Source organism: Pseudomonas sp. MS646 (assembly GCF_036693845.1).
Lineage (GTDB): Bacteria > Pseudomonadota > Gammaproteobacteria > Pseudomonadales > Pseudomonadaceae > Aquipseudomonas > Aquipseudomonas chlororaphis_E.
On the sequence record NZ_CP144763.1, the window covers coordinates 6175021 to 6232350 of the forward strand.

General features: G+C 61.9%; 50 protein-coding genes (1 of these 50 only partly in view). 15 read left to right on the plus strand and 35 right to left on the minus strand.

Annotation, left to right across the window (positions count from 1 at the left end):
* Nucleotides 1–124: 124 nt before the first annotated feature.
* Genes V3H56_RS27440 through V3H56_RS27455 form a run of 4 tightly spaced genes read right to left on the minus strand, consistent with a single transcriptional unit; the run spans nt 125 to nt 6079 of the window.
* On the minus strand, nt 125–2032 hold the full coding sequence (locus tag V3H56_RS27440; RefSeq protein ID WP_047735377.1) for a cation-translocating P-type ATPase: 1908 nt from the start codon (nt 2030–2032) through the stop codon (nt 125–127).
* Nucleotides 2029–3081 (minus strand): protease modulator HflK, encoded by a 1053-nt coding sequence (locus V3H56_RS27445; protein ID WP_047735376.1) that lies wholly within the window; start codon nt 3079–3081, stop codon nt 2029–2031. The genes V3H56_RS27440 and V3H56_RS27445 overlap by 4 nt, the downstream gene beginning before the upstream one ends.
* On the minus strand, nt 3078–4118 hold the full coding sequence (locus V3H56_RS27450; RefSeq protein ID WP_047735374.1) for a protease modulator HflC: 1041 nt from the start codon (nt 4116–4118) through the stop codon (nt 3078–3080). The genes V3H56_RS27445 and V3H56_RS27450 overlap by 4 nt, the downstream gene beginning before the upstream one ends.
* A complete protein-coding gene (locus V3H56_RS27455) occupies nt 4115–6079 on the minus strand; it encodes a protease modulator HflK (protein ID WP_338474058.1) in 1965 nt (654 codons plus the stop codon). The genes V3H56_RS27450 and V3H56_RS27455 overlap by 4 nt, the downstream gene beginning before the upstream one ends.
* Before the next feature lie 221 nt (nt 6080–6300).
* Here V3H56_RS27455 and lpdA point away from each other — a divergent pair, with 221 nt between their 5' ends.
* Complete coding sequence (gene lpdA / locus V3H56_RS27460; RefSeq protein ID WP_047735371.1) at nt 6301–7701, plus strand: dihydrolipoyl dehydrogenase; 1401 nt, start codon at nt 6301–6303, stop codon at nt 7699–7701.
* A gap of 124 nt (nt 7702–7825) precedes the next feature.
* Here the strand turns inward: lpdA and V3H56_RS27465 are convergent, their stop codons facing one another.
* The 7 genes from V3H56_RS27465 to V3H56_RS27495 all read right to left on the minus strand — a co-directional run bounded on the left by V3H56_RS27465 (nt 7826) and on the right by V3H56_RS27495 (nt 16993).
* A complete protein-coding gene (locus V3H56_RS27465) occupies nt 7826–9970 on the minus strand; it encodes a hypothetical protein (protein ID WP_123579274.1) in 2145 nt (714 codons plus the stop codon).
* Nucleotides 9957–11150 carry a DUF3142 domain-containing protein gene (locus tag V3H56_RS27470; protein ID WP_123579275.1) on the minus strand — a complete coding sequence of 398 codons (1194 nt, stop codon included), beginning with the start codon at nt 11148–11150 and terminating at the stop codon, nt 9957–9959. Before V3H56_RS27470 ends, V3H56_RS27465 begins: the two co-directional genes overlap by 14 nt.
* Nucleotides 11151–11225: 75 nt before the next feature.
* Nucleotides 11226–12068, minus strand: coding sequence for a class I SAM-dependent methyltransferase (locus tag V3H56_RS27475; RefSeq protein ID WP_338474059.1), 843 nt, complete (start codon nt 12066–12068; stop codon nt 11226–11228).
* A complete protein-coding gene (locus V3H56_RS27480; protein ID WP_338474060.1) occupies nt 12062–13216 on the minus strand; it encodes an acyltransferase in 1155 nt (384 codons plus the stop codon). Before V3H56_RS27480 ends, V3H56_RS27475 begins: the two co-directional genes overlap by 7 nt.
* Complete coding sequence (locus V3H56_RS27485) at nt 13213–14085, minus strand: class I SAM-dependent methyltransferase (RefSeq protein WP_123579277.1); 873 nt, start codon at nt 14083–14085, stop codon at nt 13213–13215. The genes V3H56_RS27480 and V3H56_RS27485 overlap by 4 nt, the downstream gene beginning before the upstream one ends.
* Nucleotides 14082–15374 carry a glycosyltransferase gene (locus V3H56_RS27490; protein ID WP_212803189.1) on the minus strand — a complete coding sequence of 431 codons (1293 nt, stop codon included), beginning with the start codon at nt 15372–15374 and terminating at the stop codon, nt 14082–14084. The genes V3H56_RS27485 and V3H56_RS27490 overlap by 4 nt, the downstream gene beginning before the upstream one ends.
* Entirely contained in the window at nt 15368–16993 is a 1626-nt protein-coding gene (locus V3H56_RS27495) for a glycosyltransferase (protein ID WP_123579278.1), read from the minus strand. The genes V3H56_RS27490 and V3H56_RS27495 overlap by 7 nt, the downstream gene beginning before the upstream one ends.
* A gap of 422 nt (nt 16994–17415) precedes the next feature.
* Here V3H56_RS27495 and V3H56_RS27500 point away from each other — a divergent pair, with 422 nt between their 5' ends.
* Genes V3H56_RS27500 through V3H56_RS27535 form a run of 8 tightly spaced genes read left to right on the plus strand, consistent with a single transcriptional unit; the run spans nt 17416 to nt 26419 of the window.
* Complete coding sequence (locus V3H56_RS27500) at nt 17416–18330, plus strand: GDP-mannose 4,6-dehydratase (protein ID WP_123579279.1); 915 nt, start codon at nt 17416–17418, stop codon at nt 18328–18330.
* Nucleotides 18327–19295 carry a GDP-mannose 4,6-dehydratase gene (gmd, locus tag V3H56_RS27505; RefSeq protein WP_042731396.1) on the plus strand — a complete coding sequence of 323 codons (969 nt, stop codon included), beginning with the start codon at nt 18327–18329 and terminating at the stop codon, nt 19293–19295. The genes V3H56_RS27500 and gmd overlap by 4 nt, the downstream gene beginning before the upstream one ends.
* Nucleotides 19296–19298: 3 nt before the next feature.
* Nucleotides 19299–20741 (plus strand): mannose-1-phosphate guanylyltransferase/mannose-6-phosphate isomerase, encoded by a 1443-nt coding sequence (locus V3H56_RS27510; protein WP_042731397.1) that lies wholly within the window; start codon nt 19299–19301, stop codon nt 20739–20741.
* Nucleotides 20741–21538, plus strand: coding sequence for an ABC transporter permease (locus V3H56_RS27515; RefSeq protein WP_047739389.1), 798 nt, complete (start codon nt 20741–20743; stop codon nt 21536–21538). Before V3H56_RS27510 ends, V3H56_RS27515 begins: the two co-directional genes overlap by 1 nt.
* Nucleotides 21538–22803, plus strand: coding sequence for an ABC transporter ATP-binding protein (locus tag V3H56_RS27520; protein WP_338474061.1), 1266 nt, complete (start codon nt 21538–21540; stop codon nt 22801–22803). Before V3H56_RS27515 ends, V3H56_RS27520 begins: the two co-directional genes overlap by 1 nt.
* Nucleotides 22800–24167 (plus strand): glycosyltransferase family 1 protein, encoded by a 1368-nt coding sequence (locus V3H56_RS27525; RefSeq protein WP_338474062.1) that lies wholly within the window; start codon nt 22800–22802, stop codon nt 24165–24167. The genes V3H56_RS27520 and V3H56_RS27525 overlap by 4 nt, the downstream gene beginning before the upstream one ends.
* A complete protein-coding gene (locus V3H56_RS27530) occupies nt 24158–25288 on the plus strand; it encodes a glycosyltransferase family 1 protein (RefSeq protein WP_338474063.1) in 1131 nt (376 codons plus the stop codon). The genes V3H56_RS27525 and V3H56_RS27530 overlap by 10 nt, the downstream gene beginning before the upstream one ends.
* Nucleotides 25289–26419 (plus strand): glycosyltransferase family 4 protein, encoded by a 1131-nt coding sequence (locus V3H56_RS27535; RefSeq protein ID WP_042731402.1) that lies wholly within the window; start codon nt 25289–25291, stop codon nt 26417–26419. It abuts the gene before it with no gap.
* Nucleotides 26420–26470: 51 nt separating this feature from the next.
* Here V3H56_RS27535 and V3H56_RS27540 read toward each other — a convergent pair whose 3' ends face one another.
* Both V3H56_RS27540 and V3H56_RS27545 read right to left on the minus strand, forming a co-directional pair.
* Entirely contained in the window at nt 26471–27097 is a 627-nt protein-coding gene (locus tag V3H56_RS27540; RefSeq protein WP_042731404.1) for a glutathione S-transferase, read from the minus strand.
* 125 nt (nt 27098–27222) lie between these two features.
* On the minus strand, nt 27223–28125 hold the full coding sequence (locus tag V3H56_RS27545; RefSeq protein WP_047739386.1) for a LysR family transcriptional regulator: 903 nt from the start codon (nt 28123–28125) through the stop codon (nt 27223–27225).
* A gap of 404 nt (nt 28126–28529) precedes the next feature.
* On the opposite strand from V3H56_RS27545, the gene V3H56_RS27550 reads away from it, so the two are divergent.
* Nucleotides 28530–30677 carry a sulfatase-like hydrolase/transferase gene (locus V3H56_RS27550; protein WP_338474795.1) on the plus strand — a complete coding sequence of 716 codons (2148 nt, stop codon included), beginning with the start codon at nt 28530–28532 and terminating at the stop codon, nt 30675–30677.
* A gap of 79 nt (nt 30678–30756) precedes the next feature.
* On the opposite strand, the gene nudK is transcribed toward V3H56_RS27550, so the two are convergent.
* Genes nudK through V3H56_RS27570 form a run of 4 tightly spaced genes read right to left on the minus strand, consistent with a single transcriptional unit; the run spans nt 30757 to nt 34134 of the window.
* Nucleotides 30757–31353, minus strand: coding sequence for a GDP-mannose pyrophosphatase NudK (nudK, locus tag V3H56_RS27555; protein WP_047739385.1), 597 nt, complete (start codon nt 31351–31353; stop codon nt 30757–30759).
* A gap of 41 nt (nt 31354–31394) precedes the next feature.
* Complete coding sequence (nadE, locus tag V3H56_RS27560) at nt 31395–32246, minus strand: ammonia-dependent NAD(+) synthetase (protein WP_047739384.1); 852 nt, start codon at nt 32244–32246, stop codon at nt 31395–31397.
* 1 nt (nt 32247) lies between these two features.
* Nucleotides 32248–33477, minus strand: coding sequence for a nicotinate phosphoribosyltransferase (pncB, locus tag V3H56_RS27565; protein ID WP_047739383.1), 1230 nt, complete (start codon nt 33475–33477; stop codon nt 32248–32250).
* Between the two features lie 9 nt (nt 33478–33486).
* Nucleotides 33487–34134, minus strand: coding sequence for an isochorismatase family protein (locus V3H56_RS27570; protein ID WP_047739382.1), 648 nt, complete (start codon nt 34132–34134; stop codon nt 33487–33489).
* 169 nt (nt 34135–34303) lie between these two features.
* Here V3H56_RS27570 and V3H56_RS27575 point away from each other — a divergent pair, with 169 nt between their 5' ends.
* Both V3H56_RS27575 and V3H56_RS27580 read left to right on the plus strand, forming a co-directional pair.
* Nucleotides 34304–34861 carry an adenylyltransferase/cytidyltransferase family protein gene (locus V3H56_RS27575; RefSeq protein ID WP_047739381.1) on the plus strand — a complete coding sequence of 186 codons (558 nt, stop codon included), beginning with the start codon at nt 34304–34306 and terminating at the stop codon, nt 34859–34861.
* Nucleotides 34851–35558 carry an NUDIX hydrolase gene (locus V3H56_RS27580; protein ID WP_123579287.1) on the plus strand — a complete coding sequence of 236 codons (708 nt, stop codon included), beginning with the start codon at nt 34851–34853 and terminating at the stop codon, nt 35556–35558. The genes V3H56_RS27575 and V3H56_RS27580 overlap by 11 nt, the downstream gene beginning before the upstream one ends.
* Nucleotides 35559–35561: 3 nt before the next feature.
* On the opposite strand, the gene V3H56_RS27585 is transcribed toward V3H56_RS27580, so the two are convergent.
* The 18 genes from V3H56_RS27585 to mnmG form a co-directional block, all read right to left on the minus strand.
* Nucleotides 35562–36818 (minus strand): HipA domain-containing protein, encoded by a 1257-nt coding sequence (locus V3H56_RS27585; RefSeq protein ID WP_042727800.1) that lies wholly within the window; start codon nt 36816–36818, stop codon nt 35562–35564.
* On the minus strand, nt 36811–37269 hold the full coding sequence (locus V3H56_RS27590; protein ID WP_042727801.1) for a helix-turn-helix transcriptional regulator: 459 nt from the start codon (nt 37267–37269) through the stop codon (nt 36811–36813). Before V3H56_RS27590 ends, V3H56_RS27585 begins: the two co-directional genes overlap by 8 nt.
* A 313-nt stretch (nt 37270–37582) precedes the next feature.
* Nucleotides 37583–39418: a glutamine--fructose-6-phosphate transaminase (isomerizing) gene (glmS, locus tag V3H56_RS27595; protein WP_053150624.1), complete on the minus strand. Its 1836-nt coding sequence runs from the start codon at nt 39416–39418 to the stop codon at nt 37583–37585.
* Nucleotide 39419: 1 nt separating this feature from the next.
* Nucleotides 39420–40196: a DeoR family transcriptional regulator gene (locus V3H56_RS27600; RefSeq protein WP_042727803.1), complete on the minus strand. Its 777-nt coding sequence runs from the start codon at nt 40194–40196 to the stop codon at nt 39420–39422.
* A 206-nt stretch (nt 40197–40402) separates the two neighbouring features.
* Complete coding sequence (gene glmU / locus V3H56_RS27605) at nt 40403–41770, minus strand: bifunctional UDP-N-acetylglucosamine diphosphorylase/glucosamine-1-phosphate N-acetyltransferase GlmU (RefSeq protein ID WP_123579289.1); 1368 nt, start codon at nt 41768–41770, stop codon at nt 40403–40405.
* A 114-nt stretch (nt 41771–41884) separates the two neighbouring features.
* Nucleotides 41885–42310 carry a F0F1 ATP synthase subunit epsilon gene (locus tag V3H56_RS27610; RefSeq protein WP_024777790.1) on the minus strand — a complete coding sequence of 142 codons (426 nt, stop codon included), beginning with the start codon at nt 42308–42310 and terminating at the stop codon, nt 41885–41887.
* 45 nt (nt 42311–42355) lie between these two features.
* The gene (gene atpD / locus V3H56_RS27615; protein ID WP_042727805.1) at nt 42356–43732 is read right to left on the minus strand and encodes a F0F1 ATP synthase subunit beta; all 1377 of its coding nucleotides are present in this window, start codon (nt 43730–43732) and stop codon (nt 42356–42358) included.
* A 27-nt stretch (nt 43733–43759) separates the two neighbouring features.
* A complete protein-coding gene (atpG, locus tag V3H56_RS27620; protein ID WP_030139034.1) occupies nt 43760–44620 on the minus strand; it encodes a F0F1 ATP synthase subunit gamma in 861 nt (286 codons plus the stop codon).
* Between the two features lie 50 nt (nt 44621–44670).
* Complete coding sequence (atpA, locus tag V3H56_RS27625; RefSeq protein ID WP_042727806.1) at nt 44671–46215, minus strand: F0F1 ATP synthase subunit alpha; 1545 nt, start codon at nt 46213–46215, stop codon at nt 44671–44673.
* A 21-nt stretch (nt 46216–46236) separates the two neighbouring features.
* Nucleotides 46237–46773 (minus strand): F0F1 ATP synthase subunit delta, encoded by a 537-nt coding sequence (locus V3H56_RS27630; protein WP_003187192.1) that lies wholly within the window; start codon nt 46771–46773, stop codon nt 46237–46239.
* A gap of 12 nt (nt 46774–46785) precedes the next feature.
* Nucleotides 46786–47256 (minus strand): F0F1 ATP synthase subunit B, encoded by a 471-nt coding sequence (locus V3H56_RS27635; protein WP_338474064.1) that lies wholly within the window; start codon nt 47254–47256, stop codon nt 46786–46788.
* Between the two features lie 58 nt (nt 47257–47314).
* Nucleotides 47315–47572 carry a F0F1 ATP synthase subunit C gene (gene atpE, locus V3H56_RS27640; RefSeq protein WP_003097235.1) on the minus strand — a complete coding sequence of 86 codons (258 nt, stop codon included), beginning with the start codon at nt 47570–47572 and terminating at the stop codon, nt 47315–47317.
* Between the two features lie 134 nt (nt 47573–47706).
* Entirely contained in the window at nt 47707–48576 is an 870-nt protein-coding gene (atpB, locus tag V3H56_RS27645) for a F0F1 ATP synthase subunit A (RefSeq protein ID WP_024777786.1), read from the minus strand.
* Nucleotides 48577–48592: 16 nt separating this feature from the next.
* Nucleotides 48593–49000: a F0F1 ATP synthase subunit I gene (locus V3H56_RS27650; RefSeq protein WP_042727807.1), complete on the minus strand. Its 408-nt coding sequence runs from the start codon at nt 48998–49000 to the stop codon at nt 48593–48595.
* Nucleotides 49001–49148: 148 nt separating this feature from the next.
* Nucleotides 49149–50021 (minus strand): ParB/RepB/Spo0J family partition protein, encoded by an 873-nt coding sequence (locus V3H56_RS27655; RefSeq protein ID WP_042727808.1) that lies wholly within the window; start codon nt 50019–50021, stop codon nt 49149–49151.
* 9 nt (nt 50022–50030) lie between these two features.
* Nucleotides 50031–50828 carry a ParA family protein gene (locus tag V3H56_RS27660; protein ID WP_003187199.1) on the minus strand — a complete coding sequence of 266 codons (798 nt, stop codon included), beginning with the start codon at nt 50826–50828 and terminating at the stop codon, nt 50031–50033.
* An 18-nt stretch (nt 50829–50846) separates the two neighbouring features.
* Nucleotides 50847–51482, minus strand: a complete 636-nt coding sequence (rsmG, locus tag V3H56_RS27665; RefSeq protein ID WP_199925106.1) for a 16S rRNA (guanine(527)-N(7))-methyltransferase RsmG — start codon at nt 51480–51482, stop codon at nt 50847–50849.
* A gap of 5 nt (nt 51483–51487) precedes the next feature.
* On the minus strand, nt 51488–53386 hold the full coding sequence (gene mnmG, locus V3H56_RS27670) for a tRNA uridine-5-carboxymethylaminomethyl(34) synthesis enzyme MnmG (RefSeq protein ID WP_047739375.1): 1899 nt from the start codon (nt 53384–53386) through the stop codon (nt 51488–51490).
* Between the two features lie 560 nt (nt 53387–53946).
* Here mnmG and V3H56_RS27675 point away from each other — a divergent pair.
* The 3 genes from V3H56_RS27675 to V3H56_RS27685 form a co-directional block, all read left to right on the plus strand.
* On the plus strand, nt 53947–54453 hold the full coding sequence (locus V3H56_RS27675) for a sigma-70 family RNA polymerase sigma factor (RefSeq protein WP_042727811.1): 507 nt from the start codon (nt 53947–53949) through the stop codon (nt 54451–54453).
* Nucleotides 54453–55400: a FecR domain-containing protein gene (locus V3H56_RS27680; protein WP_047739374.1), complete on the plus strand. Its 948-nt coding sequence runs from the start codon at nt 54453–54455 to the stop codon at nt 55398–55400. The genes V3H56_RS27675 and V3H56_RS27680 overlap by 1 nt, the downstream gene beginning before the upstream one ends.
* Before the next feature lie 102 nt (nt 55401–55502).
* Nucleotides 55503–57330, plus strand: the 5' portion of a protein-coding gene (locus tag V3H56_RS27685) for a TonB-dependent siderophore receptor (RefSeq protein WP_047739373.1). Its footprint extends 608 nt past the window's final position; the window shows 1828 of its 2436 coding nt (coding positions 1–1828); its start codon is at nt 55503–55505; its stop codon lies off the right edge, out of view.

The following is a 57330-nucleotide window of genomic DNA, read 5'->3' on the forward strand; positions in this document are numbered from 1 at the left end:
GCAGGCTATCGAATTTATAGCCTTTTTCTATTGCTGTCCCATATTCACTCCCTGTAACGGGTACTCCCAGCGTGGCGCGCCCTCTCAATAGCAGACTGCAATGTCGCTAGACAGTTCGCCTGGGTCAGCCTTCGCTGATTTTCAGCAACGGCTCCTGGAACCGCAGCAGACGCCCGGCATTGCCCAGCACCAGCAGCGTGCTCAGATTGTGCAACAACGCAGCGATCATCGCCCCCGCCGCGCCGAGCCAACCGAACGCGGCAAAGGCGACGATGGCCAGGGTCCAGCCCAGGCCGATGATCACGTTGACCTGCAAAGTACGTCGACATTGGCGACTGAGCCGCACGCACGTGCCGAGGCGGCGCAGGTCGCTGCCGATCAGCACGATGTCCGACGACGCGAGGGCAATGTCCGCGCCACCGGCCCCCATCGCTACGCCGACCACACCGGCCTTGAGCGCCAGGGAATCGTTGATGCCATCGCCCACCACCATCGGGCGGAAGCCATGGTCGATTTCGGTCATGACCCGGTTGAGTTTGTCTTCCGGCAACGCTTGGGCTTGCACCTCGCGGATACCGACATCCTGTGCCAAGGCGTTGGCCACGCTGTGCCGGTCACCGGTCAGCAGCAACTGACGGCCCAAGCCCAGCTCGCGCAACTCCGCCAGGGCCATCCGGGCTTCCGGCTTGACGCTGTCGGCCAACAACAGCCAGGCGAGAAACTTGCCGTCCAGGGCCAGGCCGGCGATCGGACCGTCGTGGACAGGAACCGCGCAGGTCTCGATCCCCAGCTGGGAGAACAGCTCCGGCCGACCCAGCGCCGCCACGCCCTGCCCGGTCATCGCGACCACACCGAGCCCCTGGCGCTCATGGACCTGCGTCAGAGGCAGGCAGTGTTCCGGCTCGACCAACCCGGCCAATGCGCGGCTGACCGGGTGGCTGCTGGCCGACCCCAAGCTCGCCGCCAACGGCAGCAATACATCGGCAGGGTCATCCTGGGAGCCTTCGATGGATTGCAAACGCAGGGCGCCGTACGTCAGGGTGCCGGTCTTGTCGACCACCAGCGAAGTGAGGTCGGCCAACTCTTCCAGAAAGGCCGAGCTGCGAATCAGGATCCCGTGACGCGCCGCCACGGCGATTCCTGCGATGGCCGTCGCCGGCGCCGACAGCACCAACGCGCAAGGGCAAGCCGCTACCAGCACCGCGAGCATGGCCTGGGCGTCATGGGTCACGAACCAGGTCACCGCCGCCAGCAGCAACACCAACACCAGATAGCGAGCGGCGTAGCGCTCCAGCAAACGGGTGATGGGCGGTTTCGAACGCTCGGCGTTCTGCATCAGGGCGATGACCTTGCCGAGCGTTGACTCATCACCGGTGCGGGTCACTTCCAGGCGCAGCAAACCATCCAAATTGATTGCGCCACCAAAAACCTCGGTGCCCACCCCCGCCTCCAGGGGCACCGATTCGCCGGTGATCGGCGCAGTGTCGAGGCTCGCCTGGCCGGACAGCACACGGCCGTCCGCAGGCACCCGGTCACCAGCACGCACCTCCACTACATCACCGGGGCGCAACGTGCCGTTGTCGACCTCGATGATCGAGCCGTCGGCCTGCACTTTGCGGCCCAGACTGCGGGTGAGCTGGCCGAGGGCATGGATCGCTTCCTGGGAGCCGATGACGCTGCGCTCCTCCAGCACGTGCCCGAAAATCATGATGATGGGCAACAACGCAGCCGTCAGCAGATCGCCTGTAGCCCAGGCCCCGAGCATCGCCAAGGCGATCAACTGATCGGTGATCCCGTGCAGGCTGGGATAACGCAAGCTGTACCAGGCCGAACGCATGACTGGAACCGCCACCAGCAGCGAGGCGACACCCAGCAGCAATTGGCTGACCCCTGTTTGCTCTGGCAACCAGCCGCGCCATACCAACCCCAAGGCGAGCAGCCCGAGCGCAAGCATCGCCAGGGTCAGTTGGCGCGCGGCGGTGCGCTGTTCCGCCGAAGACAGCATCGGCAGCGCGTTGGCTTGAGCAGTCATTGTTCAGCTCCCTGGATGATCAGACGGGAATCGTCTTTCGGATCGACCGTGGTCACGGAACCGGCTTGGCGAAGGATCGCCGGCACACGTTCGCGATAAAGGCGCAGCAGGATCTGTGGATCAGTGCCTTGAGTTTTTGCCAGCCCCAGTACCGTGGCCGTGTCGGCCGACGCCTTGGCGAGCCGTTCGCTGGCTTGGGCGTGGGCGACCTGGAGCGCGCGATCAGCGTCCTGGCGGGCCGTCTGGGTGAGCTTTTCCGCGTCGGTGCGGGCGTTGGCCACGGCTTTGTCAGCCTGCTGGCTGGCGGTCAATACCGCGTTGAAGGCACTCACCGCAGGGCCCGGCAGGCTCGATTGCACATCCACCCGTGCCACCTCGATACCCAGCCCCTGCCCTGTCGCCGCCAGATCGGCCAGGCGCCGGTTGATGCCCTGGACCAGATCGCCGCGCAGCCGTTCACGACGCTCGGCGGCCTGGCTGTCACTGCCCATCAATTCCGGCCGCGCCACCAGAATCGTGTCCAGGTCCCGCGCCGCCGTCAGGGCCACGGCACTGCGGGTCGCCAGTCGATCGAGCGCCGGCAGCACGTGTTCGCCTTGAAGCACAAAGGCGTAGGGGTCGGTGACTTTGTAGAACACCCGCACATCCAGTTGCACCACACCGGCATCGCCGGTCAATAAATAACCAGAACCCGCCAGCGCATCACTGATCGGCGTGGCGAAGCTGGCCACCCTGTCAGCCTGCAAAGCGGGATCCGAGCGCAGCAGGTTTTCCACCCGTCGCTCCAGTACCCGATCCGCCGCGGGCAACAGGATCACTTGTTCCACGGGACTGGGCCACGCCAATAGCAGCCCGGCATTCTGGATTCGATCCAAGGCCCCAAAGTGCAACACCACGGCGCGGTTCTGTGGATCGATCTGCCGCACATTGGAGCAAGCCCAGGCCAACGCGGCCAATACCGTCACCGCGTAAAGCCCGAGAAACGCCAAACGTCCGGCCTGGACCCACGGGCTGGATAACGGATTTGTTCCACGTGGAACCATGCTCATGGTTGTGTTCCACTTTTGCCGTCCATCGCTGGCGGGCCGTCCACCAGTACGCGGAACGGCGCCGCATCGGTGCGCAAAATCAATTTGGTAGCGGGGCTGACCACGGTGCCAAGGGTATCCAATGAGCGCAGCAGGTTGTAGAGCTGCGGCGAGCCGGCGTAGGCCTTGCCATAGATTTCGGCGGCTTCTACTCGGGATTGCGCCTCGATCTCGGCCGCTTTCACCGTGGCATCGGCCTGCATGACCCGCGCATCCCGCTCGGCGGCAGAACGAATTTGCGCCGCTTCGCGCTTGCCGATGGCGGTGCGTTCGGTGGCAATGGTTTCACGCTCGGCACGCATGCGATCCACCGTCGCGGTCAGTGTCACCGAAGGCAAGGTCAGGCGCTCGACACCGACCTGCAACACGCGCACGCCGTAGGTGGTGAGCAACTGTTGATCAATTTGCTGGCGCAGCTGCGCTTCGAAATCGGCGATGTGCACTTGGCTGGCATCGGTGTTGACCAGGTTCGCCAGGTCGAAACTGGCGGCGGTGGTTTCCAGGGCCGAACCGACGAACGTGCGGATCTGCCGCGCGGCTTCGTCCGGCTGGTTCTGCACTGCCCGCATGAAACGTTGCACGTTGTCCGGGTCACCCTGGACCTGCCACGCCACGTACGCCTGGACAATGATCCGCAGGCCATCGCGCGTACCGACATCCTGTAAACCGCTGGACGTGGTGCGCAGACGCAGGTCCACCGGAATAGCCGCTTCGAACGGCGCCGGCCACCGCCACCCCAACCCTGGTTGCAGCAGGACCCGCGCCGGGTTGCCGAAACGCGTGATCACGGTGGCTTCTCCCGAACGCACTTGCACCAGGCTCGCGGCGGCGACCGCGAACGCGACCAGCAGCGCCGCCCAGGCCATGCGCCGCCAAGGAAACGGCCCGGCTTCCTGTGGCTCACCGTGATGGTGGTGATGATGCCCATGGTGGTGGCCGCCATGAGCGTGAGCGTGGCCGGCGTGGTCGTGGTGACCGTGTGAAGAGGACTGGCTCAATGGGCAGCTCCTGGCAGGACAGGGTTACGCGGCGACGCGGGGTCTGCCGGCAGCGTGAAAGTACGCAGGTCGAGGGTGGGCGCGTTGCCGCCGCCGCCCAGGCGATGATCGAGAATCAGCAGCTTGGCGTTGCCCAGGCCTTGGCTTAGTTGGCTCAGGTAGCGCTCCAGCACAAAGGCGTGCCCGGCGGTGGCATAGGCTTGGCGGTCTGCGTTAAAGCGCAGATCGGCGGCCTGGGCAGCCGCGTGGGTTTCCCGGGCTCCGGCTTGGGCCTGGTCGCGGGCAACACTGGCTTGCAGCTGTGCCTGGTTAGTCTGCTCCGCCGCCGCCCCTCGTTCGCGCGAAATCAGCGCCTGGGCACCTATCTGCGCCGCTTGCACACCGTGGTAGGCGTTGGCTGCTCCGGCCGGTGGATGAATTGCTTCTACCACCGTCGCCAGGATTTCCACCCCGCTGTCCAGCGCCTGCAAATCCGCCTGGACCGCGCGACCGATCTCGTCGGCCAGGCTGACGCGGTCCGCGCCCAACAAGCCATCCAGGGTGCGCGAAGCAAACTCATGCACCAGAACACGGCTGGCGGTGCTGCGGATCAGCGTGGGAATGTCGGCGCTGTTGTAGGTGGCTGCCAACGCGGCGGCGTCGCTCAGGCCAATGCGGTAGACGAAGCGCACGTCCATGTTGACGATCTGGAAGCTCTCCTGATCCGCCCGCCGACTGGCGATGACTTGGGACTTGTCGTTGACATGGCTGGCGTCCCATAACCGGTTGGCAACCGCCGGCGCCGGCCCCTCGGCCGGTTCGACATCCGCGGCCGCCGCAGTGTCGGCGACACTGCTCGCCAACTCGTGCACGACCCCATTCTCGACAGCCAGCACCCTGCCCCACGGCCAGGGCAGCCCTGCGTGCAAGCCAGGGCCGAAGACCTCCACGGGCTTACCGAAGCGCTCATAGATTCCGCGTGCTTGCAGCGGCACTTCATGCACGCCCGTCAGCAACCAACCCACCAAGGCCACCAAGGCCAACACCGGCAGGAAAGCACGACGCATGTAGCTGAACGCCCAAATCTGGCGCAGGTCGATGCCGAAGCGGTTGTGCAGTTCGTGCTGCAACGCCTGCAAGGGTTGCGGCGGCCAGCACAGCAGATCGGCAATGACACTACGCCCCAACAGGGTCGGCTCCACCGCATCCCGACGGGGGCTGAACAGCGACAACACGGCACGCAGCAGCAACTCCAGCGCCACAAGCCCTGGCAGCACACCCATCAACACCGCCAGGCGCACAGGCCAGACCGATGTTTCGCCGGCGAACAACAGGCACATGGCGCCGAGGACCAGCACGATGATCGGCACCCGAGCCAATTGCGCCAGAGGCTGCGCTTCCGGCCACTCCACGGCAGGTTGCTGGGCCAATTGGCGCTCGAACACCAGCAACCTGAATGCCAGCAGCAACGACAGCGCCGCCCCGACACTGGCCGACGTCCCAAGGGGGGCAGCGGGCAACGTCAGGTTCCAGACTTGCGCCAGGCTCAACAACACCAGCGTTGCCCAGCCGGCCAGCCACAACGCCGGTGCGCCGATGTGCGCGAGCAGACCGGCCCAGCGCACGCCGAGCCGTTCGAGCAATCGTTCATACCACCCACCCAGCTCATCCACCGGCGGTTGCGGCGAAGTCGGGTTATCCAGCGGCGGCGCTAACGCCTTGCCGCGCCATTGCGCGATCCACCCGGCCGATTGCACACCGGCCAGCAACACCAGCACGCTTGCGCCCTGGCTCACCAGCAGGGCTGGCCACAGCGACAGCGGCGAGAACAGCCCGATAAAAAACGCCAGCACCCCGGCCAGGCCTGCCGCCCCACCCAGCATCAGGACCATTCGCCTCATACGACGCCCATGCACTATCGCACGCTGAAAGCGCGGCCATTCGGCCACCTGGCCTCCCTCGACATCAAGATCGACTTGCATACCACCCCAACGCTTGTGGCGATCAGAACCCGGGCTTGTGGACAGAAGCCACCGCCGCTTCGTTACATCTCGTTACCTTATAACGATTACTGTGAAATTTCCGTTTTGAATTCTTCATGCCGCAAGCCATGCCAGCCCCTTGACTTAAGCCTTGACCGTAATCCGTGGAAACGCTCATATTACGAGCATAATTTTTTATCAGGCCAAGTGGGAGAAGCGCGATGAGCAATTACGACGTAGTCATTCTGGGCGGCGGCCCTGGCGGGTACAACGCGGCGATCCGGGCTGGACAGTTGGGCTTGCGGGCCGCCTGTGTCGAAGGCCGCGCGACCCTGGGCGGCACCTGCCTGAACGTCGGTTGCATGCCTTCCAAAGCCTTGCTTCACGCCTCCGAACTGTACGAGGCGGCCACGGGGTCGGCGTTCGCCAACCTGGGGATCGAGGTCAGCCCTACCCTCAATCTGGCGCAAATGATGAAACAAAAAGACGAAAGCGTGGCGGGCCTGACCAAAGGCATCGAGTTCCTGTTTCGCAAGAACAAGGTCGACTGGATCAAGGGCTGGGGCCACATCGACGGACCCGGCAAGGTCACGGTCACCGCCGAAGACGGCAGCAAGACCGAACTCAGCGCCAAGGACATCGTCATCGCCACGGGCTCCGAGCCGATGCCGCTGCCCGGCGTGACCATTGATAATCAACGTATCCTCGACTCCACCGGAGCGCTGTCGCTGAATGAAGTGCCGCGCCACCTGGTGGTGATCGGCGCGGGCGTCATCGGCCTCGAACTGGGGTCGGTCTGGCGGCGGTTGGGCGCCCAAGTGACCGTGGTCGAATACCTCGATCGCATCTGCCCGGGCGTGGACGCAGAAGCCGGCAAGACCTTGCAACGGGCCCTGGCCAAGCAAGGCATTGCATTCATGTTGAGCAGCAAAGTCACCGGCGCCATCCCCTCGGCCAGCGGCGTGCAAGTGCAAGTTGAGCCCGCCGCCGGCGGCGAGGCCCAGAACCTGGACGCCGATTACGTGCTGGTTGCCATCGGTCGTCGGCCGTATACCCAGGGGTTAGGGCTGGTCAACGTCGGGCTGGAACCTGACTCGCGCGGCATGCTTGCCAACCGGCATCACCGTACCGAAGCACCCGGGGTCTGGGTGATCGGTGACGTGACGTCCGGACCGATGCTGGCCCACAAGGCCGAAGACGAAGCCATGGCCTGCATCGAACAGATCGCCGGCAAGGCCGCCGAGGTCAACTACGCGCTGATCCCCAGCGTCATCTACACCCGCCCGGAACTGGCCAGCGTCGGCCAGACCGAGGAGCAGCTCAAGGCCGAAGGCCGCGCCTACAAGGTCGGGAAGTTTCCGTTCACGGCCAATAGCCGGGCGAAAATCAATCACGAAACCGAAGGGTTCGCCAAGGTCCTGGCCGACGAGCGCACCGATGAGATCCTCGGCGTACACCTGGTGGGCCCAAGTGTCAGTGAAATGATCGGCGAATACTGCGTGGCGATGGAGTTCAGTGCCTCGGCCGAGGACATCGCCCTCACCTGCCATCCACACCCCACGCGCTCCGAGGCATTGCGCCAGGCGGCCATGAATGTCGAGGGGATGGCGACGCAGATGTAACCCCTCCCCTGCAGCCTTGCTTTTTTGTGGGAGCTAGCTTGCCCGCGAAGAACGATAACGCGACCTGTCCATAGCCGCGATGTCCGCTTCGCGAGCAAGCTCGCTCCCACAAGGGAGTGGTGACTCAGGCTGGCCGGGCTTTGCGCCGACGCCGGTTGACCAGCCCCAGCACCGCTGCCGCCACCAGCACCAGACCGCCCACCAGCAGCCAATGTTTATACGGTCGCAGTGCCGAGCGGATCGGGTCCAGCGCCTGGGTAACATAGCGCTTGTTGGCGTTGTGGAATTCCGGCTCCGGGCATTGGTAGCCGAAATTTGCGGCCCACTCCACGTACGGTCCTTCCTTCACGTACCGCTGGTACAACGCGCTCTGCTCTTCGAGGCTCGAGTTGTAGCCGACCGCCTTGCACAACACGGCCGCAAACGCCTGGCTGGTATGGGGCAGGTGATCCGCCGCCTGGCTCGCCAACGCCGTGGCGACAAAACGATAGTGGTAACGCACGTCTGGTTGCGCGGCGCTGGCCTGCTGACGTTGCACCTCACCCTCGGCCACCAGGGGCCCGACTTTCAACTCCACCGGCTCCAGGGCATAGCTGCCGCCGAGGCTGGCGTAGTCCGGCGCCATCTCATACCCCAGCAGTTCCATGCCCCATTGGCGCGCGATCCGGGACGCACGGTAGTAAGCCTCGGCCTGCCGGGTGGGCCACCATTTGGACTCCGCGTCCTGGCGCGCCTGCCCGTAGGCCCGTGCCTTGTCCTGCAGATCGGCATTGTCGAAATAGGCCGGGGCTTCGTCGTAACGCCCTTCGCGCAACAAACGTCGTCCCAGCAGGTTGCGCAGGCTCGCGGCGACGGGCAAGGGCACGTAGTTGTCGCGATCCTGTTGGCTCAACGCCGGCGGCGCCGGCACTTGCGTGTCTACGTACTGCTTGAGTTCCTCCACCGTCAGTACCCGCTCGGCGACTGCGGCGGCGTCGTACCAGTAATTGCTCTGGCCCCGGTAGAGCTGATCGAAAGCTTGCAGGTAATCCCCGCGCTGCAAGGCGAGAATCGCGCTTTCACCGTCGACCCGGCACTTGGGCTGCACCGTCTCGTAGTCCCAATCCGGCGTACGGCGGTTGCCCCACGATTCGTCTTTCGGGAAGGCCTGGGCCGCTTTGGCATAGGCCGCCGCCGCGGCGACTTTATCGCCATCGCGCAACGCCAGCTTGGCCCGCACCCACCAGGCCAATCCGGTGTCGGCGGCTTTATCTACAAAGGCCTTGGCACTGGCGTAATCGCCGTGCTGGTAACTCACCGCCGCCAAGCGATCGGCATCCTCAAGATTGTCCCGGGCGTTGGCTTGCAACAGTTTGACCAGCCGTTTCTCGCCCGAGGGCTCCTCGCCGTCCCACCAACCGATGCGGCTGAGCAAGTAGGCGGCCGCCAGGCGCTGCACCGAACGGCTCTTGAGCAAAACCGCCAATGGCTCATCCGGCTGCACGTAGAGATCGCCGGCCAACTGCAACAAGGAGCTGTAGCCGACCGGCGATCCTTGCGCGGACTGGCTCGCATACAGCCCGATGGCACTGTCCCAGTCGCCCGAGGTGTAGGCCACCCTGGCCTCTTCGCCCAGGCTGGCGATGCCCAATTCCAACGGGTCGCTGAAACCGGACACGCTCATCTCCCGGGCCTGGCGGAACGCCGCGCGGGCCTGGTCCTGCAACGCCGCCGGCTCGCCACTGCCCGCCTCGGTGCTCATGGCGAACAAGGCGCGTCCCAGGGAATACGCCGCCCAGGTGCTGCGCAACGGGCGCTGGTCGGCCGGCAACGCCAGCAATTGCTGGAAGGCTTCGGCAGCGCGCTGATGCTCGCCAGCGCTGAAGGCCGCCGCGCCAATGGCGTACAACCGCAACTCGGGCGGCAGGTTCGCGGCCTCGGTGGCAATCTGCTCGACATCGTTGAGGGCCCGCAGACGCTCGACCACCGCTTGTTGCGGGGGCGTCAGGCCCATCCGTTCGGCCTGATTGCGCTGTTCAACGTAGGACGACACGTCGTCGTAGCTGTAATCGGGGTTGCGGGTCGCCTCGGTGGCCGGCTTGAGCCCGGCAATCGCCTGGCCGAGACGACTGACCTCGAAGCGAAAGCTGCCTTCAGGCAATTCAGCCAGTGACTGGGCGCGGTTATCCAGCAGGCGCATCGGGAACTCCGGCCCGCAAGCCAGCGCTTGACCCAGCGGCAGGCTGAGGCTCAGGCACAGCAGGCGACGGGGCCACTTACGGGTCAACATTGAAGCCTCCTTGATCAATTTTCGTACAGCGCGCCCAGCCGATCGCGCGCTGGGCACCGGCGGCCAAGCGGCCTTCCCGAATGCGGGTGAAGGTAAGCAGTCCGGGAGTTTGTTGCAACGTGTAACCGGCCAAGGCATCGACGCCGTCACACCCGCCCACCGCCAACGTCAGGCGCTGGGGCCAGGGGCTGTCGAGATTGCCCTGGTTGACCAGCGCGATATCGTACAAGCCGTCCCGCTCCGCCAACTGCACGACCAGTCGACGGGTCAGGGCATCGCCCCGGGCGACGGCCGCGAGCGTGGTCAGGCTCCAGGCCCGGCGATCGCCGGCCAGCGGCAGGCGGAACCAGATCAACCCGGCCAGGTGTTTCGGTGGGTCGGCGCGCAGGCTCGCCGCCAGCCCGGCCACTTGTTGTGGATCAGCCAGCAGCTCGCGCCGCTCGCCACCCAGATCGATCGGCACCTCGCTTTCCACCACGGGTGCGCCGCTTTCCTGGGTCAGCAACGCCACACCGTAGGCCGGCAGGGCCAGGTAGAACGGGCGCGTGGTGACCGCACTCCAGCGTTCAGCCCAACGCCGGGCCTGGTCCGGGTCGAACAACCCTAGTCGCGGATCGCTCACCGCATGAACCTGCAGCACGCTGCTCTGCACCGTCGCCAACACCTCCGGCAACGCGGGGCTGTCGAGCCAGGCCGGCAGCGCGGTGATGCTCAGCCGCAGGCTGGCCGGCAAACGCTGCCGTAACTGGCGAAGGAATTGCCCGTAGGCCGGCAAGCGCGCATTGCCGGCGTCGTGGTCGATCTCCACCCCCACGGGCGCCAGGCCTTGAGCTTGCCAGTCGTTGAGCACCTGCTGGATCTGCGCGATCACCTCGTCCTGGTCCAGGGATTTGAGCTGCCCGTCCAGGCGAATCACCGCGATCAGCGGACGCCCGTCCGCCTTGAGCAAGAGCGGATCGATCCGTGCCCGGTTCCAGCCGGCGCCGGGGAACGCTTGCAGCGCCAGCACCCGCAGGCTGGAGAAATCGGTATGGCTTTGCCGCAGCGCCGGCGCGTGGGCCGGGGTCCATTGGCGTTGCCAGATGTAGAGTTGTTGGTCGAGGGGCGGGGCTGGCGGTCGTTCACAGCCGCCCATGAGCAGCGTGGCGAAGGCCAGCGACAGCCGGAAAAGAACACCCATGGAACCTCACCACCCCAGCAAAAGGTCGGCAGATTAACGCCACCCGGACCCGCGGCAAACCGGTTTCGCCAAGGCCTATGGCAGCACGCCAGGCTTGCGCGCAATGATCACCTGACTCTTGGCCACTACCGCATCCAGCGCTTGCTTGATCTGCGCGCCCCGAGGGGAATTGAGCACAGCCTGCCAGGTGTCGGCCCAGTGGTTGAGCAAGGGGTGGTCGGCGTTGCTGAAGTCGACCTTGGCCTCCCAGAACAACAGCATCCACAAAGACCAATAGAAACCGTACTGGCTGTGGCTCAACACCTCCAGCCCGGCCTCGCTGACCATGGCCTTGAACTGCTCTTCGCTGATGATGCGAATGTGGTTGGGCTTCTGGAAGTACTCCGGCGCGGCGATGTCTTTCTGCAATTCTTCGGAGCTGGGGTGCGGCACGCTCAGCAGGTACAGCGCGCCGGGCTGGCCGACCCGCACCAGTTCGGCGAGAAACTGCGCCGGGTCGTCGACATGCTCGATGACCTCGGTGGAAACCACCCGGGTGGCCGTGGCGTCGGCGATGGGCAAGGGGTTGCAGTCGGTCACGTGGCACTCGATACCGCGCGCGGGGGTGTCGCTCAGGCGCTGGCGGGTAGCCTCGACCTTGGCGGCATCGATGTCAGCGATGATGATCTTCGCCCCACGCATCGCGCAGAAATGCACGTTGCCGCCATCGCCACAGCCGACATCCAGCAATGTGTCTTGTGCGGTCACCGGGAAGCCGCTGAACAACTCCCCCGTCTGCTGGTTGAACCAGCCACTGAGCATCGCATCGTGCAGCCCGAGCATATACGGGTCGACCTTGTCGGCCTTGTCGGCCTTGGCGGCCACGGGCGCTGCGGGCGCAGGGGTGCCCGTGGTGAGTTTCTTCAAAAGGCTCAGCATGACGGGGCTCCAGGAACAGGAAGGACGGTTCGGGCGGTGGACAGGCGTTCAACCAGGCGGACGCCGCGCTTGCGCATCGGCATTTCCACCAGCCGGTAGTTGAGTTCGCTCAGCAGTCCGATCAGCAGCAAGGCGCACGCCAGGGCCAGCCACGGATGGCTGGCCGGGTCCGGCGAGCCCAACGGGGCCAAGCGAAACCACAGCTCGCGCAGCAGGAAGAACACCGGGATATGGATCAGGTAGATCCCATAGGAGCGGCTGCCCACCCAGGTCAGCGCGGTTTTCAGCCGGCTGCGCGGTAGTAGGTAATCCCGATCATAGGAGGCCACCCAGACCAGCACCGCACTGCACAGCGCAATGACCCCCAGCCGGTAGAACGACAAATTGAAGTGTTCGGTCGCGACCCAGGCCATCACGCCGCCCAGGCCCACGATCAGCAACACACCCAGCCCGGGCCAGCGCAACCCTTTAGGCTCCAAGCGCCAATAGCTCGGTTGCAGGCTCCAGATCGACAACAGCACGCCAAGGGCCAGGGCATCGGTACGGATCACCGACAGCCACAGCGCACGCCAGGTGAAGAACTGCACCACCACCACCGCCAGCAACACCCAGACCAGGTAACGGCGCGAGACAAACACCAGCAGCGGCAGGACCAGATAGAACTGCTCTTCCAGCGAGAGGGTCCAGTACACGAAACTCGCCCCGTATTCGTAACGCATGAACGCGTCGGCGAAGCGCAGGTTGGCAAACTGCAGAAAACCGGCCAGGGTCGCTTGCAGGTTGGCCTGCACGCTGCCGAACGCACCGGAACGGTTCAGGAAAAACGTCGCGAAGAGAATCAGCAGCAGCCAGAGCCAGGCTGACGGCAACAGGCGAAAGGCCCGGCGAAGCCAGAAATCGCGGGTGGTGGTCCAGAATTGCCGGGGCCCGTCGCAGCGGCGCAATTGGGGGATCAGGCTACGCCCGATGACAAATCCCGATATCGCAAAGAACAGGTCCACCCCCCACCACAGCTGGAAACTGTCGGCCAGGGCTGCCAGGCGTGGCCAGCCGCCGGGGAATGGCATGCCTTGCAGGTGATGGAACAGCACGCCCATCACCGCGACGGCGCGCAGCAACTCGATGTCCATGATTCGCTTGCTGCTCATGTGGCACTCCCGGGCAAAAGATCAGGCTTGCGGGCGATGATGACCTGGCTCTTGGGCATGAAGCGGTCCAGCACCTGCTTGATCGCCAGGCCATCGGGTTGCGTCAGCAAGTCTTGCCAGACGCCCGCCCAACGCTCCATCAGCGGCGGGTACGGGGCCTGGATTCGGTCGCGCACGGCCCCCTCGAGGTGACGACCGGCCGCCTGTTCGCTGGCCCAGAAGAAAATCATGCCCATGACCCAGAAAAAACCGCTGGCCTGGCGGTGCTCAATCACCAGGCCAGCGTCTTCCACCAAGGCGGCAAAACGCTCGGCAGTGAACACCTGGACATGGTTGGGCGCCTGGAAATAGCTTGCCGGCGCGATACCTCGCTGCAAATGCTCGCCCACCGGCGCCGGTACGCTGAGCAGGTACTGCGCACCCGGCCGGCCCATGCGCACCAACTCCGCCATGAACGGCTCAGGCTGGTCGATGTGTTCGAGCACTTCCATGCAGACGACCTTGTTCGCACACCCGTCGGCCAGGGGCAACGGCAAGCTGTTGCTGACCAGCCCCAGGAAGGGCGCAGTCGCTTGTGCTTCGACCTGCCGCGCCAACTCACGCACCTTGTCCTGCTCGCTGTCGGTGAAGATCACCGACGCGCCCTGGCGCATCGCGAACAGCGTTGCCACGCCTTCGCCGCAGCCCACATCCAGCAAGGTGTCGCCCGCCCCAATCGCGAAACCCTTGAGCAATTCGCCGGTTTCAGGGCGAAACCAGCCATCGAGCATCGCGTCATAGAGGCCGGCATCACGGGGCGAAACGGCGGCAGCGGGTGGCGGCGCAGGTTCGACCGGCGGCCTGAGCCAGGCAAGCAGGCGCTGGATCATGGCTGCGGCGCGCTCCGACGACGCTGCCCGACCTGCTGGAAGAAAGCCGCCAGGCGCTGTTCGGCGTTGGCCTGGCTGCAGAACGTCTCCAGGCTGCGCACGGCGTGGGCCGACATCCGGCGATAGCGCTCGGGGTCATTGCGCGCCACGTCATAGCTGGCGCGAAAGGCCGAGCACAGCGAGTCCCAGTCGGTGACATAGCGCAGGGTCCGATAGGCCGCACGTGGATCGTGAGGCCAGGCGGTGAGTTCTTCGGTCGACTTCACCACGAAGGCATTGTCGTGATCGATGTAATCGGCCATCGCCGTGTTCAGCGGCGCGATCGCAGGACGACCGCAAGACATGAACTCCATCAAGGGCAAGCATTGCCCTTCCCCGTAGGAACTGTTGACCACATACCGGGTGGCTTCCACCAGCCGCTCGTAGTCCGCGTCCGCCAGGTAGCCGTGAATCAGCACGATGCGGCAGCGGTAGGACTGGTTCTTGTAGACGTGGTGCAGCATGTCGGCAAGCGCCGCGGTGACGTCGTGATGGGTCAGCTTGAGCACCAGGGTCGCGTCGGGCACCTCGCGGAACGTGGTGCAGAACGCGCTGATCATGTCCTTCCAGTTCTTGCGCCCGTCGTAGGGATTGAACACCGAGGTGTAGATCACCCCGTCCAGCAACAACTCGCAGTCCTGGGGCGGCCCGTCCAGCACCAACGGCGTACCGGCCTGGTGGGCCGGCGGGCCATAGGGGCGCAGGTCGGTGGTCCGGCTGTCGATCAGCAAGCCCCGCAGTTGCAGGCGCATGTGATCGACCGTCGGTCGCTGGGCCAGCACCGCACCGCGCGCGGCGAAGCGGTCCCATACCGGCGCCGCGATAGCGACGATCGGGTAATCGGCCCCCATCACCTCGCGCACCGCGTTGACGGTGAAACTGGAATGGGTGATCGCCATGCCGGTCGCCCCCAGCACCACGCGCCAATCGTGCCGGGGCTCACCCTGCCAGCTCTCGGTGGGGATGGTGCTGAATTCCCAGGCAAACACCGGCACCGTCGGGCAGGCATAATGGGCCGCGGTCCGGTGGGGCGGTGAAAACGACAGGAACACGCAATCTTCGCCGCGCGCCAGGCAATCGGCATACAGCGAGTCGACTTCCTCGTCCGGGCGGGTCACCTCGATCACCCGCCCCAGCCGCTCCAGCACCGGGCGGAACTCCTTGAGCACGAAGTAATAGCTGTACTCGGGCTTGCCGAGATTCTCCAGGATGTTGCTCTGGTTGGTTTCCGAATAAATGATGATCAGCATGACGCACTCCCCGCCTGCACCGCGAGCGACAGGCTGGCTTCGTCATCGACCACCAGGAAATCCGCCAGGCGTTGTCGCACCGGGGCGAAGCCGCAATAGCGGCGCATCCGTTCGTTGGCGGCAGCGGCCATGGCCTGATAGGCCTGCGGCTGACTCCGCGCCATGGCATGGCTCTGCTGGTAGGCAAGTTTCAACGAGCCCCAGTCGGGCCGATGGCGCAAGGTGCGATACAAGATGCGCGAATCTTCCGGCCAGATGGTGGGTTCGCGGCTGGACTCGACCACAAAGGCCACCTCGGTGTCGATGTAGTCGCGCATCGCCGTGTGGTCCGGCGCAATGGCCGGACGCCCACAGGACATGAACTCCATCAGCGGCAGGCACAAGCCTTCGCAGCGCGACGCGTTGACGTAGAAGCTGGCCGCGCCATACAGGCGGGCGAACTGCTCGTCTTCCAGGTAACCGTGCATCACGACCACCCGGCACTTGAACGGCGACAACTGGGACAGCAACGTCAGCAACTCGACGTAGTAGGTCGACAGGTCGTTCTGGGTCATCTTCAGCACCAGCGTGGCGTCCTCGGCGTCACGCAGGGCCCAGCAGAAGGCGGTGATCAGGTGGTGCCAGTTCTTGCGCCCGTCATCAGGGTTGAACACGCTGACATACACCACGCCGCTGACGTGGGTCTCCACGGTCTGGCGGGTGTCCGGCAACAGGGCCTGGGGGTGTACCGGTTCCGGTGGCGACGGCTCAGGCACTGGCTCGATGACCACAGGCGCCGATGGCCCCCTGAGAATCCGGCTGGCCGACATGCGGACCGGCACCGGCACAAGGTCACGGGCCGCTTCGCGATACCAGCAAAGCAGGTTGTGCTTGAGCCGCCACACCGGCCCTTGTTCGGACTTCGTGGTGAAGACACGGAACACTTCGCGCAGGTAATGGCGGGAGATGAACGCGCGGCGGCGCCACGTCAGGGGCGGTGACTCAATCGCAGGTTCCACCACCGGCGCCTCCACGGGCGGCTCGGGCAGCGGCGCTTGGCCTTCGTTGATCGGCGCGATCAAGCCATCGGCCGACAGCCCGAGGACCTGGCTGTCGATGATGCAGCCCTTGATCTGCAAGGTGGCGCCCGGGTTCACCGGCGTACTCGGGTACTGCTCGCGCACCGCCGCGAAACGCTCCCACAGCGGCGTCGGCAGGACCAGCACCGGAAAGTCCTCGCCCAAGGTCCGGCGAATCGCCGCGGCCGTGTGGCTGGACAGGGTGATCACCCGACCATGGCGCGCCAGCGTGCGGCTCCAGTCATGCCGAGGGTCGTCATCCCAGTGCTCGGCCGGGATCGAATCGAACTCCCAGGCGACCACGCAGACCATCGGGCACAGCAGGTCGACCGGGGCCTTGTGGGGCGGTGAAAACGAAAGGAACAGGCAATCCTGCCCGGCTTCCTGCAATGCCAGGTAGAGCGGATCGACCTCGGCGACCGATGCCACCACGTGCACCGTACCCAGGCTTTCAAGCACGGGACGATAGGCCTTGAGCACGAAGTAGTAACTGTACTCGGGGCGGCCCAGGCTCTGGCTGATGGAGTGGTCGTTTACGTCCGAGTAAAGAATGAAGTTCATGGCACCCCAAAGGGAGGTCGCCTTCCTGGCCACCTCTTTTCATGACGGTCGAGCCAAAGAGCGAAGCGGTGCATGCCGCATTCGTCGTGACCCTCGCTACCCGTCTCGTTCTTGTTTTTAGTGATCCTCGCCCTGCCGTTCGATCTGCGAATCAGCACCGAAGAGGGTGTCGAGGGGCATTCTAAACACATCCGCCAAGGGTTCGTGAACCGCCCGGCGCGAATAAACCCGCTATAAATATGAGAACTGACCGGTCACGGTTTGCGTTATTGAAATTGCCGCGAAATTGGCACAGATTGGCAACCAAACAACTACAACAAACGCTTCTCTTGGCCGATTGTTGAGGGATATTTCCCCGATCTTACGGAGATTTCCTACTCGACTCAGCCAGGCATGAGGCACTCTTCAAAGGGGGTTGGTGCTTGAAAAAACGTCTGTTCGTCACGGGCCTCAGTGGTTTCGTAGGACGTCATATCAAATCACGTCTGGATGCTCCCGATTCGGCCTGGCACGTCATGCCCGCCGCCGCCCGCTACGACCTGACCGACAGCAAGACCCTGGAAGCCCTCTGGCCCGAAATACCCGACGCGGTGATCCACCTGGCGGGGCAGACATTCGTCCCCGAAGCCTTTCGTGACCCGGCACGTACCCTGCAGATCAACCTGCTGGGCACGTTGAATCTTCTCCAGGCCCTCAAGGCCCGGGGGTTCAGCGGAACGTTCCTGTACATCAGCTCCGGTGACGTCTATGGCCAGGTCAGCGAGAGCCAGTTGCCCATCACCGAGTCGCAACCCGCCGCCCCGCGCAACCCTTATGCCGTGAGCAAACTGTCAGCCGAGCTGTTGAGCCTGCAATGGGGCATGAGCGAGGGCTGGCCGGTGCTGGTGGCCCGTCCGTTCAACCACATTGGAACCGGCCAGAAGGACAGCTTCGTCATTGCCAGCGCCGCCCGCCAGATCAGCCGGATCAAGCAAGGCCTGCAACCGGCCCGGTTGCAAGTGGGCGACATCGACGTGACCCGCGACTTCCTCGACGTCGGCGACGTGATCTCGGCCTACCTGGCCTTGCTCGACAGCGGCGTGCCGGGCCAGGTCTACAACATCTGCTCGGGCCGCGAGCAGAGTATTCGCAGCCTCATCGAGCAATTGGCCGACATCGCCCAGGTCGATGTGCAACTGATCCAGGACCCTGCGCGCCTGCGCCGTGCAGAGCAACGTCGCGTCTGTGGCAGCCCCGCCAAGCTGCAGCAGGCCACGGGATGGATACCTGAAACAACAACACAACAATCCTTGCGGGCGATCCTGTCCGACTGGGAGATACGGGTACGAGAAGAATGAAAAGTGCATTGATCACAGGGATCACCGGCCAGGATGGCGCGTATCTGGCCAAGCTGCTGCTCGACAAGGGTTACCGGGTCCATGGCCTGGTGGCGCGGCGAAGCAGCGATTCACGCTGGCGACTACGCGAGACCGGTATCGAACAGGACATCGTCTACCTGGACGGCGACATGGCCGATGCCTGCTCGGTACAGCGGGCCGTGATCAAGTCGGCGCCGGACGAGGTCTACAATCTCGCCGCGCAAAGCTTCGTCGCCGCCTCCTGGGACCAGCCGGTGACCACCGGGATCGTCGACGGGCTGGGGGTGACCCACCTGCTCGAAGCCATTCGCCAATTCAGTCCCCATACCCGTTTTTACCAGGCGTCCACCAGTGAAATGTTCGGCCTGATCCAGGCCGAGCAACAGGACGAACACACGCCGTTCTACCCGCGCAGCCCCTATGGCGTGGCGAAGCTGTACGGCCACTGGATCACCGTCAATTACCGTGAAAGCTTCGGCCTGCACGCCAGCAGCGGCATCCTCTTCAACCATGAGTCACCCCTGCGCGGAATCGAGTTCGTGACCCGCAAGGTCACCGATGCCGCGGCTCGCATCAAGCAGGGCAAGCAGCAGGAGTTGCGCTTGGGCAATATCGACGCCAAGCGTGACTGGGGCTTCGCCGGCGATTACGTCGAGGCCATGTGGCTGATGCTGCAACAGGACAAGCCCGACGATTACGTGGTGGCCACCGGCGTGACCACCACCGTGCGGGAAATGTGCAGGATCGCCTTCGAACACGTCGACCTGGACTACCGGGACTTCGTGAAGATCGACCCGGCGTTTTTCCGCCCGGCCGAGGTCGAGGTGTTGCTCGGCAACCCGGCCAAGGCCCAGAGAGTGCTGGGCTGGAAGCCCAGGACCGACCTCGACACCCTGATCCGCATGATGATGGATGCGGACATGAAACGCGTCGCCAAGGAGTAGGCCATGCTCATTCCCGTGATTCTCTCCGGCGGTGCCGGGACGAGATTGTGGCCGGTGTCCCGCGAGGGCCATCCGAAACCCTTCATGGTCTTGCCCGACGGCCAGTCGTTGCTGGGCAAGACCTACCGACGCGCCGCAGGGTTGTTCGACGGCAGGGGCGATATCGTCACCGTCACCAATCGAGAGTATTACTTCCAGAGCCGCGACCATTATCAGAACGCCCACCTGGAGCGCCATCGCGGGCACTTCGTCCTGGAACCGACGGGTCGTAACACCGCACCCGCGATTGCCGCCGCCACCCTCGCCGTGCAGGCCCTGCACGGCGACGATACGATCCTAGTGGTGATGCCCGCCGACCACCTGATCCAGGATGAAGCCGCCTTCAAGGCATCCGTGGACCACGCCGTGGAGCTGGCCAAGCGCGGCCACCTGGTGACCTTCGGCGTATTGCCGACGACACCGGAAACCGGCTTCGGCTACATCGAACGAGGCAAGCCGCTGGACACTCGGGGCGCGGCCAAAGTCGTGCGCTTCGTCGAGAAGCCCGACTTGCAGACCGCCACCCACTACCTGGAGAGCGGCCGCTTCCTGTGGAACTCGGGCATGTTCTGCTTTTCAGCCAAGACCCTGCTGGCGGAGTTGCACACCCACGCCCCCGAACTGCTGGAGAAGGCCCGCGCCTGCATCGCCGCGAGCACGGCCGTGGAGACGGCAGGTTGCGTGCAGCAGGAGTTGTCCGCCGAACATTTCGCCGACATGCCGGACATCTCCATCGACTACGCCCTCATGGAACGCTCGGCCAACGTGGTGGTGATCCCGGCGGCCTTCGACTGGAGCGATATCGGCTCCTGGACCGCCGTCGCCGGCCTGGTGCCGGCCGATGCGCAAGGCAACCGCACCACGGGCGAGGCCTTGTTCATGGACAGCCAGCGCAACTTCGTCCAGAGCGACGGGCGCCTGGTGGCGGCCCTGGGCGTGGAAGACCTGATCATCATCGACACCGCCGACGCCGTGCTGGTGGCCCATGCCGACCGCGCCCAGGAGGTTCGTCGCGTGGCCCGGCAGCTCAAGGACAAGGCGCACGAAGCCTATCGCCTGCACCGTACGGTCAGCCGCCCCTGGGGCAGCTATACCGTGCTCGAAGAGGGCCCGCGCTTCAAGATCAAGCGCATCGTGGTCAAGCCGGGCGCCTCGCTCTCGCTGCAGATGCACCACCATCGCAACGAACACTGGGTGGTGGTCGAAGGCATGGCCAAGGTCACCAACAACGGCTCGGGTTCGCACCTGGTGGCCAAGAACGAGTCGACCTTCATCCCCGCCGGCCACAAGCATCGCCTGGAAAACCCCGGCGTCATCGACCTGGTCATCATCGAAGTGCAGAGCGGCGAATACCTGGGGGAGGACGACATCGTTCGCTTCGAGGATCACTACGGCAGGGCCGGCTGATGTTATTGACCCTGCAACGCACTCTGTGGAGCTATCGCGGCTTCGTCCTGGGCAGCGTCAAGCGCGAGTTCCAGGCGCGCTATCGCAACTCGTTGTTCGGCGCGCTGTGGACGGTGCTCAATCCGCTGTCGATGATCCTGGTGTACACGGTGATTTTTTCCCACATCATGCGGGCTCGCCTGCCGGGTGTGGAAGATGGCATGGCCTACAGCGTCTACCTTTGCGCCGGGTTGCTGACTTGGGGTTTTTTCGCCGAGATCACCACCCGCAGCCAGGGCATGTTCCTGGAAAACGCCAACCTGCTGAAAAAAATCAGCTTCCCCAGGATCTGCCTGCCGGTGATCGTGCTGCTCAACGCCGGGATCAACTTCGCGATCATCCTCGGGCTGTTCCTCGGCTTCCTGCTGATCACCGGGCGCTGGCCAGGCCTGAGCTTGCTGGCGCTGGTCCCGCTGCTGGCCCTGCAAATCATGTTCGCCGCGGGGCTGGGCATGCTTCTGGGGATTCTCAACGTGTTTTTCCGTGATGTCGGCCAGTTGTTCGGTATCTGCCTGCAATTCTGGTTCTGGCTCACGCCGATCGTTTATCCGATCACGATCCTCCCCCCTTCGGTCCAGCCATGGCTGGCCCTCAACCCCATGACCGCCCTGATGCAGAGCTACCAGAACCTGTTCCTCTACAACCAGTGGCCGGACTGGGGCTCGCTGTTGCCGTTGCTGGTCGTGGGCCTGCTGCTGTGCATCACCGGCCTACGCCTGTTTCGCACGCGCGGCGGTGAAATGGTGGACGAACTCTGATGGGACATCTACGTGTCAGTGGCCTGGGCAAGGCCTACAAGCAGTACCCGAATCGATGGAGCCGGCTGTTCGAATGGTTGATCCCCTTTTCCCGCCAGCGCCATCAGTTGCACTGGATCCTGCAAGGGGTGGATTTCGAGATCCAGCCCGGTGAAGCCGTCGGTATCGTCGGGGTCAACGGGGCCGGTAAAAGCACGTTGCTGAAGATGATCACCGGCACCACCCAGCCCACCTGCGGCCAGATCCAGCTGCGAGGCCGCGTCGCCGCGTTGCTGGAACTGGGCATGGGCTTCCACCCGGATTTCACCGGCCGTCAGAACGCGTTCATGGCCGGCCAGTTGCTGGGCATGCAGGTCGAGGAAATCCAGGCGCTGATGCCCGAGATCGAAGGGTTCGCCGAAATTGGCGAGGCCATCGACCAACCGGTGCGCACCTATTCCAGCGGCATGCAGATGCGCTTGGCCTTCAGCGTCGCGACGGCCCGGCGCCCGGACATCCTGATCGTCGACGAGGCGCTGTCGGTGGGCGATGCCTACTTCCAGCACAAGAGCTTCGAGCGCATCCGCAACTTCCGCAAGGCCGGCACCACGCTGCTGATCGTGTCCCATGACCGCTCGGCGATCCAGTCGATCTGCGACACCGCCATCCTGCTCGAACACGGGCGCATGGCCATGCACGGCAAGCCCGAAGAAGTGATGGACTACTACAACGCCATGCTGGCCCAGCGCGAAGGCCAGGTGGTGCGCCAGGAAATGCTCGCCAACGGCCAGGTGCGGACCATTTCCGGCACCGGCGAGGCCGGCATCCTCGATGTGCAACTGCTCAACAGCCAGGGCCAGGCGGTGGAAGTGGCCGAGATCGGCCAGCCGATGGTGCTGCAGGTCCGGGTCGAGATTCGCCAGGACATCGAGCGCCTGGTGCTGGGTTTCCTGATCAAGGACCGCCTTGGCCAACCCATGTACGGCATCAACACCCACCGCCAGGACAAGGCGGTGACCGACCTCAAGGCCGGTGAACAGATCACCTTCCGCTTCAGCTTCGACATGCGCCTGGGCAAGGGCAACTACTCCGTTGCCCTGAGCCTGTCGCGGCTGGATTCGCACCTGGACCGCAATTTCGAATGGCGCGACTACGGCTTGGTGTTCCACGTGATCAATAATCGCCAGGAAGACTTCGTCGGCTGTTCCTGGCTCCAGGCCCGGACCAGCATCCAGCGTTCGAGCCAGACGGCCGTCGAAGCACTGGCGCAAAAGGAGTTGCCATGACCCGTCTGCTGGTCGATTGCACCTACGTATACGACCACCCGAATGACAACTCGGGCATTCAGCGAGTGGTGCGCAACGTTATTCGCCAACTACCGGCCAAGGACCGGGGACGCGAATGCATTCCGGTAGTGATGCTGCAGGGCAAGCTGTACGAAGTGAAAAGCCTGGCGCCCTTGCCCACAAGCGGGCTGGACCTGGCCGGCCTGCGCGTACGGCTGCTGCAGTTCGCCAATCTGTTCTGGGTCAGGCACAGGTCTCTGGAACAGCAGCGGCCTTTCAGCCAGTCGATCTGGGCGCGCCGCTTCCTGTACATTGCCTGCCGACTGTTTGCCCTGGGCTGCCTGAGCATCCCCATTCGAATCCTCGATCGCCTGCTCAAGCGCAAGCCAGGCCCGGAACGCAGCGTACCGCTGGCACATCGAGCCGGCGATCAACTGGTGTTGCTCGATTCTTCCTGGCACTCGGGCTTCTTTCCCCTGGCCGAACAACTCAAGCGTGACGGCGTCGGGATCATCTCGGTGATCTACGACCTGATTCCCCTGACCCATCCGCAATTCTGCGACGCCGGGCTGGTCAAGGTGTTCAACCATTGGTTCGACTGGATTGCCCGTACCGCCGACGGCTACATCGCCATTTCGCTCACCATCCGTGACCAGCTTCGCCAGGAAATGGTCCGACGCCTCGGCGAGCAACAGGTGCGCGAACGCTGGTTCGACTATTTCCATCTGGGCAGCGAACTGGACTTGGCCGACACCTCGCAAACCGTTGACCCAAACCTGTCGCGTCTGTTCCAGCAGCCCGAGCCGGTGTTCCTGATGGTCAGCACCATCGAACCGCGCAAAAACCATGCGTATCTGCTCGATGCCTTCGAGCGGGCCTGGGCTGCCGGTTCACGGGCAAGGTTATGCATCGTCGGGAAGGTCGGCTGGAAATGCGAAGCCCTGATCGAACGTATCAAGCGTCATCCACAACTCGACAGCCGCCTGTTCATGTTCAACAACCTGGCGGATCGAAGCCTGGAGCACGCCTATCAACACTCCACCGCCCTGGTATTCCCATCCTACGTGGAAGGCTTCGGCCTGCCGTTGGTGGAGGCCATGCAACGCGGCTTGCCGGCAATGGGCAGCGATATCGAAGTGTTCCGGGAAATCGGCGGTGATTTCATGACCTACTTCGACCTCGACGACCCCCAGAGCCTGGCGAACCTGGTTCTCGACATGGAACACACCGGGGTATTCCCGGCCAAGCGCAACCTGGATCAATGGCAATGGCTGAATTGGCGCCAGGCCAGTGCACAACTGGTGGAGCGGATCGAACACCATGTGGGGCAAAGGGTCGTCGACCGGGAAACAGCATGCGGATAGCCCTCAACGCCCGGATTCTCCAGGCGCCGCGCACCGGCATCGGCCAATACGTAGCAGAGCTGGCCACCGCCCTGGCCCGGGAACCGGACGTGCAGTTGTCGCTGTTCCACGGCTGGGGCTGGAGCCGGCAGTTGCCGCAAGCAGCCAAGCCTGGTTATTCCAAGCTGAGCCCATTGCTGCGACGGGTTCCGGGCGCCTATCAGGCGCGGCGCTGGCTGGAACAGAAACGCTTCGATCAACGCCGCTCAAACGCTATCGACTTGTATCACGAACCCAGCCTCTGGCCGCTGGCCTTCGAAGGGCCGACGGTGATCACCCTTCATGACCTCACGCACCTGCGCTACCCCGAGACGCAACCGGCGGCCCGCTTGAAGGAAATCGAGCGACGGCTCAGCCGGGCGGTGGAGCAGGCGCAACTGATCATGACCGACTCGCAGTTCATCGCCGATGAGGCCCAGCAGCATTTCGGCCTGCCAGCCGAGCGCCTGAGGGTTGCGCCGCTGGGGGTGGCGGCCCGTTTCCACCCGCGCGAACCGGAAGCGATCGACGCGGTGCTCAAGGCCCATGGCGTGGAGGCGGGGCGTTATTTCCTGTGTGTCGGCACCCTGGAGCCACGCAAGAATCTGTCATTGGCTCTTCGCGCCCATGCCGGGCTGCCCGAGTCCATCCGTCAGGCCTTTCCTTTACTCATTGTAGGAATGGGCGGATGGCAACAAGGGCAGTTCAATGAAGAGTTGCGAAAAGCCCTGGCTGACGGGCATGTTTGTCTGACCGGGTACCTGCCGGACGAGCAGGTCGCCCAACTCTTGGCCGGCGCACGCGCACTGATCTTCCCTTCGCTCTACGAGGGCTTTGGCTTGCCGGTGCTCGAAGCGATGGCCACTGGAACACCGGTGATTACCACCCGCTGCTCGGCGATGCCGGAGGTGGCCGGGCTGGCCGGCAACTATTGCGAGCCGCACGACCACCAGGGCCTGCGCGAAGCCATGCTACGGTTAATGGAAGATCGGCTGCACTGGCAGGCGTGTCGGGAAGCGGGATTGCAACAAGCGGCGCTGTTTTCCTGGGAGCGCTGCGCCAAGGTGACCGCGGGCGCGTATCGCCAGGTTTTGGGAGGTTGAATGCGAGTCCTGCACTTTTACAAAACCTATCTGCCTGACTCCATGGGGGGCATCGAACAGGTCATTTTCCAACTGTGCGACAGCACCGACCGGCTGGGCGTCAATAACACCGTACTGTCGCTGAGCAGGGAGCCCGCTGCCGACCCTATCCGGATCCGACAACATGATGTTCATCAAGCCAGGATGGATTTCCAACTGGCTTCCACCGGTTTTTCCTACAGTGTCTTCAAGAAGTTTCGCGAGCTCGCCGCCGAAGCGGACGTGATCAACTACCACTTCCCCTGGCCGTTCATGGACCTGGTGCATTTTTTCAGCGCCGTGAAAAAGCCCTATGTGGTCACCTATCACTCCGACATCGTTCGCCAGCGCAACCTGCTCAAGCTCTACAAACCGTTGATGCGACGCTTTTTGGACGGCGCCGATCGCATCGTCGCCGCATCGCCCAATTATGTGCACACCAGCGATGTGCTCAAGGACTACCCGGACAAAACCCGGCTCATCACCTATGGCCTGAACAAGAGCAGTTATCCACAGCCTGACGCCGAGCGCATGGCGGGCTGGAAGGCCAGACTAGGCGAGCGCTTCTTTCTGTTCGTTGGGGTGATGCGCTACTACAAGGGCCTGCACATCCTGCTCGACGCCCTCAAGGGCGCGGATTATCCCGTGGTCATCATGGGCGCGGGCCCGCTGGAAAAAGCGCTGCACGCCCAAGCCGCGGCATTGGGCTTGCGCAACCTGCACTTTCTCGGGCGCCTGGGGGATGAAGATAAAGTCGCGCTGCTGGAACTGAGCTACGCCATCGTGTTTCCCTCGCACCTGCGCTCCGAAGCCTTCGGTATCTCCCTGCTCGAAGGCGCGATGTTCGGCAAGCCGATGATCTCCAGCGAAATCGGCACCGGCACCAGCTACATCAACATCCACAACGAAACCGGCCTGGTGGTGCCCCCGAGCGATCCCGACGCGTTCCGCGAAGCGATGCGCACCCTCTGGGATAACCCGGCGCAGGCGCACGCGATGGGCGCCAAGGCCGAAGCCCGCTACCGACTGCTGTTCACCGCCGAAGAGATGGGCCGCAAGTGGGTGGAGCTGTATGAAGAGTTGCTGGAGGAAAAGGCGCTTTCGTACGCATGACGACCATGGCCAGGGAGCCGGCTCCCTGGCCGCAAGGTCGTGGTCGATGGCTCAAGCCGTTTTCTGCAGCCCGATCACCGTACGCGGCATGCCCACGAACCCCGGCAACGCCTCGATCCGCGCCAGCCATGCCCGCACGTTGGCATAGTCCTCCAACGACACGTTGCCTTCCGGCGCATGGGCGATATAGGTGTAGCCGGCGATGTCGGCGACGGTCGGGGTGTCTCCCGCCAGATAAGGGCTGTGGCTCAGTTCCTGATCCACGACCTTGAGCAGGGCGTGAGAACGGGCAATCACGTCCTCGGCGTTATAGGCCGCGCCGAACACCGTGATCAGCCGCGCCGTGGCAGGGCCGGCATGGATCGGCCCAGCCGCGGCCGACAGCCAGCGCTGCACCCGTGCGGCGCCAATCGGGTCGGTTGGCAACCAGCGCCCCTGGCCATACTTGTGCGCCAGGTACACCAGGATGGCATTGGAGTCTGCCAGCACTACACCGTCATCATCGATGACCGGTACCTGGCCAAAGGCGTTGATGGCGAGGAACTCGGGTTTTTTATGGGCACCCTTGGCCAAATCGACGAACACCACCTCGACGGGTAGCTCAAGCAACGACAACATCAGTTCAACGCGATGGGAATGGCCGGAAAGCGGGAAATGGTAGTGCTTGATGGGTTTCATGGTCGACTCCGCTGAGGTGGACGCCATCACCGGAACGGCGTCGATGGAGTCATCCTGCGCTTGAACCGATAACTCGAGAATCACCCGCAAACGCAATCCATTATTTCAACGGAGGAAATAATGCCTCAGCCCCTCAAGGCCGGGACGTGGCGCAATGCATTGACGGTAAAGTCGACAAAACTGCGCACCCGCGCCGGTGCATTGCGCCCACCCTGATACACCACATGGATCGGCAGCGGCGGCAGTTCGAAATCAGCCAAGACAATCTCCAGCTCACCGGTGGCCACAGGATCGGCCACCTGATAAGACAGCACCCGCGTCATCCCCAGGCCCTGGCGGGCTGCGTTGATCGCGGCCTGGTTGGCCGTCACCGCCAATCGCGGCGCGAGCCGAACGACCAGCGGCTGTTCGCCCTCGGCGAAGGTCCAGCTTCGGTTCTGGTTGATGGCCGATGACAACACCACCGGCATCTGCTCCAGCTCGCCGGGATGCCGGGGCCGGCCATGGCGGGCGAAAAATCCCGGCGAACCGCACACCACCAGCCGCACCTCGCCCACGCGCACGGCATGCTGGCTGCTGTCCGGCAACTCGCCGATGCGTACCGCCACGTCGATGCCCTCCTCGACCATGTTGACGTTGCGATCGAGCAGCAAGGCGTTGATGCTGACCTCGGGAAACTGCAGCAGGTAGTCAACCAGCAACGGCGTAACGAAGGACTGGCCGAACAACACCGGCGCGGTAATCGCCAGTTGCCCACGAGGCTGGACATGGCTTCCCGCCGCCGAATCCTCGGCTTCCTGGAGATCGTTCAGGATCCGCCGACAATCTTCCAGAAAGCGCTGGCCCGCTTCGCTCAAGTAGACATTGCGCGTGGTGCGCACCAACAGGGGCGTACCGATGCGCTGCTCCAAGGCCGCCACCGCCCGCGTGACACTGGCCGCCGACAGGCCAAGACGCCGTGAGGCCGCCGAAAACCCCGACTCCAGCGCCACGGCGACAAACACCTGCATTTCCTGAAACCTGTCCATCCAGCCCCCCGATGAGAAATCCTGATACAAGTTTTCCAGACATCCTGAAACAGCGCTACGCAGCCAGTGTAGAGGCCTGGGCCAGTGAACCACAGCGTAGCGCCGCCGGACACTGGGACATTGAACCGGTCGTTGGCAGGCATGCTTGGTACCATCGCGCCGTGTGACAATTTGATGACGAAGGAAAACCCTGTGGGAGCGAACCTGCTCTCGATGGCGGCGGATCAACATGAAAACCAGCGGCTGATTCACCGTCTTCGCGACCACGCCCGTTCCACAGGGTTTGTCTGCTGTTTCATGGATTAGCTTCGACCGAAGGCCTGCTTGTGAAAATTTTTTACCCCCGTTTAAACCCTCCCTACACGCCCCTTCTTGCCTTGATCGGCTGCGTGCTGTTGACCCCGATGGGCCTGCGCCTGGCGCTGGGCTGGTCCGACCCGCTGGGCTATCTCTCGGACCTGGGCGTCGGCGGGTTGCTGGTCGCGCTGCTCTACCGTCGCCCCTGGTGGCTGGCATTGCCCGTGTTGCTGGCCTGGAGCGCGTTGACCCTGGCCAGCATCGAACTGGTCAGCGCCGTCGGGCGGATGCCCAACCCTTCGGACGTGCATTACCTGATCGATCCGCAATTCGTTGAGAACTCCACCAGTGGCGGCTTCGCCCACCCCTGGCTGGCCACGTTCCAGTGCGCGGCACTGGGGTTCTGGCTGCTGGTGCAATGGCTCAATCGGGCGCGACCGGCCCCACGCTTGCCGCGCCATGCCTGGGTAGCGCCGCTGCTGGTGCTGCTGATCCACGGTGCGGTGCAATCCTGGCGGCCCAGCGAGGCGGACCAGTGGAACCTGTTCAACCTGCCCCATCAATTGGCTACCGCCGCCCTCGCCGAGGGTCAGGAGCGCGCCCAGCAATGGCTCGAAGGCAGCGCCCCGGACCCGGTGCCGCCCATGGACGGACTCACCCGCCTGGACCTGGACGGGCAACGCTTGCTGACCGAGCCGGGCAGCGCGCGCAACGTCCTGGTCATCGCCCTGGAAGGCATTCCCGGGGCCTACGTGCGTGCCAATCGCCAGGCGTTGAACAGCACCTATCAAGAAGACCTGATGCCGCACCTGAGCGCCTGGGCCGAGCGGGGCATGAACACCCCCGATTACGTCCTGCATAGCCACCAGACCATCCGAGGCCTGTACGCCATGTTGTGCGGCGACTACGACAAACTCGACGACGGCACGCCCAAGGGCGTCGAAATGCTCAACCAGACCCAGCGCAACCAAGCCTGCCTGCCGGCCCAATTGCGCCAGAACGGTTTCTCCACCCACTTCCTGCAAGCCGCCGGGCTACGGTTCATGGCCAAGGACCGGATCATGCCGCACATCGGCTTCGACACGGCACTGGGCGTGGAGTGGTTCACCCAGCCCGCCTACCTGGAATTCCCCTGGGGCAAGGACGACAAGACCTTCTTCGAGGGCGCGCTGGACTACGTCGGGCAATTGCAACAGGCGGACCGGCCGTGGATGCTCACCTTGCTGACCGTCGGCACGCACCAGCCCTACTCCGCACCCGATGACTACCTGCAACGCTACGACTCTGCCAAGCAGGCGGCGGTCGGTTACCTGGACGACGCCTTGGACAGTTTCCTGGCTGGCCTTGAGCGCCAGGGCATCCTGGACAACACCTTGGTGGTGATCACTTCGGACGAATCCCATGGCATCGACGATGTGCGCCTGGCGTCATCCTGGGGTTTCAACCTGATGCTGGCGCCGGAACCATTGCCCAGGATCAAATCAGGGGTCTATGGCCACGTGGACCTGAGCGCCTCGATCCTCGACTACTTCGGCTTCGCGGTGCCCACGGCGTTGTCCGGACGCTCGATGCTCAGGGATTACACGACGGGCCGGGAGATCATGTCGTTCACCAACGGCAAACTGCGCCATCACGACGGCAACGGCACGTTCACCGAGTGCGATTTCCTGCAGCGTTGCCGGTCCTACGCCAGCCCCGGCTTTATCGCCGACCGGGCTGTCTACAGTGGGCAATACAGCGGCCAGCGCGCACGGCTGATCAGCGCCCAGGCCACCGCCCTGGGCCAGACCCTGCTGCCCACGCCTCTCAACCAGCGTTATCAATTTGGCAGCGCAGAAAAGATCCCGCTGCCGGCTCAGGTCTCCAACGACTGGACCGACAACCTGATCGGGGCCCAGTACCTGGAGATGCCCAAGGGCTCGCAGACCCGCGTCAGCCTGACCATCCGCGCCCTGGAGGCCGACCACGCCGCCTATATTTCCCTGAAGGCCAAGGAGTTCGAACAGGACGTCGCCATGGACCTGCCGACCGAGGTGGCGGTAACCCCCGAGCAGCCGCTGGTGATGGACATCAGTTTTGACAACCCGCAACAGCGCAAGGCCTTTTCCTTCCACCTGCTCGGACATGGGGTGGGCGCCATCGAGATCAGCGACTTCAGCGTCGTGACCGAACTGCCAGGCCAGCCGGAGCAACCGGAATATCTGGACGAGTACCTGGACGATGGGCAGGACGACGGCGAAGTCCAATCCAGCTGAACAAAAAACGCGCAGCCTTTGAAACAGGCTGCGCGTGATCGAAATCGCCCAATGCCACTCGGTGTGGGGATGCCCCAGGCTAATCCAGCAAGCGGTGCAGCTTCGCGTACTGCAACAGCATGATGGTCTTGGCGTCGCAGATCTCCCCCGCCTCGACCATGCCCAGGGCCTGGTCGAGGGACATCTCCAGCACCTCGATCTCCTCGCCCTCCTCCTCCAGCCCACCGCCTTCATGCTGCTTGTCTTCGTCGAAATACTCGCCGACGAAAAAGTGCAGCCGTTCCGTCACCGAGCCCGGGCTCATGAAGGCTTCGAAGACCTTGCGCACGTCCTGGATGACGTAGCCGGTTTCCTCTTGGGTTTCCTTGCGGATGCAAGTGTGCGGGTCGTCGTTGTCGAGCAGCCCGGCGCAGGTTTCGATCAGCAGGTCATCGTGCCCGTTGACGAAGGCCGGAAAGCGGAATTGCCGGGTCAGGACCACGGTCTGCTTGGCCTTGCTGTACAACAGGATGGTGGCGCCGTTGCCCCGGTCGTAGGTCTCGCGCGTCAGTTCCTGCCATCGACCGTCACGACCGAGGTAGTCGTAGGTGGTCTTGCGCAGTACGTACCAGTTGTCCGAGAGGACTTCGACGTGCTTGATCCGCACACGGTCCTTGATGCTGGTTGCCTGGGTCATTCATCCACTCCCTTCGAGATCCGTGTCCCATTAAACACTGTTCAGGCGGCCTCGCCGTCAATCGGCACGGCCGGGACCCGGGGCAGCGCTCGCTTGTGCGCCGTCCTGGCGTAGGCGCCCTCGATGATCCGTTGCGCCTCGGGCGAGACCTCTTCGCCCATCAGGTACGCATCGATTTCCTCGTAGCGGCAGCCATAGGCGTCTTCATCCAGCTTGCCAGGGGCCAGGTCCTCCAGGTCCGCGGTCGGCGCCTTGTGCACCAGGTGCGCCGGGGCGCCCAGGGCGTCGGCCAACCCGCGGACCTGGGTCTTCGTCAGCCCGGACAACGGCGCCAGGTCACACGCACCGTCGCCAAACTTGGTGAAAAAGCCCATCACCGCCTCCGCGCCATGATCGGTGCCCACCACCAATCCCTGGCTCAGGTTGGCGATGGCGTATTGCGCCAGCATCCGGGCCCGGGCCTTGGCGTTGCCCTTGGCGAAGTCGGTGAGCGCTGCCGAAGGCTGCAAGCCGTCGAGGACGATATCGGCCATTAGCCCGTCCACGCATGCGGCGATGTTGCACGTGGTGATCACGTCCGGCTGGATGAAATCCAGGGCTGCCTGGGCATCCTGTTCGTCGGCCTGGGCTTTGTAGGGCAACCGGACGGCAATGAAACGCGCCTCGTGGTTTTCATCCCGCAGTTGCTTGACCGCCCTCTGGCACAGCAACCCGGCCGTGAGCGAATCGACACCGCCACTGATGCCCAGCACCAGGGACGTACAACCCGACTCGCGCAGAACCTGCTGGATGAACGCGACGCGACGGGCAATCTCGGCGGCTTCACCGCCTGGTTTGAGTTGGCGATCGATGCCCAGTTCCCGGGCAATGGTCTGTTGCACAAGCGAAGTCATATCAGGCTCCCAGTTGTGGATTGATCAGAGCAACGTTGAACACTTGAGCGGCGTACCGCAGGAACGAAACATCCTCACAGACATTCTTGACCGGATCGTCGGAGAACTTCACGACCGGCTCGCCATGGACCCGCACCAGTTTCATGACGATGCTCAGCGGCTCGACACCGTCGACATCGCAAGCCAGGCTGGTGCCCATCCCGAAGCCGAACTTGGCCTTGCCACGCACATGCCGCAGGATCGGCAGGCATTTTTCGAAATTGAGGCCGTCGGAAAACATCAGGTCCTTGGTGCGCGGATCGACACCCAGCGCCTTGTAGCGGTCCAGCACCTTGTCAGCCCAGAGGATAGGGTCACCGGAATCCTGGCGCAGGCCGTCATAGAGCTTGGCGAAGTACAGGTCGAAGTCCTTGAGGAAGAAGTCGGTGCTGATGCAGTCCGTGAGCGCGATGCCCAGGCGGCCGCGATACTCGCGTACCCAGTTTTCCAGCGCGGCGTTCTGGCTCTCGCGCAACCGGCCCAGTTGCTGGTGCACCATCAGCCACTGGTGGGCCATCGTGCCGATCAGCGGCAGGTCGAACTCGTAGGCCAGGTGAGCGTTGCTGGTGCCGACAAAAACCCCGGGGAAATCGCTGCGCATGACGCTCACCACTTCGCGCTGGGCCCGGAACGACAGCCGCCGACGGGTGGAGAAGTCCGAGACACGGAACTCGGCGAGCTCTTCACGGCTGGCGTTTTTCTCCAGCCATTCGAACTTCTGGTACAGCTTGCGGGTGACGTCGGCCAACTCGACATCCGGGTACTTCTCGCGGTTGCGCAACTCACTGACCATGGCCAGTACCGGTTGCTCGAACATGATGCAGTGCAACATCGGGCCACGGACGCGGATATGCAGTTGGCCGTCGACTTCCGACACATGGATGTAGCGCAGATTGAAGCGGAACAGGCCAAGAAACTGTTCGAAGTCGGCGGTCAGGTACTCGCGAAAACGCTTGTTGAACAGGAACCGCTGCTCGCCTTCGCGCAGTTGCAAGCCGGCGAGTTTCTCCAGTTCGACCCGAATCTGCGGGATCAGGTGGCCAAGCCGCTCCTTGGAACGCACGATGAACTGGTATTCCACTTCCACGTTGGGGTGCTGGTGCAAGACCGCCTGCATCATGGTGAAGGTGTAGTAGTCGGTATCCAAAAGGCTCTGGATGGTGCCGTTGCTTGAATCGAATGCGCTGTCCATGGGTCTTCCTTACACGCTTGCCAGTTGAACGGTTTCTTCGCGAGTCGCGGCCACCGCGATGCCCGCTTGCTGCATATCCCGGATGGCCTGGAGGGCGCCCTCCTCGCTGATGGCCCGGCAGGCCGGCAAGTGGATGATCACCTTGAGCCCGGCGCCCGCCAGTTGCAGCGCGGTGGTCTTGACGCAGAAATCCAGCGCCAGCCCGCCGACGATGACCTGCTCGACACCTTGGCCCTTGAGGTACTCGATCACCCCGGTAGAGAGCTTGCCGTGCAAGTCGTGGTAGCAGGCGCCGTACGGGTGCAGGTCCGGCTCGACGCCCTTCCAGATGAAATAGTCGTAGTCGTAAGGCGTCGGCAGTTCGTCCAGCAGGGTGAAACCTTCGGTGCCGGGCACACAGTGACTGACCCATGTGATGTCGGCGTGCGCGAGCCCGGTGGGCTTGAGCATCTGCGCATGGTCGGCGACCACCCAGGGCGCCTGGGGCGAGTGGGCATCCTTGCTGCCGATGCGCAGGCTGGCCAGGGAAGCGATGAAGTTCAACTCACCGCCGATCTGCTCGCCGCCAGGCACCGGCAGCTCATCAGGGCAGAGCGGGGTAAAGCTCTTTTGCGCATCGACATCGAAGGAAGCGGTTTTGCGAGTCAGGCTGTTCATGCTGGGTTTCTCCTGTTCATGGTCGCTACAGTACACAACATGTACTTTCACAACAAGCTTCGTCTGCAAAATTTTTTCACTACCATATCTATTGGATATGGGATCCGGAAGATGTCGTTTGAGATCTTTGGTGATAAAGTACACGTCACGTACCAATAGAGGATCAGCCATGTTCGAGATTGCGCTTTATGGCGGTGCCTTCAATCCGCCTCACGCCGGCCACGCCCAGGTGATGATCGAGGCGTCCCGCCAGGCCCGGCGAGTACTGGTGGCCCCCAGTTTCAGGCACCCTTGCGGCAAACGAATGGTCGACTATGAGGTGCGTATGAAGTGGCTGGAGTCGATCGTCGAGCACATCCAACCGCTGTGCCGCACCGAAGTGAGCGCCAGCCGGGTGGAGCAGCTCGTGGCCCGTGGCGTCGAAGGCCCCATCTACAGTTACACCCTGCTCGCCCACCTCGCCGACAGCCTGGCCCTGGACGGCAAGCGGATCGCGCTGGTGGTGGGCCAGGATGTGGCCGAGCAGTTGCCGAGCTTCTATCGCGGCCAGGCATTGCTGGAGCGTTTTTCCATCCTGTGCGTGGAGGAAAGGCTCCACGTGCGCAGCACACTGCTGCGCGAACGCCTGGCCCTGGGCGAACCGCTGCCCAGCCACTGGATGGCACCGGGCATGGACCCGTTAAACTATGACCTTTATGCGACCTACGGAAACCGACATGCGCAATAGCACCGCCCCCACGCGCGATTACCTGCATACCATCGACCTCTGCGTGCTGCGCTTCAACCGGCAAGCCCAGGCCATCGAAATTCTCTTGAACCGCAGGGAGGCCGAACCGTTCGCCGGCCACTGGGCGCTGCCCGGGATCGTAGTCAATGGGGGGGTTGAAGACCTGACGCTGAACGACGCCGTGGAGCGCCTGCGTCACTCCAACAAGGTAGGGATGCCACTGGCCTGGATCGAACAGGTCGGCACCGTTGGCGACGCCTTCCGCGACCCGCGTTGCTGGTCGTCGTCGACGTTCTACCTGGCGATTGCCAGCGAGGCGGTCCAGCTCGCCGAGCACCAGGGTTTCTTCCCGCTCAAGGACGTCGCGGATGCCGCGATCAAACTGCCTTTCGATCACAACAGCCTGGTGGCCGCCGTCCAGGAACGGCTGTTGTCCAAATCCCTCTACAGCAGCCTGCCGCTGATGTTCCTCGGCACCGAGTTCAGCGCGCCGCAAGCCGTGGGCATCTTCTCTGTGGTGCTCGAACGCCCGGTACTCAAGACCAGCATGCGCCAGCGCCTGCTGAAGATGACCGAAGCAGGCTACCTGCAAGAGACCGGGCGCAAGAAAAGCGGCGACGGCGGCCGCCCCCAGCGCACGCTGGAAAACCTGAAGCCGGGCAGCGTTTATCTTTTTGACCGGTGTTTTCTGGAATAGCGCTTAGCGAGCAAGCGCAAATGCTGGCGCCATCCGCTCCTGCTCATTGCTTGAGATGCCCAGATAGCACGCGACCCTGGGCCATTTTCTGACGACGCCCTGGAATCTTTGGATGGTTTGTCTGGCATCGTCAGCAGAGACGCGGAAGTAGCCGGCCACGCTCATTGCCAAATCAAGGTCTATGGCGTTATCAGCCTCTGAAACGTTGAGCCTCAGGCCAGTGTCACCAGGGACAGGGTTCATGTCATACGCAGGCGAAAGACGCCAACCGCGCCCTGGCTCCAATAGGAAGCCATGGTTTCGTAGATGATCGTCAGTATTCGAAACCAGCATGTTGAAAACAATTCTTCGCCAAAGCTCGGGAAGATCTACGTCGGCAGCGGCTCCCTCCCTGACCAATACCTCTGCAATCTCCAGGTAACTGGCCCCTGTCTCATGCCCATCACCATCTTGGTGGTCCGTCAGGGTCATCGCTGAAGCAAAGTGAAGTCGGCCCCCCCTTGCTGTTCTGTCAAAGCGCTTAACCATGAAACAGTGATACTCACTCGCGTACCGTTGCGCTTTTCCTTCAGCCACATATAGCCCACAGCCTTGAGCCAATGTGTTGACGACCATCTCCCAGCCGCCCACGTCGTGGGCGTCTCTATTACTGGGAAATTTTCCTATCCAGAGAGCCTGATCGTCATCAACTACGCTTGCCTTGGGCCTCGCTCCACCCAGAGAACCACCTGGAGCGATGAGCATTCGAATCCAGTCCTGACCCTGAGCACCCCGATCCTCGCCAGCTTCAAATCGACGAGAAGCCTCTTCAAGCTCACGCATGCGGGCCATCGGTGGGGCGGCATGCTCCATATGGGCATCAAGGAACGCTCCTTCTTCCTCGACTTTGAAACGCAGTCCCCCTACCCGGTAGGCGTCGTGAACCCCGATGAGATAGTCCGAGTCAAACAGCCGTGCGTCCTGCGGTGCGACTCCAGCTCTTTTATCCCGCTCCAAGCGACGATCCATCAGCAGTCGCCCCCATCGATCAGGCGAGGAGTCCGATATGCACCCAAAGCAATTTCTCGCTGGATATTGCCTCCCTTCGTAAGGCTGAATCCGAGGGTCTATCGCAATCTGAGTGTGAATGGTTTGAAGAACAGCCCGCGCGTACTCAAACTCCATACGTTCGGATCCTGCCAATCTGCGGGAATGAAGGGTTCCAAGCAGTACGGGTGCTGTTTCATTCCAGTCTGCGTAGACGAAAATCCTTTCAGGCATCGTCTTCCCCTAAAAGCTTCTTAGCGAGTTCAGAGCTTGTCTGGCTTCGGCTATAAGCGGCTGGTGATGCAGAACTATTATCTTTTGCTGAGACGCTGACCAAGTTGTCCCAATGAAACTGCGGCAGCTTTACTTTTGGCTTGATGTGCTCGACTGCAGAACGCCCTTTCAATTCAGCATCTTGCAGATCACGGCCTAACTCATCCGTGCGCGCGAGCAATTCAAGGTCCTTCTCCAGGCCCAAGGCTACCAATACCGAGACGTAAGCCCCTATGGTTACAGCAGGACTGCCACTTTCCAGCGCCCTTAACGTTGGGGCGCTCATGCCCGCACGCGCAGCCATTTGCGTCGCAGTGATCTTACGACGCTTACGAGCCAGCTCGATCCGTTCGCCAAGCTGGCGCAGGAGCCGCTCAGCGGATGGCATGAGGGGTGCTGTTTTTTTGGGCATGGCCGTATTTTTTCAATTTCTTTGAGGATTTGAAAAAATACTAGCACAGAGATGCCTGATATCGGCTTCCAATGAGGAAAAGTGAAATTATTTTTTTAATATTTAGAAAAAAAAGAAAAAATACCTTCAAACCCAAATTTGGTTTCTCAAGATGAGCCCAGATGTTTAGTCGGGTTCTCTTCAGCTATTTGGCGAAGCGCCAGCCATGCGTAAAGGACGATGCGGCTTGGACGAATGAGCGGGTTTAGCAGCGCTAAACCCGCTCAGATTCATTACGCAGAATCACCAAGAAACCTGGCTCTTGGTGGACGACTCACTCCACCGTCACAGACTTCGCCAGATTGCGCGGCTGGTCCACGTCCGTGCCCTTGAGCACGGCCACGTAGTACGACAGCAGTTGCAGCGGGAGGGTGTAGAGGATCGGCGACAGGATGTCGTGGATGTGCGGCATGTGCACCACGTGGGTGCCTTCGCCGTTGGTCATGCCGGCTTTTTCGTCGGCGAAGACGATCAACTGGCCGCCGCGGGCGCGCACTTCCTGCAGGTTGGACTTGAGTTTTTCCAGCAGCTCGTTGTTCGGTGCCACGGTGACCACCGGCATGTCGTTGTCCACCAGGGCCAACGGGCCATGCTTGAGCTCGCCGGCAGGGTAGGCTTCGGCGTGGATGTAGGAAATTTCCTTGAGCTTCAAGGCCCCTTCCATCGCCACCGGGAATTGCGCGCCACGGCCGAGGAACAGGGTGTGGTTTTTCTCGGCGAACAGCTCGGCGATTTTTTCCACGGTGCTGTCCATCGCCAGGGCCTCGCCCAGGCGCGTCGGCAGGCGGCGCAGTTCTTCCACCAGTTTTGCCTCGACGCCCTCGGCCAACGTGCCGCGCACCTGACCCAACGACAGGGTCAACAGCAACAGGCCGACCAGCTGGGTGGTGAACGCCTTGGTCGACGCCACGCCGATCTCGCGGCCAGCCTGGGTCAGCAGGGTCAGGTCGGACTCACGCACCAGTGAGCTGATGCCCACGTTGCAGATCGCCAGGCTGGCGAGGAAGCCCAGCTCCTTGGCGTTGCGCAGGGCCGCCAGGGTGTCGGCGGTTTCGCCGGACTGGGAAATGGTGACGAACAGCGAATCGGGTTGCACCACCACCTTGCGGTAACGGAACTCGCTGGCCACTTCGACCTGACACGGAATCCCGGCCAACTCTTCCAGCCAGTAACGGGCGACCATGCCGGCGTGATAGCTGGTGCCGCACGCGACGATCTGCACATTGCGCACCTTGGCGAACAGCTCGGCCGCTTGCGGGCCGAAGGCCTGGACCAGCACCTGGGTCTGGCTCATGCGCCCTTCCAGGGTGCGTTGCACCACGGCTGGCTGCTCATGGATTTCCTTGAGCATGAAGTGACGGAACTCGCCCTTGTCGGCGGCTTCGGCGCCGTCGCGGTACTGAACGGTTTCACGTTCGACGGCTTTGCCCTCGATGTCCCAAATCTGCACGCTGTCGCGGCGGATCTCGGCGATATCGCCCTCTTCCAGGTACATGAAGCGGTCGGTGACCTGGCGCAGGGCCAACTGGTCGGACGCCAGGAAGTTTTCCCCAAGGCCGAGGCCGATCACCAACGGGCTGCCGCTGCGGGCCGCCACCAGGCGATCCGGCTGTTTGGCGCTGATGACCGCCAGGCCATAGGCGCCGTGCAGTTCCTTGACGGTCGCCTTGAGGGCTGCGGTCAAGTCCGCCAGGTCCTTGAGCTTGTGGTTGAGCAGGTGGGCGATGACTTCGGTGTCGGTGTCGGAAGTGAACACATAGCCGAGCGCCTTGAGCTGTTCACGCAGGGCTTCGTGGTTTTCGATGATGCCATTGTGCACCACCGCCAGGTCGCCGCCGGAGAAATGCGGGTGGGCGTTACGCTCGCACGGCGCGCCGTGGGTGGCCCAGCGGGTATGTGCGATGCCAAGGCGACCGATCAGCGGCTCGGCGTCCAGCGCCTGTTCCAGCTCGCTGACCTTGCCCGGGCGGCGCATCCGCTCAAGCGTCTGGTCGTTGGTGAAAACCGCCACGCCGGCACTGTCGTAGCCGCGATATTCCAGGCGCTTGAGGCCTTCGATCAAGATTGCAGTGATATTACGTTCAGCAACGGCGCCGACAATTCCACACATGTTATTTCTCCTGGCTGACAGACGCGCAGATCACATTGATGCCGCGGGCCTGAATCTGATCGCGGGCCTCTACGGGCAGGCGATCATCGGTAATGAGGGTATGGACGCTGCTCCACGGCAGTTCCAGGTTGGGGATCTTGCGGCCGATCTTGTCGGCCTCCACCATCACGATCACTTCGCGGGCAACCTCAGCCATCACACGGCTCAGGCCCAGCAGTTCGTTGAAGGTGGTGGTGCCACGGACCAGATCGATACCGTCGGCACCGATGAACAACTGGTCGAAGTCATAGGAACGCAGGACCTGTTCGGCGACCTGGCCCTGGAATGATTCGGAATGCGGGTCCCAGGTGCCACCGGTCATCAACAGCACCGGTTCGTGCTCCAGCTCGTTCAGGGCCCTGGCGACGTGCAGGGAGTTGGTCATGACTACCAGCCCGGGCTGCTGGCCCAGTTGAGGGATCATGGCCGCCGTGGTGCTGCCGCTGTCGATGATGATGCGCGCGTGTTCGCGGATCCGCTTCACAGCGGCCCGGGCAATCGCCTGCTTGTAGCTGGAGACGGCTTTCCCGTTGTCGGCCACCAGCTCCTGCGGCATCGGCACCGCGCCACCGTAGCGGCGCAGCAACAGGCCGTTGGTTTCCAGGGCGGCGAGATCCTTGCGAATCGTAACCTCCGAGGTTTCGAAGCGTTTGGCCAGCTCATCCACACTGACCTCACCCTGCTCCTGGAGTAAGGCAAGGATATTGTGGCGGCGCTGTGGCGTATTGCGTTTCGACATGGCGAGATAAGTTTCGATTCGAAAGATAACGTAAGCAATCAAAACCTATTGCCGTGCAATCGTCAAGGCGGGGGCAGAAAAATTCAGAAATCATTAGATCAATGTGGGAGCGGGCTTGCTCGCGAAGGGGTCGAATCAGACAGTACAGCATGAACTGACACGACGCTTTCGCGAGCAAGCCCGCTCCCACAGGGGTTGTGGATAACTTAGGACTTCTTGATTTTCTCTGGACGCTTCCAGTTATCGATGTTGCGCTGACGCGCGCGCCCTACGGCCAGTTGCGATTTATCCACATTCTGGTTGATGGTCGACCCGGCTGCTGTCGTCGCGCCGCTGGAGATATCCACAGGCGCAACCAGGGAGTTGTTGGAGCCGATGAACACGTCCTCCCCCAACACGGTCTTCCACTTGTTCGCGCCATCGTAGTTGCACGTGATGGTGCCGGCGCCAATGTTGGTGCGGGCGCCGACCTCGGCGTCGCCCAGGTAGGTCAGGTGACCGGCCTTGGCGCCTTCGCCCAGGTGCGCGTTCTTCAGCTCGACGAAGTTACCCACATGGGCGCGAGCATCCAGCACGGAGCCGGGGCGCAAACGGGCGAACGGGCCGGCGTCGCTGCCTTCGCCCATGATCGCGCCGTCCAGGTGACTGTTGGCCTTGATCACCGCACCCTTGCGCAACGTGCTGTCCTTGATCACGCAGTTCGGGCCGATGACCACGTCATCTTCGATCACCACGTTGCCCTCGAGGATGACGTTGATGTCGATGACCACATCGCGACCCACGCTAACCTCACCGCGCACATCGAAACGGGCCGGGTCGCGCAGGGTCACGCCCTGGGCCATCAGGCGGCGGGCGGCGCGCAGTTGATAATGACGCTCCAGCTCGGCCAACTGCCGGCGGTCGTTGGCGCCCTGCACTTCCATGGCATCCAGGGGTTGCTCGGTGGCCACCACCAGGCCGTCCGCGACTGCCATGGCAATCACATCGGTCAGGTAGTACTCGCCCTGGGCGTTGTTGTTCGAAAGGCGGCTCATCCAGTCACCCAGGCGCGCGGCCGGTACGGCGAGAATCCCGGTGTTGCCCTCGGTGATAGCAAGTTGGGCCTGGTTGGCGTCCTTCTGCTCGACAATCTCGGTGACCTGGCCGTCGGCATTGCGCACGATGCGCCCGTAACCCGTGGGGTCATCCAGCTCGACGGTCAGCAGGCCCAGCTGTTGTGGCGCAACCTGCTTGAGCAGGCGTTGCAGGGTGTCGACCTCGATCAGCGGTACGTCGCCATACAGGATCAGTACCGTGTCGGCGGTGATGAACGGCACGGCCTGGGCGACGGCATGGCCGGTCCCCAGTTGCTTGTCCTGCAGGACGAAATTCAGGTCATCGGCGGCCAGGCGTTCACGAACGGCATCGGCGCCGTGGCCGATCACGACATGGATGCGCTGTGGATCAAGTTGCCGAGCGCTGTGGATAACATGGCCAAGCATGGAACGCCCCGCCACCGGATGCAGTACCTTGGGCAGCGCCGAGCGCATGCGGGTGCCTTGACCGGCCGCGAGGATAACGATTTCGAGAGACATGACTGGCTACCAATCCTGGGTGGTCAGCGGCTGCGACCAGATGATGAGTGTCGGAAAAAGAAAAAGGGTAGCCGAGGCTACCCTTTTTAATCAATCACGCAGAAAGCGGACGGCTTAGCCGCCGAACTTCTTGCGGATCTGCTGGACGGTGCGCAGCTGGGCTGCGGCCTCGGCCAGACGTGCAGCAGCAGAACCGTAGTCGAAGTCTGCGCCTTTTTCGTGCAGGGCCTTCTCGGCAGCCTTGACGGCTTCCTGAGCGGAGGCTTCGTCCAGGTCGGCAGCACGTTGCACGGTGTCGGCAAGGACCTTGACCATGTTCGGCTGAACCTCGAGGAAACCACCCGAGATGTAGAACACCTCTTTTTCCCCGCCCTGCTTGGTCAGACTAATCGGACCTGGCTTCAAGCTGGTGATCAGCGGTGCGTGCCCCAGGGCGATACCAAGATCCCCCAGTTCACCGTGCGCAACCACAAACTCGACCAGACCGGAGAAAATTTCCCCTTCCGCACTGACGATATCGCAATGGACTGTCATAGCCATCTGATTGCCTCAACCTAAATTAGCGCCCGTTGCCGGGCGCCGGGATTACAGTTTCTTGGCTTTCTCGATCGCTTCTTCGATGCCGCCGACCATGTAGAACGCTTGTTCTGGCAGGTGGTCGTAGTCACCGTTGAGGATGCCTTTGAAGCCAGCAATGGTGTCTTTCAGGGAAACGTATTTACCCGAGGCACCGGTGAAGACTTCAGCCACGAAGAACGGCTGCGACAAGAAGCGCTGGATCTTACGAGCACGGGCTACCAACTGCTTGTCGGTTTCCGACAGCTCGTCCATACCCAGGATCGCGATGATGTCCTTCAGCTCTTTGTAGCGCTGCAGCACGTACTGAACGCCACGAGCGGTCTCGTAGTGCTCGGTGCCGATCACGTTCGGGTCCAGCTGACGGGAAGTCGAGTCCAGTGGGTCTACCGCTGGGTAGATACCCAGGGAAGCGATGTCACGGGACAGAACGACGGTGGCGTCCAAGTGGGCGAAGGTGGTCGCTGGCGACGGGTCGGTCAAGTCGTCCGCTGGTACGTATACCGCCTGGATCGAGGTGATCGAGCCTTGCTTGGTCGAAGTGATGCGCTCTTGCAGCACGCCCATCTCTTCAGCCAGGGTCGGCTGGTAGCCTACTGCCGAAGGCATACGGCCCAGCAGTGCGGATACTTCGGTACCGGCCAGGGTGTAACGGTAGATGTTGTCGACGAACAGCAGAACGTCGTTACCTTCGTCACGGAACTTCTCGGCCATGGTCAGGCCGGTCAGGGCTACGCGCAGACGGTTTCCCGGCGGCTCGTTCATCTGGCCGTAGACCAGTGCCACTTTGTCCAGAACGTTGGAATCCTTCATCTCGTGGTAGAAGTCGTTACCCTCACGAGTACGCTCACCCACACCGGCGAACACGGAATAACCGCTGTGCTCGATGGCGATGTTACGGATCAGTTCCATCATGTTCACGGTCTTGCCTACACCGGCACCACCGAACAGACCGACTTTACCGCCCTTGGCGAACGGGCAAACCAGGTCGATAACCTTGATGCCGGTTTCCAGCAGGTCGTTGCCGCCCGCTTGTTCAGCGAAAGACGGCGCAGGACGGTGAATGCCCCAACGCTCTTCTTCGCCGATCGGGCCCGCTTCGTCGATCGGGTTGCCCAGTACGTCCATGATCCGGCCCAGGGTCGCTTTACCGACCGGTACGGAGATGGCTGCGCCAGTGTTGTTGACGTCCAGACCGCGCTTCAAGCCTTCGGTGGAGCCCATCGCAATGGTACGAACCACGCCGTCGCCCAGCTGCTGCTGGACTTCCAGGGTGGTTTCGGCGCCTTGAACCTTCAAGGCGTCGTAGATGCTCGGTACGCTGTCGCGTGGGAATTCCACGTCGATAACGGCGCCGATGATTTGAACGATACGTCCGCTACTCATAGCTGGATCCTCTGAATATTTGAACCGTTAAACCGCGGCAGCGCCGCCGACGATTTCCGAGATCTCTTGGGTGATCGCAGCCTGACGCGCCTTGTTGTAGATCAGCTGCAAATCGCTGATCAAATCACCGGCGTTGTCGGTAGCGTTCTTCATCGCGATCATCCGCGCGGCTTGTTCAGCTGCGTTGTTCTCGACCACCGCCTGGTAGACCTGCGACTCCACGTAGCGGACCATCAAGCCGTCGAGCAGCTCCTTGGCATCCGGTTCGTAGAGATAGTCCCAGTGGTGCTTGAGTTCCTGTTCCGGGGTCGCCACCAGTGGAATCAACTGCTCCACGGTCGGCTGTTGCGTCATGGTGTTGATGAACTTGTTGGATACCACGGACAGGCGGTCGATCCGGCCTTCCAGGTAAGCATCCAGCATCACCTTGACGCTGCCGATCAGGTCATTGATCGACGGCTCTTCACCCAGGTGGCTGATAGCAGCGACGACGTTACCGCCGAAGTTGCGGAAGAAAGCCGCACCCTTGCTACCGACCACGCACAGATCGATCTCGACGCCTTGTTCGCGGTTTACCGCCATGTCCTTGACCAGGGCCTTGAACAGGTTGGTGTTCAAGCCACCGCACAGACCACGGTCACTGCTCACCACGACGTAACCGACGCGCTTGACGGCGCGGTCGATCATGAACGGGTGGCGGTATTCCGGGTTGGCGTTGGCCAGATGACCAATCACCTGGCGGATGCGCTCCGCATAAGGACGGCTAGCAGCCATGCGCATTTGTGCCTTGCGCATTTTGCTGACCGCCACTTTTTCCATGGCGCTGGTAATCTTTTGCGTGCTTTTGATGCTCGCAATCTTACTGCGAATCTCTTTTGCGCCTGCCATGTAACACCTATCAGGTTAGCAAGCGGGAGCCTTGCGGCTCCCGCTGCGGCTTACCAGGTTTGGGTGGCCTTGAACTTCTCGATACCAGCCTTCAGGCCAGCGTCGATTTCGTCATTGAAGTCACCCTTCACGTTGATCTTGGCCATCAAATCGGCGTGATCGCGGTTGAAGAAAGCAATCAGCGCTTGTTCGAAGCTGCCGATCTTGGTGATTTCAATGTCAGTCAGGAACCCACGCTCAGCGGCATACAGCGACAGCGCCATGTCAGCGATCGACATCGGTGCGTATTGCTTCTGCTTCATCAGCTCGGTAACGCGCTGACCATGCTCAAGTTGCTTACGGGTCGCTTCGTCCAGGTCAGAAGCGAACTGGGCGAATGCCGCCAGTTCACGGTACTGGGCCAGGGCGGTACGGATACCACCGGACAGCTTCTTGATGATCTTGGTCTGAGCGGCACCACCTACACGGGATACCGAAACACCGGCGTTCACAGCAGGACGGATGCCCGAGTTGAACATGGCCGATTCCAGGAAGATCTGACCGTCGGTGATGGAAATCACGTTGGTCGGAACGAACGCGGAAACGTCGCCAGCCTGGGTTTCGATGATCGGCAGGGCGGTCAGGGAACCGGTCTTGCCAGTCACTGCGCCGTTGGTGAACTTCTCGACGTACTCTTCCGAAACGCGGGAAGCGCGCTCCAGCAGACGGGAGTGGAGATAGAACACGTCGCCTGGGTAGGCTTCACGGCCTGGTGGACGGCGCAGCAGCAGGGAGATCTGGCGGTAAGCCACTGCCTGCTTGGACAGATCGTCATAAACGATCAGCGCGTCTTCACCGCGGTCGCGGAAGTATTCGCCCATGGTGCAACCGGAGTACGGTGCCAGGAATTGCAGTGCGGCCGATTCCGAAGCACTGGCTGCCACAATGATGGTGTTGGCCAGGGCGCCGTTTTCTTCCAGCTTGCGAACCACGTTGGCGATGGTCGATTGTTTCTGACCGATGGCTACGTAGACGCAGAAGATGCCGCTGTTTTTCTGGTTGATGATCGCGTCGATCGCCAGAGCGGTCTTACCAATCTGACGGTCACCGATGATCAGCTCGCGCTGGCCACGGCCGACAGGGATCATGGCATCGACAGCCTTGTAGCCAGTCTGGACAGGCTGGTCTACCGACTTACGCCAGATCACGCCAGGAGCAACTTTCTCGACCGCGTCGGTCTCGGTGTTGTTCAGCGGACCTTTGCCGTCAACAGGGTTACCCAGTGCGTCGACAACGCGACCCAGCAGTTCCTTACCTACCGGAACTTCGAGGATGCGGCCAGTGCACTTGGCGCTCATGCCTTCAGCCAGAGTCGTGTATGCGCCCAGTACCACGGCACCTACAGAGTCTTGCTCCAGGTTGAGGGCCATACCGTAGACGCCGCCCGGAAACTCGATCATTTCGCCGTACATGACGTCGGCCAGACCGTGAATCCGCACGATGCCGTCAGATACGCTGACGACAGTGCCTTCGTTACGGGCTTGGGAGGTCACATCGAGCTTTTCGATGCGGCCCTTGATAATTTCACTTATTTCGGAAGGATTGAGTTGCTGCATTGCTCTGCTGCCCCTTCAAACTCAAGATTTCAATGCTTCGGCAAGTTTCGCGATTTTGCCGCGAATCGAGCCATCGATAACCAGGTCGCCGGCGCGGATGACAACGCCCCCAATCAGGGACTTGTCTTCCTCGACTTGCAGGCGCACTTCCCGGTTGAGTCGTGCACTGAGAACCTTGGCGAGTTTGTCTTGCTGTTCTTGGTTCAATGCAAAAGCACTGGTCACTTCCACGTCTACCGACTTCTCTTGCTCAGCCTTGTACAGGTCGAAAAGAGCGGCGATCTCCGGCAGAAGCGGGAGACGGTCGTTTTCGGCAACGACGTGAATGAAATTCTGTGCCTTGGCATCGAACTTGTCGCCGCACACGTCAATGAACGTGGCGGCCTTTTCTGCGCTCGTCAGTCGCGGGGCCTTGAGCACGCGCTGCATGGTGTCGTCTTGCGACACCGCTGCAGCCAGGCCGAGCATGGCTGACCAATTGGCCAGTTGCTGGTGGGCCTGAGCGTGCTCGAAGGCCGCCTTAGCGTAAGGTCGGGCCAACGTGGTCAGTTCTGCCATGATCGCCCTCGCTTAGATTTCAGCAGCCAGTTGGTTAACCAGCTCTGCGTGCGCGTTTTGATCGATTGTGGCACCCAGGATCTTCGAAGCACCGCCAACGGCCAGGCTACCCACTTGGGCACGCAGCGCGTCTTTGACACTGTTGAGTTCCTGTTCGATCTCGGCTTGAGCCTGAGCCTTCACACGGTCAGCTTCGACGCGAGCCTGTTCACGGGCTTCGTCGACAATCTGGGTACCGCGTTTCTTGGCTTGCTCGATGATTTCAGCTGCCTGAGCTTTCGCTTCGCGCAGTTGCTGACCCACTTTCTCATGGGCCAACTCCAGGTCGCGAGCTGCTCGGCTGGCAGTGTCCAGACCATCAGCGATCTTCTTTTGACGTTCGTGCAATGCCGCAATGACCGGAGGCCATACGAATTTCATGCAGAACAGTACAAAAATCAGGAACGCAACGGACTGGCCAATCAGGGTCGCATTAATGTTCACGCCAACACCTCGCAGTTACGTTGTCCATCACATCAAACTACTCGAAGAATCCGAGTAATTAGCCAGCGATCTGACCAACGAACGGGTTCGCAAAGGTGAAGAACAGAGCGATACCAACACCGATCATGGTGACGGCGTCGAGCAGACCGGCAACGATGAACATTTTGACTTGCAGCATAGGAACCATTTCCGGTTGACGCGCAGCGCCTTCCAGGAACTTGCCGCCCAGCAGGCCGAAACCAATTGCGGTACCCAGTGCGCCCAGGCCGATCAACAGTGCAACAGCGATAGCGGTTAGACCAACTACAGTTTCCATCTTTCCTCCCGACTTTTACGTCGTATGGTTTAGGTTTTTTTAATTTAAAGCGGGTAAAACAAATCGTTTCATCAGCCCTGTTCGGGCTCCTTCCCGTTTGACCGGGAAGGACATCAGACTAGTCGAGACTGGCCTTAATGGTTTTCTTCGTGCGCCATCGACAGGTAGACGATGGTCAGCATCATGAAGATGAACGCCTGCAGGGTGATGATCAGGATGTGGAACACAGCCCACGCCCACTGCAGGACGACGCCCAGGCCGCTGAGCCACAACAGGCCGCTGCCGAACATCACGGCGATCAGGATGAACACCAGCTCGCCGGCATACATGTTGCCGAACAGACGCAGGGCCAGGGAAATCGGCTTGGCGATCAGGGTCACGAATTCCAGCAGGAAGTTCACCGGGATCAGCAGGGCTTGAACCAGGATGTTCTTGCTGCCGAACGGGTGCAGGGTCAGTTCGCCGATGAAGCCGCCGATGCCCTTGACCTTGATGCTATAGAAAATGATGAGTGCGAAAACCGAGAACGCCATGCCCAGGGTCGCGTTCGGGTCGGTGGTCGACACGGCGCGGAACGGGATGTGGTGGTCGCCGGAGATCAGGATGGCCAGTTGAGGAATCCAGTCGACCGGTACCAGGTCGACGGCGTTCATCAGGAACACCCAGACGAAGATGGTCAGCGCCAGCGGTGCGATCACCGGGCTACGGCCATGGAAGCTGTCTTTCACGCTGCCATCGACGAATTCGACCAGTACTTCAACGAAATTCTGCAGTGCACCAGGCTGGCCGGAGGTCGCCTTCTTTGCCGCCATGCGGAAAAGGAAAACGAAGATCAGGCCCAGTGCGACCGACCAGCCGAGGGTATCGACGTGGAAAGCCCAAAAGCCCATTTCCTTGGCTTCTGCTGCGGAGTGGGCAAAGCCCCAGCCGCCGTTGGGTAGCTGACCGAAGGTCAGGTTCTGCAAGTGGTGCTGGATATAGCCCGAAGCGGTTGTCTCTGCCATGGTTGCCTCAAACGCCCTAAGGTCTCGAAAGTCTTGTTCTCATCAGCAGGGGAGCGAACCAGCTGACCAGTTGGGTCAGCACGAAGACGCCGAATACAGCCAGCGGCGCCAATGGCTTCACACCTGCAAACGTCAGTGCAAACAGCACTGCCGTCAAAATCAGTTTCCCCGCTTCACCGGCATAGAAAGACCGGACGATAGCCTGGGCTGCTCGGGCGCCGGAAAACCGAAAGGCCCTGTGAGCAAAGTAAATATTGGGGAGCAAGGCTATCAGGCCTCCGCAAAGACCTGAGTATCCGGCGACGACACCTTTGCATTGCCAGAGCGCCAATGTGGCGATCAGTACAACGACAAACTGAGTCATCAATACCGGGAAAACTGCCAGACGATGGAACGGCAAGCGGTTTGGCGTGCGGGTTTCCATCGCTTTTGCTCTCCAAGGGTCGGCCGCCATAATTCAATAACTTGGCATAATTTGTGCCGACAAAATGCGCGCAGAGTATAGGGGCGGTTCTGCCCCTATTCAACTGCCAGGTAGTGATTTCCGACTGCGCGCTACAAGGGCAATTGTTTCAGCGAATGTGTGCAAGGACACCTTGCAGCTCATCGAGGGAGTTGTAACCAATCACCAATTGCCCCTTGCCCTTCTTGCCGTGGCGAATCTGCACCGCAGAGCCCAGGCGCTCGGCCAGGCGCTGTTCGAGGCGGGCGATATCCGGGTCGGGTTTGGAGGGTTCGACAGGGGCTGGTTTGCCACTGAGCCACTGGCGGACCAGTGCCTCGGTCTGGCGCACGGTGAGACCACGTGCGACAACGTGTCGCGCCCCTTCAACCTGTTGATTTTCCGGCAATCCCAGCAATGCCCGGGCATGCCCCATCTCCAGATCGCCATGGGACAGCATGGTCTTGATGACTTCCGGCAATGCAATCAGCCGCAGCAGGTTGGCCACGGTCACACGCGACTTGCCCACGGCCTCGGCCACTTGTTGCTGGGTCAGTTGGAATTCCTGCTGCAAGCGCTGCAGGGCCACCGCTTCTTCGACCGGGTTGAGGTCTTCACGCTGGATGTTCTCGATCAGCGCCATGGCGATGGCGGCTTCATCGGGCACATCGCGCACCATTGCCGGAATGGTCTCCTGGCCGGCCTGCTGGCTGGCCCGCCAACGGCGTTCACCGGCAATGATCTCGAAACGGCCATTGGCGATCGGACGCACCACGATCGGCTGCATCACGCCCTGGTTCTTGATCGACTGGGCCAATTCTTCCAGCGCCTGGGGATCCATGTCCCGGCGCGGTTGGTATTTACCCCGCTGGATCAGGTCCAGCGGCAGGTGTTGCAACTCACGCTGATCCACCTGCACGGCCTGTTCTTCCAGCGAACTGACCGTAGGACCGCTGAGCAGTGCATCCAGTCCACGTCCGAGACCTCGTTTCTTGACGGCCATGGGGATTCCTTAAGTTGGCTGGGCTGCAGCGGTGCGTGGATTACGGCGCTGGCGGCGAACCATCTCGCCGGCCAGGGCCAGGTAGGCCAGCGCACCACGGGATTGTTTGTCGTAGGCCAGCGCCGGCATGCCGTAGCTCGGCGCTTCGGCCAGGCGGATGTTGCGCGGGATGACCGTGTCGTAGAGCTGCTCGCCGAAATGTTCCTTGAGCTGAGCCGAGACGTCGTTCATCAGGCTCAGGCGCGGGTCGTACATCGTCCGCAGCAGGCCTTCGACCTTCAACTCCGGGTTCAGCAGCTCGGCGATGCGCTTGATGTTATCCACAAGGTCGCTCAACCCTTCCAGGGCGAAATACTCGCACTGCATGGGGATGATCACGCCATCGGCGGCCACCAAGGCATTGAGCGTGAGCATCGACAGCGACGGCGGGCAGTCGATCAGGATGTAGTCGTAATTCTCCCGGATCGGTGCTAACGCACTGCGCAGGCGGCTCTCCTTCATCTGCATTTCCAGCAGGACCACTTCGGCCGCCGTCAGGTCGCGGTTGGCCGGCAGCAGTTGATAACCGCCGTGTTCGGAAAAATGCATGGCCTGGCCCAGATCGCACTCACCGATCAGGACGTCGTAGATGGAGTTTTCCAAGCCATGTTTATCCACACCGCTACCCATGGTGGCGTTGCCCTGTGGATCGAGATCGATCAGCAGCACCCGGCGCTTGGTCGCGACCAGGGATGCTGCGAGGTTGATGCAGGTGGTGGTCTTGCCCACACCACCCTTCTGGTTCGCTATCGCGAATACCTTAGCCATTCTTGCTTGTGTTCCCAATCATGCCGTGCGGCGCAGTATCAGCAGATGGCGTTGGCCTTGGCAACCGGGTACGGCCAGGGCGTGTTCGCTATCGAGGTGGAAGTCTGCCGGCAATGCTACCAGCTCATCGGCCGGATGAACGCCCTTCATTGCCAGCCAGCGCGTATTGGCGTCGCCCAGGTGGCGAGTCCAGTTGCTGAAGTTCTCCATGCTGCTGAACGCCCGGGAAATGATCCCGTTGAACGGCTCGGCAGGCTGGAACGCTTCGACGCGACTGTGGATAACTTGCAGGTTATCCAGCTTGAGTTCGAGTTTGACCTGGGTCAGGAAGCGGGTTTTCTTGCCGTTGCTGTCCAGGCAGGTCACTTGCGAGTCGGGAAACAGGATCGCCAGCGGGATTCCCGGCATGCCGCCGCCGCTGCCCACGTCCAGCCAGCGACCGTCTTCGATGAAGGACATGACGCTGAGACTGTCGAGCAAATGGCGCGAGACCATTTCATCCGGATCACGCACGGCGGTCAGGTTGTAGGCCTTGTTCCACTTGATCAACAGCGCCAGATAACCCAGCAACTGCGCGTGCTGGGCTTCGGTCAGGCTGACGCCAAGCTGCCGGGCACCTGTGGATAACTCTTCGGCGTGTTGCGAGGTGACCATCGAACTCAAGCGCTTTGCTCCAACTGGCGGCCTGCGCCGCGTTTTTTCAAATGAATCATCAACAGGGAAATGGCCGCCGGGGTCACACCCGGGATGCGCGAAGCCTGGCCCAGGGTCTCGGGACGCGTGGCGCCGAGCTTGCTCTGGATTTCCTTCGACAACCCGGAAATACCGGTGTAATCGATATCCACAGGCAGCTTGGTGTCTTCGCTGGCGCGCAGGCGGGCGATTTCATCCTGCTGGCGGTCGATGTAACCGGCGTACTTGGTCTTGATCTCGACCTGTTCAGCCACCTGCGGATCTTCCGCGCTCTGGCCGGTCACTTCCACCAGCCCGGCATAATCGATTTCCGGACGGCTCAAGAGGTTGAGCAGGTTGTATTCGTGGGTCAGCGGCGTACCGAATTTCGCCGCGATGGCATCGCCCTGCTCGGTACCGGGACGAACCCAGGTGCTTTTCAGGCGTTGCTCTTCCAGCTCGATGCCTTCGCGCTTCTTGCAGAACGCGGCCCAGCGCACGTCATCCACCAGACCCAGCTCGCGACCTTTCTCGGTCAGGCGCAGGTCGGCGTTGTCTTCACGCAGGATCAGGCGATATTCGGCCCGGGAGGTGAACATCCGATACGGTTCCTGGGTACCCAGGGTGATCAGGTCGTCCACCAGCACGCCGATGTACGCCTCGTCGCGACGCGGACACCAACTGTCCTTGCCCTGGGCGCGCAGCGCAGCGTTGGCGCCGGCCAGCAAACCTTGGGCACCGGCTTCTTCGTAACCGGTAGTGCCGTTGATCTGGCCAGCAAAGAACAGCCCGCCGATGACTTTGGTTTCCAGGCTGTACTTCAGGTCACGCGGATCGAAGTAGTCGTACTCGATGGCGTAGCCCGGACGAACGATGTGAGCGTTCTCCATGCCGCGAATCGATTGCACGATCTGCAGTTGCACGTCGAATGGCAGGGATGTGGAGATGCCGTTCGGGTACAGCTCGTGGGTGGTCAGGCCCTCGGGCTCGATGAAGACCTGATGGCTTTCCTTGTCGGCAAAGCGATGGATCTTGTCTTCGATCGACGGGCAATAACGCGGGCCGATGCCTTCGATTTCACCGGCAGCGGAATACATCGGCGAACGATCGAGGTTCGCCGCAATGATTTCATGGGTGCGGGCATTGGTGTGGGTGATCCAGCAACTGACTTGCCGTGGATGCTGTTCCTTGTTGCCCATGAACGACATGACCGGGATCGGCGTATCGCCAGGCTGCTCGGTCATCACCGAGAAATCCACAGACCGACCGTCGATACGCGGTGGCGTACCGGTTTTCAAGCGCCCGACACGCAATGGCAGCTCACGCAAGCGGTGAGCCAGAGCGATCGACGGCGGATCACCAGCGCGCCCGCCGGAAAAGTTCTGCAAACCAATGTGGATAAGTCCGCCGAGGAAGGTCCCGGTGGTCAACACCACGGAATCGGCGAAGAAACGCAGGCCCATCTGCGTCACGACACCGCGTACCTGATCCTGCTCGACGATCAGGTCATCGGCCGCTTGTTGAAATATCCACAGGTTCGGCTGGTTTTCCAGGATTTCGCGGACAGCGGCCTTGTACAGGATGCGGTCGGCCTGGGCTCGAGTCGCACGCACGGCTGGGCCTTTGCGGCTGTTCAATACGCGAAACTGGATACCACCCTTATCGGTGGCCATGGCCATCGCGCCCCCAAGGGCATCGATCTCCTTGACCAAGTGGCTTTTGCCAATGCCACCAATGGCAGGGTTGCAGCTCATGGCGCCGAGGGTTTCCACGTTATGCGTCAGCAACAGGGTTTTTGCCCCCATGCGTGCTGATGCAAGTGCTGCCTCGGTACCGGCATGACCGCCGCCGATGACGATCACTTCAAAACGGGAAGGGAAATCCACCACGCACCTCGTGCCTGCTTAATTCAGGTAATTCGGAAAATAGGTTTTTGACTCTGGCCCATGGGCGTTTTTCGAGCCAGGTCGGCAAGTATAGGGACTTCGCCCTTTCTAAAGAACCCTTTGCACAAAATTTAACCAGCTGTGGAGAACTCGCGGTTAAAAAAATTAAAAAGAAAGAAATTTATAAAATCCTTGTTTTTATGTTTATTCTTAGACACCCAGCTTTCTGTGGATAAACCTCTACAAGCCTTAATTTACTTACTGTACAGAGATTCAAAACCCTGTGGCCAGGTGGCCATGAGCGGCTTGGATAACCGGTGTAAGCCTGTGGATTAATCGGTAGGTTATCCACAGAGGCGGTTATCTTCAGTTTTGAGAGGGGTTTATCAACGGTTCTCAAGGGCAGTTATTCACAGGGCTTAGTCGTCCGTTTTGTGTCCTTGTGCACAACGGCCTGGGCAATGGCCGCTGGAAAAGCTTCGAGGAACGACGCCAGAAGCTATTGTGAGAAAACGTAACAGAGGCTAATAATAGCTATTATCATTAACGCCTCATTCCCTATGCCCCCGTCTTCCCATACCGCCGCGATCGGGCGAATTTATGCGCAACACCACTCGTGGCTTTATGGGTGGCTCAAGGGCAAGCTGAATAACGCCTGCGATGCCGCAGACGTGGCCCATGACACCTTCGTGCGGATCCTCGCAGCCCGTAATGCCGTGCAGATTCGCGAACCGCGGGACTACCTGGCCACGGTGGCCCGAGGCCTGGTGATTGATCGTTATAGAAGAAACGCTATCGAGGCGGCCTACCTGGAGTCCCTGGCCGCGCGACCCGAACCCACGGCCATCAGCGAAGAAGACAAGGCCCTGATCATCGAAACCCTGGTCACTGTGGATAAAGCCCTGGCAGCCTTGGGCCCACGTACTCAGCGGATCTTCATGTTGTCGCAGATCGATGGGTTGACTTATCAACAGATCGCCGTGCAATTGAAGGTGTCCCTCACCACCGTGAAAAAGCACATGGTGCGTGCCCTCACCGAATGCGCACTGATCATGGCCGAACGCTGATGCCTGCCCTGCCTGATCGCAAGACGGTCGAAAGGGCTGCCACCTGGTACGTGCAGTTTCAGCACCAACCGCCTTCGCACGCCGAACGCCAGGCTTGGCAGGATTGGCTCGATAGCGATCCAGCGCACCAGGCTGCATGGCACCAGATCGAACAACTGCAGCGCCATCTCGGAGCACTGCCTCAGGACCTTTCACGTCGCGCATTGGGCACCGGGCAGCACCGGCGCCAAGTGCTCAAACTGCTGATGTTGCTCGGCGGCGCCGGCTCTGTGGGCTGGAGCCTTCAGGACCACGGGACGCTCGCCTCGGCCTGGGCCGATTACAAGACGGCCGTGGGGCAGCGCCGTTTCATCGACCTGGCGGACGGAAGTCGGATTCATCTGAACACCGAGACTGCCATCGACGTGTCGTTCGACGCCCATCGCCGCTTGATCCGGCTGCTGAGCGGCGAAATCCTGGTCCAGACCGGCAAGCTCAAGGACACACGGCCCTTTCTTGTCGAGACTGGCGATGGTCGCATCGAGGCGCTGGGCACGCGATTCACCGTGCGCCAACTGTCGAACCGCACCCGGGTAGGCGTGCTGGAAGATCGGGTGCGCGTATCGCCGGATGGCACGCTGGGCAGCGCTGGTATCCTGAAAGCCGGCGAACAGGCTGACTTCAACGGCCAAGGCATGGGGTTTATCCAGTCCTACGCTGCCTCACAAGCGGCCTGGGTAAATGGCCAGCTCATTGTCCTCGATGCGCCCTTGGGAGACGTCATCGAGGAACTGAGCCGCTATCGTCCCGGTGTCTTGCACTGTCAGGAAAAGGCGCGGCAGCTTCGGGTGTCCGGTACGTTACGCCTGAATGCCACGGATGCCGTGCTGGCCAATCTACAGGCATCGTTGCCCATTCAGGTTCGCTATTACACCCGGTACTGGGTGTCGATTACACGGGCTGACTAGCGAAGTACACGAAGCGGGAAAATAAACAGAACGAGGGGGTTATCTTTTTTTGTGCTGATCCGGCCCTTCAGGTAATTGCGATCACCCAGGGCTTACCCACACATGCGCCTTCCTACGTTTCGTCAGCGATTTTCCCAGCATTGCATCGCCTACAGCCTGTTGATGACCAGCGCCGCGAGCGGCCTGGTAATGGCTTCCAACGCCTTCGCCAATACCGCCACGCAGCATTACGCCATTGCTGCCGGCTCGCTGGATAACGTGCTGAGCCAGTTCGCCGCGAAGGCCAACATCATCCTTTCATTTTCTCCACAGCAAACCGGCCAGAAACGCAGCGCCGGGTTGACCGGTGACTATTCGGTTGAGCAGGGATTCGTGCAGCTGTTGCAGGGCTCGGGGCTCCAGGCCGTGGCGCAGGCGCCAGGCAGCTACACCCTGTACTCCCTGCCGACAGATCAATCCATGGAGTTGGCCCCCACGAGCATCAACGCATTGGCGGCCAACCCGATGGACCTGGATTACGCTGCCGACGTGGGCTACAAGGCACAAAACAGTCGTATCGGTACTAAAACCAGCACACCGCTGTCGGAAACGCCGCGCTCGGTATCGGTGGTGACCGGCCAGCGCATGAAGGACCAGAAATCCCAGACCCTGACCGAAGTCCTGGGATACGTGCCGGGCATCTTCGCCCCACCCTTCGCGGCCGGTGACAGCCTGGCCGGCGACCTGTTCTACATCCGCGGCTTCAACGCCACCGACTACGGCTATGGCCTGCTCCGCGATGGCTTGAGGGTGCAGGGCAATCGCTATGACACCAGCTCAGAGCCCTATGGCCTGGAGCGTGTCGAGGTGTTCCGCGGGCCTTCGTCGCTGCTGTATGGCGAGAACGCGCCGGGCGGCTTGGTCAACCTGGTCAGCAAGCGCCCGACCGCGGTGCCCCAGGGTGAAGTCCAGTTGGGCTATGGGAGCCACAACCGACGCCAGATCGGTGTGGATGTTTCCGGGCCGCTGGCCGATAACGACAACATCCTGGGCCGGATCGTGATGTTGGGCCGCAACGCCGATACCCAGACTGACCACGTACCGGATGACCGTCTTTACATAGCGCCCTCCCTGACCCTGAATTTCGATGACTTCAACACGTTGACCCTGCTGGCCAACTATCAGAAAGACCACACCAACATGGAGCTCGGGCTGCCGGCCGCCGGCACGCTGCTGAGTAACCCGAACGGCCAGTTGGACAAAGACACCATGCTCGGTGATCCGGACTGGAACACCTTCGAGCGGGAAACCTGGAGCACCGGCTACGAATACAGCCATCGCCTCAATGACGATTGGCAGTTCCGCCAGAATTCGCGTTACCTGCAATCACGCATCACCCGCCATGAAACCTGGCCCGGCAGCTTGAACAACGGCGGTTTTGGTCGCCGTGTGAACGTCACCGCTTATGACCGTTTCAACAAGTCGATGGTGTATTCGCTGGATAACCAGCTGGAAGGCAAATTCAAGGTCGGCGGCCTGGAAAACACGCTGCTGTTCGGCGCCAGTTATGACCGGACCTCGTTCAACCAGGATTGGAATGCCGGATTCGTGGGGCCTGTGGATATCTATGATCCAGTGTACACAGGGGATCCGAAGACACCCATCGCAGTGCAGAACACCTTGCTCGAACAGCAGATGAAAGGGGTTTATACCCAGCTGCAGAGCAAGTACGACCGCTGGTTGTTCCTGCTGGGCGGACGCCAGGATTGGGTGGACAGCGATTTTCGTGACAAGGTCGCCAGCGCTGGCGACATCAGCTCCAAAGACAAGAAGTTCACCTATCAGGGCGGCCTGATGTACCAGTTCGACAACGGCATGACGCCTTACGTCAGCTACTCGACGGCATTCGTCCCGGTGCAGCAGATCTCCAACGCCGGTACGCCTCTGGAAC

Bases quoted from the DNA above. Each gene is read 5' to 3' on its own strand.
- glmS (WP_053150624.1), bottom strand. From the start codon at position 39,418: ATGTGTGGAATTGTCGGCGCCGTTGCTGAACGTAATATCACTGCAATC.
- nadE (WP_047739384.1), bottom strand. From the start codon at position 32,246: ATGACTTCGCTTGTGCAACAGACCATTGCCCGGGAACTGGGCATCGAT.
- V3H56_RS27585 (WP_042727800.1), bottom strand. From the start codon at position 36,818: ATGCCTGAAAGGATTTTCGTCTACGCAGACTGGAATGAAACAGCACCC.
- lpdA (WP_047735371.1), top strand. From the start codon at position 6,301: ATGAGCAATTACGACGTAGTCATTCTGGGCGGCGGCCCTGGCGGGTAC.
- V3H56_RS27570 (WP_047739382.1), bottom strand. From the start codon at position 34,134: ATGAACAGCCTGACTCGCAAAACCGCTTCCTTCGATGTCGATGCGCAA.
- glmU (WP_123579289.1), bottom strand. From the start codon at position 41,770: ATGTCTCTCGAAATCGTTATCCTCGCGGCCGGTCAAGGCACCCGCATG.
- V3H56_RS27525 (WP_338474062.1), top strand. From the start codon at position 22,800: ATGACCCGTCTGCTGGTCGATTGCACCTACGTATACGACCACCCGAAT.
- V3H56_RS27445 (WP_047735376.1), bottom strand. From the start codon at position 3,081: ATGAGCATGGTTCCACGTGGAACAAATCCGTTATCCAGCCCGTGGGTC.
- V3H56_RS27490 (WP_212803189.1), bottom strand. From the start codon at position 15,374: ATGCTGATCATCATTTATTCGGAAACCAACCAGAGCAACATCCTGGAG.
- pncB (WP_047739383.1), bottom strand. From the start codon at position 33,477: ATGGACAGCGCATTCGATTCAAGCAACGGCACCATCCAGAGCCTTTTG.
- V3H56_RS27600 (WP_042727803.1), bottom strand. From the start codon at position 40,196: ATGTCGAAACGCAATACGCCACAGCGCCGCCACAATATCCTTGCCTTA.
- V3H56_RS27520 (WP_338474061.1), top strand. From the start codon at position 21,538: ATGGGACATCTACGTGTCAGTGGCCTGGGCAAGGCCTACAAGCAGTAC.
- V3H56_RS27455 (WP_338474058.1), bottom strand. From the start codon at position 6,079: ATGCAAGTCGATCTTGATGTCGAGGGAGGCCAGGTGGCCGAATGGCCG.
- V3H56_RS27650 (WP_042727807.1), bottom strand. From the start codon at position 49,000: ATGGAAACCCGCACGCCAAACCGCTTGCCGTTCCATCGTCTGGCAGTT.
- atpG (WP_030139034.1), bottom strand. From the start codon at position 44,620: ATGGCAGGCGCAAAAGAGATTCGCAGTAAGATTGCGAGCATCAAAAGC.
- V3H56_RS27510 (WP_042731397.1), top strand. From the start codon at position 19,299: ATGCTCATTCCCGTGATTCTCTCCGGCGGTGCCGGGACGAGATTGTGG.
- V3H56_RS27675 (WP_042727811.1), top strand. From the start codon at position 53,947: ATGCCCCCGTCTTCCCATACCGCCGCGATCGGGCGAATTTATGCGCAA.
- V3H56_RS27535 (WP_042731402.1), top strand. From the start codon at position 25,289: ATGCGAGTCCTGCACTTTTACAAAACCTATCTGCCTGACTCCATGGGG.
- V3H56_RS27580 (WP_123579287.1), top strand. From the start codon at position 34,851: ATGCGCAATAGCACCGCCCCCACGCGCGATTACCTGCATACCATCGAC.
- V3H56_RS27480 (WP_338474060.1), bottom strand. From the start codon at position 13,216: ATGAGCAGCAAGCGAATCATGGACATCGAGTTGCTGCGCGCCGTCGCG.
- V3H56_RS27610 (WP_024777790.1), bottom strand. From the start codon at position 42,310: ATGGCTATGACAGTCCATTGCGATATCGTCAGTGCGGAAGGGGAAATT.
- V3H56_RS27545 (WP_047739386.1), bottom strand. From the start codon at position 28,125: ATGGACAGGTTTCAGGAAATGCAGGTGTTTGTCGCCGTGGCGCTGGAG.
- V3H56_RS27590 (WP_042727801.1), bottom strand. From the start codon at position 37,269: ATGCCCAAAAAAACAGCACCCCTCATGCCATCCGCTGAGCGGCTCCTG.
- nudK (WP_047739385.1), bottom strand. From the start codon at position 31,353: ATGACCCAGGCAACCAGCATCAAGGACCGTGTGCGGATCAAGCACGTC.
- V3H56_RS27495 (WP_123579278.1), bottom strand. From the start codon at position 16,993: ATGAACTTCATTCTTTACTCGGACGTAAACGACCACTCCATCAGCCAG.
- atpE (WP_003097235.1), bottom strand. From the start codon at position 47,572: ATGGAAACTGTAGTTGGTCTAACCGCTATCGCTGTTGCACTGTTGATC.
- V3H56_RS27575 (WP_047739381.1), top strand. From the start codon at position 34,304: ATGTTCGAGATTGCGCTTTATGGCGGTGCCTTCAATCCGCCTCACGCC.
- V3H56_RS27540 (WP_042731404.1), bottom strand. From the start codon at position 27,097: ATGAAACCCATCAAGCACTACCATTTCCCGCTTTCCGGCCATTCCCAT.
- rsmG (WP_199925106.1), bottom strand. From the start codon at position 51,482: ATGGTCACCTCGCAACACGCCGAAGAGTTATCCACAGGTGCCCGGCAG.
- V3H56_RS27470 (WP_123579275.1), bottom strand. From the start codon at position 11,150: ATGGGTGTTCTTTTCCGGCTGTCGCTGGCCTTCGCCACGCTGCTCATG.
- V3H56_RS27515 (WP_047739389.1), top strand. From the start codon at position 20,741: ATGTTATTGACCCTGCAACGCACTCTGTGGAGCTATCGCGGCTTCGTC.
- V3H56_RS27440 (WP_047735377.1), bottom strand. From the start codon at position 2,032: ATGACTGCTCAAGCCAACGCGCTGCCGATGCTGTCTTCGGCGGAACAG.
- gmd (WP_042731396.1), top strand. From the start codon at position 18,327: ATGAAAAGTGCATTGATCACAGGGATCACCGGCCAGGATGGCGCGTAT.
- V3H56_RS27655 (WP_042727808.1), bottom strand. From the start codon at position 50,021: ATGGCCGTCAAGAAACGAGGTCTCGGACGTGGACTGGATGCACTGCTC.
- atpA (WP_042727806.1), bottom strand. From the start codon at position 46,215: ATGCAGCAACTCAATCCTTCCGAAATAAGTGAAATTATCAAGGGCCGC.
- V3H56_RS27465 (WP_123579274.1), bottom strand. From the start codon at position 9,970: ATGTTGACCCGTAAGTGGCCCCGTCGCCTGCTGTGCCTGAGCCTCAGC.
- V3H56_RS27680 (WP_047739374.1), top strand. From the start codon at position 54,453: ATGCCTGCCCTGCCTGATCGCAAGACGGTCGAAAGGGCTGCCACCTGG.
- V3H56_RS27550 (WP_338474795.1), top strand. From the start codon at position 28,530: ATGGGCCTGCGCCTGGCGCTGGGCTGGTCCGACCCGCTGGGCTATCTC.
- V3H56_RS27485 (WP_123579277.1), bottom strand. From the start codon at position 14,085: ATGATCCAGCGCCTGCTTGCCTGGCTCAGGCCGCCGGTCGAACCTGCG.
- V3H56_RS27660 (WP_003187199.1), bottom strand. From the start codon at position 50,828: ATGGCTAAGGTATTCGCGATAGCGAACCAGAAGGGTGGTGTGGGCAAG.
- V3H56_RS27630 (WP_003187192.1), bottom strand. From the start codon at position 46,773: ATGGCAGAACTGACCACGTTGGCCCGACCTTACGCTAAGGCGGCCTTC.
- atpB (WP_024777786.1), bottom strand. From the start codon at position 48,576: ATGGCAGAGACAACCGCTTCGGGCTATATCCAGCACCACTTGCAGAAC.
- atpD (WP_042727805.1), bottom strand. From the start codon at position 43,732: ATGAGTAGCGGACGTATCGTTCAAATCATCGGCGCCGTTATCGACGTG.
- V3H56_RS27530 (WP_338474063.1), top strand. From the start codon at position 24,158: ATGCGGATAGCCCTCAACGCCCGGATTCTCCAGGCGCCGCGCACCGGC.
- V3H56_RS27475 (WP_338474059.1), bottom strand. From the start codon at position 12,068: ATGCTGAGCCTTTTGAAGAAACTCACCACGGGCACCCCTGCGCCCGCA.